The organism is Lacrimispora sp., assembly GCF_031982545.1.
In the GTDB taxonomy this organism is placed as follows: domain Bacteria; phylum Bacillota; class Clostridia; order Lachnospirales; family Lachnospiraceae; genus Lacrimispora.
Window position 1 is genome coordinate 108,001 of record NZ_DALYXB010000003.1, and the last position, 57,671, is coordinate 165,671.

A 57,671-nucleotide genomic window follows, 5' to 3' on the forward strand; every position below is an offset into this window, starting at 1 on the left:
TGTTCTTTGGACATAAAGGGATACCCGCAAGGGTGTTTCTTAATATTTGTCCATGTTCTTTGGACATAAAGGGATACCCGCAAGGGTGTTTCTTAATATTTGTCCATGGTTTCTGGACATAAAGGGATACCCTTTAAGGTTTAATTTTGAACTGACTGGTATCAGACCAAATTGAATAGATTATACATTATACCGCGACATTTTTCAACTGTTTTTTTATAATTTATTTATCTACTTTTTATGCATTATTTTTCTTTTTTCAGATATTTTAATCGGGATAATTGTATATTTATGCAAGTATATTAATATTATACATTACTGTATACTTTGTGTCAACTTAGAACAAACTATTCATGAGGTGATAAATCATGATTGACAACAACGAACTTCCCATTGGATTTACCATGGAACTGGCACAGCATTCAGACATTATGGTACAGTTTGCCGGACTCTCCAAAGAGGATCAGAACCGCATCATCAATGGTGCAAGAGAAATTGATAGCCGCGATGAAATGAGAAGCTATGTAGAGTCCATGTTCCATGAACCCAAAACTTCATTCTTTTAAAAAAGCCCCCGCAAAAACTGATTTATTTAGTTTTATGCGGGGCTTTTGTAATCATTGCCCAGAGCAGCTAATATATTAATAATAATCATTCAATAAGGGGCTATTATGAATCCATATATGACCACTGCCCAGGAAACGGCTGCTGCCGGCTCTCTTCAGGTAGATGTGGTATCTTCCGAAAACAACCATCCGATCGGGGACGCAGAAGTTTCCATTTCCTACACGGGAGACCCCGGCAGCATTTTGGAAAAGGTTACTACTGACAGTTCCGGCCAGTCAGAAACCGTCAGTTTGTCAGCGCCGCCTGTCGACTTAAGTCTGTCTCCCGGGCTGGTACAGCCGTATTCGGAATATTCACTTTTTATTACTGCACAGGGTTATGAACCAGTGGCTATCTCCGGAACCCAGATCCTGGCAGATACGGATGCCATTCAGCCTGTCCGCATGACTCCTGTCCAAGACGAGACAACTCCCGATACGCCCATTACCATTCCGGATCATACTTTGTACGGTGACTATCCTCCAAAAATAGCTGAGGCTGAGGTAAAGCCTGTTGCAGAAACCGGCGAGATTGTATTGAGCCGGGTTGTTGTTCCTCAGACAATTATTGTACATGATGGTGTACCTACAGATCCCACGGCTACTAATTATTATGTTCCCTATAGCGATTATATTAAAAATGTAGCCTCCAGTGAAATTTACGCTACCTGGCCCAGAGAAGCAATTATCGCCAATGTTCTGGCAATTATGAGCTTTACGTTAAACCGGGTTTATACGGAATGGTACCGGAATCAGGGCTATGACTTCACCATCACGTCATCTACCGCTTTCGACCATAAATGGATACACGGCAGAAATATTTATGAAAGCATTTCCCAGGTTGTGGATGAAATCTTTAACAGCTACTTATCACGGCCCGGGATCAAACAGCCCATCTTAACCCAGTACTGCGATGGCCACCGGGTAACATGTCCTAACTGGATGTCCCAATGGGGAAGCTGCACCTTAGGGGAACAGGGCTATACTGCCATTGAAATTCTCCGCAATTATTACGGAAGCAACATGTACATCAATACTGCGGAACAGGTTTCCGGTGTCCCTTCCTCCTTCCCCGGATATAATTTATCCATAGGTGCCTCTGGAGACAAAGTACGCCAGGTCCAGGAACAGCTTGATACCATTGCCGGGGTTTATACCAAAATTCCCAGAATCACAGCAGACGGGGTATTTGGAGAAAACACGGCGGAGGCAGTCCGTCAGTTCCAGTCCATATTTAAACTTCCTGTGACGGGAGTCATTGATTTTGCAACCTGGTATAAGATCTCCCAGATCTATGTGGGTATTACAAGAATTGCCGAGTATTCTTAAACTCGATTAAAGAGGGATATCCCGTCAGATTTTTATCCGACGAAATATCCCTTTTTTTATTCCTGAAGAATTTATCCCTCTCCTCCCAGCAGATCTGCGATCACATATCCCAAAAGTGCCAGTGCAATTCCTCCCAACACTTCATATATTGCCACGGTTTTCCACGGCACATCCCAAAGAATCACAAAAGGGGAAGAAATCACAAGACCAATAACCACCCGGTACATCTGATGCTCATAACGGGTCAGAAGCTGCTCCACAACTCTGGCAAACAGAAGAACCCCTGCCAGCATACCCAGAAAATATGGGAACAATACTGTGACGTTTTTCATAAGACCTTGAAAATCAAGAGCACAGGCTGCCCGGATGCAGGCATTATTGGTCTGCAAAACAGGCTCATAAAAGCCCAGCATCATCATGATCATGGACCCGCTTACCCCTGGTACAATCATAGTGGCAGCTGCAAGAAGCCCCACCGCAAAAAGAGTAACTACCCAATATTTTCCCGATGATAAATATGCCGCACCGGAAGCCATGGCAAATCCTTCTCCGCTATGACCGGAAGCGATTACTGTTTCAGCCACATATGTAATGAGGATTACGATGCTGCATGTAATTCCGGCAGTTATAATTCCTTTCCATAAGTCGTTTTTTTCTCCAGAAAAAGCTTTGCGGCCAAGAGCCGGAAGACCGCCTCCGATTAATCCCAGAAACGATAGTTTCGTCTGGAGAGGATATGTATGAAACAGATATTCAAACACCAGTGACAAAAAAATGATGCCTGCAACTGCACCGATCCCATAAGGAAGAAGTATCCTTATGCTTTTTACCGGCTCTTTAAAAAGCCGGTTTACCGCATGGATGATCTTATCATAGACACCCATGGTAATGGCCAATACTCCTCCGCTGATGCCCGGCAGTATATTTGCCACACCAATTATTAAACCTTTTAAAAGCTCACTGATATACTTCAAGCAATTCCTCCTGCATTAATCCGTATATCAAATCCTATGCACTTTTACTGTTTCTAATACTTCTTTTACCTGATTCAGCTTATAATCTGCAAGACTCTGGTCAAAACCATATCTTGTATCCACGACTGCCGCAATTTTAAGCCCTGCCCGATGTGCTGCCGTTATTCCAATGGTGGAATCCTCTACTGCCAGACATTCCTCCGGCTTTAATTTCAGCTGCTCGGCTGTATATAAATAGATCTCCGGATCAGGTTTGCTCTTTTTAAACTGTTCTCCGCTGACCACTGCTTCAAAATAGTCCCGGATTCCATTTTCCTTAAGAACACGTTCCACCAGTTCTAAATGGGTGGAAGAGGCAAGAGCCAGACGAAAACCAGCTTCTTTCAGCTGTTTTAATGTATCCGTTACCTCCAGGCGGTAAATGCTTCGGTAATCTATTTCACTGTAGATATCTCTCTGCCGGAATTCTTTTCTTAACTCCTCCCAGGTCTGCCCATTGGAAACAACCCTCTCCACTACTTCCCAGCATTCCTGCTTTGTTGCCCCAACCATAGGATACAGATCCTCCAGTTTTACATCTGGATTTTTCTTTTTGGCAAATTCCAGCTGATATTCCAGATATACACCCTCGCTGTCGATAATAACGCCATCCATATCAAATATCACTGCCTTAATCATAATTCTCTCCTCTGTATTCATTCTGATTAAGACCATACGACAATAAAAGGGATCTTGTCAAGTCAAAGTCATAAGAGATGGCCGGAAGAGGCTCTTCTTTACTGCCCCTTCCGGCCTGTTTCACCGACTCAATACACAGCCGGGCGTTTCACCATAAATGTGTTATGCCCCAGCTGCCTGAGAGCCTGCTCCATTTTAACAGCATTGTCCATATTTCGGAATGCACCGACTCGAACCTTATATAATCCATCTTCATAAACTACGAAAGCCGGAAATCCCTGGGATTTCAGCATATTGACCTGGTCCTCGGCCAGTGAGCGCACCCGAAACGCCCCAGTCTGTATCTGGTAGTACTCAACCTGATTTTCTTCCTGCTGCTGAATGGTATTTAAAATACCAGTAGCAATTGCCTGGGCTATCTCATCAAAGTGATCATCAAAAAGATAATTATCCGCTTCATTATCTATAAACCCAACCTCTGTTAAGACAGATGGAATCTTTGTTCTTCTCAGCACTACAAGCCCCGGACGTTCCACAGTTCCTAAATTGGTGAAGCCCACTGTTGCAAGCGCTTCTCCAATATTCGTTCCAAGCATTCCCTCAATGCCTTTATTTTCAAAAACAACCGTTTCAACTCCGGATCCTGTTCCAGGAACCGGCATGGCATTCCGGTGAATGGAGACGAATATATCTGCTTCTGCATCATTGGCCATCATGGCTTTTTCCAGGGGTGTATTATAGGTATCGTCAGTTCTTGTATACCTGACATCAACTCCGCTGTCTGCCAGGATTTTCCCGACAGCTAACGCAAGTTTTAAGTTATCGTCTTTTTCCTGCCGCCCATTATAGACTGCACCCGGGTCCGCACCGCCGTGACCGGCATCTATTACCACGATCTTTCTCTCAGCCAAAAGAAAAACTCCTTTCACATAACTCTATTCTATAAAGTATGTAAAAGAAGTGTTCTCCGTACCATATTTCAGACTATGATTTATTCTTTTTCTCCTAATTCTGCCATAACATCCACGCCTCTTGGACCAACCGGTGTGGAAAAGACAATCTGAGTGCTGGTCTTTCCGTATTTCTGGAGCTGTCCGATGAAAATATCCAGCTCCATCGTGCTTTGAAATGCCACCTTAATCAGCATGGAATAATCTCCGGTCACGCAGTTGCATTCCAACACATTGGGTATGGAATCCATGTAGGAATAAAACTGGATTTTATCAAGCGGCGAAACATCCAGATTTACAAATGCAATAATATGGTATCCCAGCTTCATAGGGTCCACTGACGCATGATACCCGGTAATGATTTTTTCCCGCTCCAGCTTTTCAATTCTGGAGGAAACAGCAGGCGAGGACAAAAAGGTATTTTCTGCTATATTCTTTAAAGATGCCCGTGCGTTCTTCTGCAGTGTCTGCACTATTTTCTTATCAATATCGTCCATATCTTCCTCCTTGAATTAAAAAAAGCGCCAGTACCACTAAAGTACTGAACGCTTTTGTTCTAACAAATTAAGCTTAAACCTTATTAATCTTTTCTTATCAATATCATAACCAATTATCAAATACTTGTCAACGTTTATTTTATTAAGGATGGCATCTTTTTCATCCGTTCCATGGCTTCCACTGTATTTTCATAGGTTCCAAATGCTGTAAGACGGAAGTAACCCTCTCCGCTGGGACCGAATCCGCTTCCAGGCGTTCCCACTACACTGGCTTCCTCTAAAAGCCTGTCAAAGAAATCCCAGGAGGTCATTCCCTCCGGCACCCGCAGCCAGATATAAGGCGCATTCACACCTCCATATACTTCGCAGCCAGCCTCTTTTAAACCGTCATAGATCACCTTTGCATTTCTCATGTAATAGGCGACCTGTTCTTTCAGCTGAGCCTTACCTTCTTTGGAATAAACCGCTGTTCCAGCTTTCTGAATGATATAGGGCGCACCGTTAAACTTGGTTCCGTGGCGTCTTGCCCATAAAGAATGGAGCATGACTCCGCCTCTTACCAGAGATTTGGGGATCACCGTAAAGCCAAGACGTACACCGGTAAAACCGGCATTCTTGGAAAAGGAACGAAATTCAATGGCACAGGTATTGGCTCCTTCTATCTCATAAATGGAATGAGGCACATCATCCTGAGCGATGTAAGCTTCATAGGCGGCATCATAAAGAATGACTGCACCTGTCTCATTGGCATAATCCACCCATACCTTTAACTGGTCCCTGGTGAGAGTGGTTCCGGTAGGATTATTGGGAACACATAAGTAAATAAGATCTGGAGTTTCCTCTGGAAGTTCTGGAACAAAATGATTCTTTGCGGTACATGGCATGTAAATAACATTGCTCCATTTCCCTGTCTTTTCATCATATTCACCGGTTCTTCCGGCCATGACATTGGAATCTACATAAACAGGATAAACAGGATCACAGACAGCGATTTTACAGTTCTGATCGAAAATTTCCTGAATATTTCCGCAGTCACTCTTCGCTCCGTCGGATACAAAAATTTCATCTGCTGCGATCTGGCATCCTCTTGAAATGTAATCTTCACTGGCAATCAGTTCTCTTAAAAAACCATAACCAAGATCCGGTGCATATCCGTGAAAAGTTCCCGCTTTCCCCATCTCATCTACCGCTCCATGAAGCTCCTCGATAATCGCCGGAGCAATGGGCTGGGTTACGTCACCGATTCCAAGACGAATCACCTTTTTATCGGGATTTGCCTCTATATAAGCATTGACCTTTTTCGCGATGGTGGAAAACAGATAACTTCCAGGTAATTTTAAGTAGTTTTCATTGATCTTAACCATAGGTTCCTCCTGTTTTTAAAGATTATTTATGTCCAACTCTCCCGCAAACACCTCCACAGCAGGACCTGTCATAAATACATGACCGCTTCCCTCTCTGTCCCAGTGAATCGTTAAGTTGCCGCCTTTTAATGAAACCTTCACCGTATTGCCGGTTCGTCCGCAAAGCACCGAAGCAACTGCACTGGCTGTTGCACCAGTCCCGCATGCCCAGGTTTCTCCGCTTCCTCTCTCCCACACCCGCATGCGAATGTGCTCCGGACTTACCACCTGAATAAATTCAGAATTGGTACGCTCCGGAAAACGCTCATGATGTTCAAACCCAGGTCCAATTGTCTCTAAATCCAGGCTGTCAATGTCATCCATATAATAAACTGCATGGGGATTTCCCATGGAAATTCCAATAAACTCATAATCCGTACCATTAACAAAAATGGGCTCCGGTACCTGGCTTGTCACTTCCGGTATGCCCATATCAACAGTTAGAAGGACTGCTTTCCCATCTTCCTCAGTTACTTTTAAATGCTTGATTCCAGCTGCCGTTTCCACATCAAACTCCGTCTTATCCACCAGATGATGATCGAAAACATATTTACCCACACAACGGATCCCATTGCCGCACATGGGGCTCTCTGAACCGTCAGCGTTAAACATGCGCATACGGCAGTCTGCCACTTTGGACGGGCAGATTAGAATCAGACCGTCCGATCCGATTCCAAAATGCCGGTCACTGACTTTTTTTGAAAGCTCTGCAGGATCCTCAACGGATTCCTCAAAACAGTTAATATACACATAATCGTTTCCGATTCCCTGCATTTTTGTAAATTTCATCTTAGTCCCCCATTGTTAAATATTAATAAGGCTCATGATCATCTGTGCAGTCTCCACCATGTTGGTTCCGCTGTCCATACTGCACTTTTGAATGTAACGGTGTGCTTCCGTTTCTGTCATATGATTCCGTTCCATTAAAAGTTCCTTGGCCTGCTTAATCAGCTCCTGCTCTTGCCCGCTTCTTTCCTTCGGCTGACTCTTTAACTTCTTACGCCTTTTTGCCAGAGAATCCATCATCATCTCTAACGTACTTAAAAGATCCTGAACCTTTAAAGGAAGGCCAAGACAGACCACATCATCCGGTGCCTTGCCGCTCCACTGGCTGGGAGACGCTACCAGGAGCATGGGCATCCCTTTGGGGAGACATTCATAAAGCTCCTGATATACCATATCCGCAAACCTGCAGCCGCATACTACAATTCCGCTGCCCAGCTCATCTGCGCTGTTTACCGTCTGAGCGCCGGAGGTGCAGACTGCCGAGACCGTAAAGCCGTTTTTCATAAGAATATTCTTTATATTTTTCGCATCCTCTGCTTTTGAAAATGCCACAATCACATTGGTCAAACACTCTCACCTCCAGATAACAGTATCAGGGAACGGGATCTATCAATACTTGTATAAGTATTCTTCCACTTCCCAGTCCGTTACCTGCGCACGGAATATCCGCCATTCAGCTTCCTTTGCCTCCAGGTATTTGGTATAGATGTGTTCGCCTAACACTCCCTTCATAAACTCATCCTTACGGAATGCTTCAATGGCCTCGCCCAGCGTTTCAGGAAGCTGCTCGATTCCTTTTGAAGCCATCTCCTCTACTGACATGGAATAACCATTGCAGTCCACACTTTCCGGCGGAGTCATCTTCTTTTCGATTCCGTCAAGACCTGCCGCGAGACAGGCCGCAAGGGCCAGATAAGGGTTTACCGCAGAATCCGGGCTGCGCAGCTCGATGCGTGTACTTTCCCCTCTTGCGCAGGGTATCTTAATCAGAGAGCTTCGATTGGAACGGGCAGACCATGCCACATAAACCGGAGCATCATATCCGGGAACAAGACGTTTATAGGAATTGACAAGCGGATTGGTTAATATTGTCATTCCCTGCATGTGATGAAGAATGCCTGCCATAAACTGGTAAGCCGTCCGGCTTAATCCCAGCTTATCTTCCGGATCTTCAAACATATTCTTACCTGTTAAATCAGAGAGGGACATATTAATGTGCATACCGGAACCATTGACACCAGCCTTTGGCTTTGGCATAAAGGTGGCATGAAGACCATGGCGCTTTGCAATTGCCTTAACTGCCATCTTAAATGTCATGATATTATCAGCCGTCACCATTCCTTCTGCATACTGAAAATCAATCTCATGCTGACCCGGGGCAATCTCGTGGTGGGATGCTTCGATCATAAAGCCCATCTCTTCCAGAGTGAGGATCATGTCTCTGCGGACATTCTCCGCCTGGTCAATGGGGGCCACATCAAAATAGCCTGCCATTTCATGGGTATCTGTGGTGGGCTGACCTTCCTCATCCATGTGAAAAAGAAAAAATTCGCATTCCGGGCCTGCATGAAATACAAATCCCATATCACTTGCTTTTTTTAATACCTTTTTCATAACAAACCGGGGATCTCCTTCAAAAGGAGTCTGGTCAGGGCAGTGTACATCGCACATCAGCCTGGCAACTTTCCCCTGCTGGGGACGCCATGGGAATATCTCAAAGGTATCCAGATCCGGATAAAGATACATATCAGATTCTTCACTTCTTACAAACCCCTCTATGGAAGAACCATCAAACATACAGCGGTTATCCAGGGCTTTTCCCAGCATATTCTTTGTGATTGCAACGTTTTTTAACATGCCGAATATATCGGTAAACTGAAGACGGATAAATTCCACATCTTCTTCTTCCACAATGCGGAAAATATCTTCTTTGCTGTACTTGCTCATATAACACTCTCCTTTTCTCATGATTGAATAAAGAGTCCCGCCTTATGGGACTCTTTGCCACTTATGCGATCCTTGCAAAGCGTCTTAGCTCTATGGGGAACAAGGTTCCTGAAGAAAATAATACCTAGAAAAAGGGTGGGCAAACACAGCCTCACTTCATGGACCATCTTCGCACCACCCCGTCATATGTGTAAAATATAACAGCTGGAAAAAAATTTGTCAATGTGTTTTTTCTTTCCTGTTTTGATACCGGAGCGCCCGGACTGCATTTAAGATGGCAATCACAGAAACACCTACATCACCGAAAACAGCTGCCCACATGGTAGCAATTCCTGCTGCTGAAAGGATCAGAATCAGCACCTTCACGCCTATGGCAAAAATAATATTCTGCTTCACAATTCCCACCGTTTTTCTGGCAATCAGGATTGTATCAACCAATTTCGTAAGCTCATCGGTCATGATTACCACGTCTGCCGCTTCGACGGCCGCATCAGAGCCAATCTGACCCATGGCAATTCCTACATCGGCACGGGCAAGAACTGGTGCATCGTTGATTCCGTCTCCAACAAAGGCAATCGCTGCATCCTTATGTTTCTTTGCCAGCAGCTCTTCCACCTTGCCTACTTTATCGCCAGGAAGAAGACCTCCATGAACCTCATCAAGTCCAAGCTTTTCTCCCACCAGTTTTCCTACCTCAGGTTTGTCGCCGGTAAGCATCACTAACTTTTTCACACCAGCTGCCCTTAAGCCCTTTATAGCTTGTGGTACATCTTCCCTGATGGTATCTGAAATCGTCACACTGCCCAGATAAGTGTTGTTATCTGCTATATAAAGCGTTGTTCCTGCCACGGAATCTGCTGCATTTACAGCAATTCCCTGTCTTTCCATAAGTCTGGCATTCCCAATAAAAAGTTCTCTTTCCTTATTCTGTGTATAAACTCTTGTTTTTACTCCAAATCCTGCAATTTCTTCCGCAGCGTCTACCATTGACGGATCAAGCGCTTTCCCGTAAGCTTCTTTTACCGAATGGGCAATTGGGTGATTGGAATGAAATTCACCATAGGCAGCAAGTTCCAAGAGCTCTTCTTTTGTTCCTTCAAGCGGATCCACACTGGTAACCTGGAATTTCCCGGTTGTTAACGTTCCTGTTTTATCAAAAACTACCGTATCCAGATTTGCCATGGCTTCCAGATAATTGCTTCCCTTTAACAGAATTCCCTGACCAGAGGCCGCTCCAAGTCCTCCAAAAAAGCTTAATGGAACGGATATTACCAGTGCACAGGGACAGGAAACAACTAAAAAGCTGCAGGCACGGTAAATCCACGTTCCCCAGTCACCGGTGAATAAGGGCGGAATTACCCCAAGCATTAAGGCAAGCACTACGACTACAGGCGTATAGACTCTTGCAAATCTGGTGATAAAGTTTTCTGCTCTGGCCTTTCTCGAACTGGCATTCTCCACCAGTTCCAGAATCTTGGCAACTGTAGAATCATCAAAAAGTCTGGTTACCTGAACCTCTAAAACACCGCTTAAGTTGATGGAACCGCTTATAACCGGATCATTCTCTTTGATCTCCACAGGCATGGATTCCCCGGTTAGTGCTTTGGTATCAAGACTGCTGCTGCCTTTCACCACAACTCCGTCAAGAGGCACTTTTTCTCCAGGCTTTACTACGATGATATCGTCAACGTCCACTTCATAGGGATCTACCTTCTCCTCCGCTCCATCACGAAGCAGATTGGCATATTCCGGATTAATGTCCATAAGATCTGTTATGGATTTTCTTGACCTGTTTACTGCATAATCGTTAAACAGCTCACCGATCTGATAAAACAACATAACGCCCACCGCTTCTTCCAGAGCTCCGATCCCGATTGCTCCAAAGGTTGCCACTGACATTAAAAAGTTTTCATCAAAGAACTGACCATTTTTTATATTTCTGACTGCTCGTAAGGGGATATCATAACCTGCAGCCAGGTAAGAGATAATAAATAAGATCCAGTACCAGAAAACTTTTCCCTCGGCCGCCATGGCAAGAGCAAAGAATACGGCACTTATGACCAGTCTGATTCCCATAATTTTCTGTTTCTTTGTCATAACTGCTCCTTTTGCTTACCGAAGGACTTTAAATTCTGCTTCCGGTTCAATCTTATAGGCCGTTTTTCTGGCTGCTTCCATAATCTCATCCACTTTTTCTTCTAAAACTTCCATGGTTAATCTCTGGGTCATGAAACTTAAGGATGCGCTTTCCACACCATTTAATTTTTTAACCTCTTCTTCAATTTTAGCTGCACAGTTTGCACAGCAAAGGCCCTCTAATTTCACTATTTTTTTCATCTTTTCTCTTCTCCTTTTCTCTCTATCTGATGGGAAACCTTATTCGCTGATATGCTCCATTCCCTGAGCCAGAATGGTTTGTATATGACCATCTGCCAGAGAATAAAAAACGGTCTTTCCTTCTCTTTTAAACTTTACCAGGCGCATCTGCTTTAACACACGAAGCTGATGGGAAATAGCCGACTGCCCCATCTGAAGCAGATTGGCGATGTCACAAACACACATCTGGGACTGGCTGAGAACATAGAGAATTCTGATTCTCGTCGGGTCGCCAAAAATTTTAAAAAAATCCGCAAGATCCATGAGCTGCTGTTCCTTTGGCATCACTTTTAATACCTGATTTACAACATTCTCATGGACACAGATAAAATCACATTGATCAATCTCACCATCACGAACGATTTTCTCTTCTTCTGCCATCTGATACCTCCTTACATATTAATATGTGAATAGCTGTTCATATGTTAATATTAATCATTGTTTCATAATTTGTCAAGTGACTTTTGCCAGGGTATTGACACTTTTTTCCTGTGATGATAGACTATAAGTCCTTTTCCATATCTAAACTCACATCTAAATTCAGGAAAAGAGAATATTGATACCACGGTAGAGTCCCCGGATCGAATTCCGGAGAGCTGTGCTGGCTGTATTGCCTGCACTGACCGCTTGGAAAGATATTAGAACGTTCTGACCAGTTATGACAGACCTCCTCCCCTTTAACGGCAGGAGCTGCCCGCTGCAGGAATGAACCGTTCACAAATATTACTACCAGGAGGAATTTTTATGATTCAAGTGGAACACATGAACAAGACGTTCAAAGTCACAAGAAGAAGTGCCGGATTTTCCAATGCGGTAAAGGCGCTTATTCACAGGGAGACCGACACGGTCCATGCTCTGTCCGATATTTCCTTTTCCATCGGAGACGGAGAGATGGTAGGCTATATTGGCCCCAACGGTGCCGGAAAAAGCTCCACTATTAAAATTTTAAGCGGCATTTTAACCCCCGATCATGGGACCTGCCTGATTAACGGCCGGATTCCATGGAAGGACAGAAGGGAACATGTAAAGGACATCGGCGTTGTTTTCGGTCAGCGCACCCAGCTATGGTGGGATGTTCCTGTTATTGATTCCTTTGAACTGCTCCGCGACATCTACGAGATCCCCAGACACCAGTACTTAACTACATTAGAAGAACTCACTGATCTTCTTGCACTGGAAGAGATTATTAAAACTCCGGCAAGACAGCTTTCTCTGGGTCAGCGCATGCGCTGTGAAATCGCAGCCTCTCTTCTCCATACCCCAAAGATCCTTTTTCTTGATGAACCCACCATTGGACTGGATGCCGTATCAAAGCTGGCTGTCCGGGATTTTATCAGAAAGTTGAACAGGATCCACAAAACCACAGTTCTTCTTACCACTCATGACATGCAGGACATTGATGCACTTGCAGACAGGGTTTTGCTGATCGGGAAAGGCCGGCTTTTATTGGACGGAACTCTTTCCGATTTGAAATCCCGCTGTGAGCCCCCATGCGCCACCTTAGATGAGATTGTCGCCTCCCTTTACCGGGAATTTCAGATTTAGGAGGGGACAAGATGAAAAAATACTGGTCTTTTTTCCGCATCCGTTTTATCAGAGGATTGCAATACCGTACTGCCGCCCTTTCCGGAATGGTGACACAATTTGTATGGGGATCCATGGAGATCCTTTTATTCCGGGCGTTCTACCAGGCTTCCCCCGAAAGCTTCCCCATGACCTTTGAAGCACTGTCCACTTATGTGTGGCTCCAGCAGGCATTTCTGGCTCTTTACATGGTCTGGTTCTGGGAATCAGAGCTTTTCAATTCCATTGCAACCGGAGATGTGGCCTATGAATTATGCAGGCCGGTCCGCCTTTACGATATGTGGTTTGTCAGAGGTCTGGCAGTCCGGCTTTCCAAAGCAGTGCTGCGCTGCATGCCCATCCTGATATTCTCCTGGTTTCTTCCTGCTCCCTACGGACTTACATTGCCGGGAGATGTGAAAACCTGGGCAATTACAATTTTGTCCATGACACTGGGACTGCTTCTCATTGTGGCTTTTAACATGATTATTTATATGTCCGTGTTTTACACCGTTTCTCCACAGGGAATTAAACTGTTTGTTACCTCTTTAGCGGAATTTTTAAGCGGTTCCGTTATACCGATTCCTTTTCTTCCCGATCATGTACGAACAATTGTGGAATTTCTTCCCTTTGCCTCCGCACAGAATGTTCCGTTCCGGATCTTTGCCGGAGATATAACAGGACCCGATCTTACGATCAGCATCTTAAAACAGACATTCTGGCTGTTTGCATTTGTATTAATCGGGCGGTATTTAGAAAAGCGGGCATTAAAACGGGTTGTCATACAGGGGGGTTGAAAGGAGGATACCATGAATTCAGTCAGGCTTTACGTTAGTTTCTTTTTCATGCATTTAAAAAGCATGATGCAGCACAAAGTTTCATTTTTTATGACATTAATCGGACAGTTTTTAATCTCCTTTAATGTCTTTTTAGGAGTCTATTTTATGATGACCCGTTTCCACCAGGTGAAAGGATTTTCTTACAGCGAAGTGCTTTTGTGTTTTTCCATTACTCTTATGGCTTTTACACTGGCAGAAACCGTTTTCCGAAGTCTGGATACTTTTGAAACCATAATTGGAAACGGAGAATTTGACCGTATTTTACTCCGTCCGAAAAACAGCCTGTTTCTGGTTCTTTGCAGCAAGGTCGACTTAACCAGATTCGGACGGCTTATTCAGGCTGTAGTTATGCTGGTTTATGGAATTTGCTACAGTTCCATAAACTGGACACCCCTTCGGTGCATACTCGTAGTCCTGATGATTTTAGGCGGTGTCTGTGTTTTTGGAGCCATTTACCTGATTTTTGCATGCTTATGCTTTTTTACTCTGGAGGGACTGGAATTTATGAATGTATTTACAGACGGAGCCAGGGAATATGGAAAGTATCCCATCGGAATTTATGGGAAAACCGTTCTTTTAATTTGTACTTACCTGGTTCCCTTTGCTCTGTTCCAGTATTATCCTTTTTTATATCTGACGGGGAAATCAGACAACCCCTGGTACAGCCTGCTGCCTCTTTTTAGTGCTCTTTTTCTCATTCCTGCATTTCTTTTATGGAAATTCGGGTTAAGGCACTATCAGTCCACCGGCTCCTGATTCAATAAAAATGCATCCCCACGGCTTTTACAGTCCGTGGGGATGCATTTATTATCCCATATGTTTTGCTGCATTAATGACCGCAGCTCTCTCCGTGATGGTGATGGCCACAATCGTGATCTTCGCTTCCCTCATGATGATGGCTGCAAAGAGTATCCGGATCAAACTGGAGGCTTCCTGACAGCAGGGAATTTACCGCCTCATCAGCATTTCCTTCCACTCCCGGATATAGCTTGATTCCGGCTTCTGACAGTGCATTTCTCGCCCCTGCTCCAATCCCCCCGCAAATAAGAGTTTTTACACCCAGTCTGGTCAGAAAACCTGCCAGGGCACCGTGACCGTCTCCATTGGTATCCACAATATCCTGTGATATTACATGTTTGTCTTCCACCTCATAGAGTTTAAACTGTGTGGTTTGTCCAAAATGCTGAAATACATTTCCTCTGTCGTAAGTAACCGCAATTTTCATAGCAAGACCTCCTGTTATTTAGTCAATAACTCACTATAAATATCATAGAATTATTTTCGTCATATGTCAATAACTTTTGTCCCTTTCTGTATCATTCGACCAAACAAAGTTATAAAAACGAATATGGAAACCATTACGCTTATGAAATCTGAGATTGGTTCTGTGTAAAAAATATAATTAACTCCCAGCCACACAGGCAGTAGCACCGCTCCAAGAAGGAAAATTGTCTTTCGGAACATGGAAAGTGAAATTGCTGCTTTTGCCGCCCCCAGACCGGTGAATCCGTCTACGATTACGTACTGTAGTGCCAAAGGGATTATCCCCATGGTATAGATCTTTATCCCGCTGACAGTCAGATCGACATAAGACTGGTCCCGTGTGAAAATATGTACAAAAACCTGGGGAACCGTGTGGGCAATCAGGAACATCACTGTGGTAAAACCAACTGCCAGAAGGGCAATATAGCGCTCTGCCTGTCTGATCCGCTCCGGTCTTCCTGCCCCTAAATTATAACCCAGAATGGTCTGGGTCCCTGTTGTAATACCTCCAAGAGGCATGGTTACCATTAACATAAAGCTTTGTACAATGGTCATACAGGTAAGAAGCTTTTCTGCGCTGCCCTCACTCCCATAGTGCATGATTACTGTATTTAACGAAATGATAAGCACGTTATCAAATGCAATAATGAGGAAGGGGGAAAGCCCCAGTGTAAGAATTCTCTTTATCACTTCAAAGTCATAACCCTGAAAGGTTATGCGAATGGGAGGGATTTTACCAAAAAGAAATCTAAGAACATAGATACAGGATATCACCTGGGACAGAACGGTTGCGATAGCAGCGCCTTTTACCCCCATTCCAAAAACAAAAATAAAAATGGGGTCCAGGATTATATTGCTCACTGCTCCGCAGACAACGGATTTCATAGCTGTCCTGGCATATCCCTGACTTACAATGAAAGGATTTAATCCTGCGGAAAGCAATGCAAACACGGTTCCGGTAAGATATACGGTAAGATATTCATCTGCATAGGGAAATACCGTCTTACCCGCGCCGAACCACATGAGAAGGCGGTCTTTCAACAGAAAAGAGACCGCTGTGATAAGAACGGAAAAAATCAATAAGAGTAAAAAGCAGTTGGCCAGAATCTGGCTGGCAGCTCTCTGGTTTTTCTCTCCCAGACGAATGCTCATAAGGGGAGATCCTCCTGCTCCCACTAAAAAAGCAAAAGAAGAAATCAGGGTCACAATGGGACCGCAGATTCCAACTCCTGCCAGGGCGACTTCCCCGATCGCCGGGATATTTCCAATATACATACGGTCTACGATACTATATAAAACACTGACAAACTGAGCCAGCATGGAGGGGATTGCAAGCCTCCATACCAGCCCTTTTATATGATCTGAATTTAAATCGTTTTCTTTTTTCACTTGTAACTCCATTATTTGGTCTGATTTGTTATCTCTCCCTGAGAACCGAAGGTGTAAGATACATTGTCTATTACCATGGTCTTATCATGAACCACCATTCCATTGGAATCCAGATAATACCACGTTCCATCCGGTTGAATCCAGCCGGTCTGTCTTTCATAGTTTTTCATGTAATACCGTTCCCCGTCAATGGTTTTAAAGCCATCTGCCGGAATCATGGAACCGTAATCTGCAAAGGATAATTCGATCGTTACATCCCCATCGATTCCTGCCACTCTTCCTTTATCCGTACACTGCCAGATGGTTCTGTTTTGATAATCATTGACCGTTCCGTATCTGGCATACCATACATCATAGGGAACCTGGCTCATATCGATATGAAGAGACAGCCATTTATTATTTGCATAGACTATCGGGCGATAACCCGCATCTGCAATGGTTTTACAAAATGCGTTGATATTATCCGTAATCTGCTGTTTGGAAAGCTTATTATCAAGAATATACTGGGATTCCACGTCATAAGCAATTGGATAAGAGACTTTGTAGTCCTTTACCTGACGCAGCACATACTTTGCCTCATCTACTGCAGTTTGTGTATCAAGAGCCTGGGTATAAAAAAATACGCCGGTTTTAAGCCCATTTTCCGAAGCATGCTTCATATTCTCTGAAAAATAGGGATCCATATCATTGAGATAACCGATCCGCACCATAGCAAAAGAAACTCCGTCCTCTGCCACCTTCTTCCAGTCAATCCCTCCATTTACCTCATTCTGCCTGTTCTGGTATTTGGTCACTGTAATTCCCTTTGCTAAAACTCCTGTTATGGGATTACCGGATGCATCAATGTATTGTCCGTTCTCCAGTTTCCAGGCTTCTGCTGAATAACCGTTTAAAGGGGTAGCAAATGCCTCAGAAGCCATAAGACATGCAATCAGATAAACGGCGATCTTCAATCTTATGTTTTTTTTCATTGTATCCTCCAATTACTGCTTTTAATCGATATCATCTTTCTCTTTTCGGAATCCATTGATGTCGTGAACTAAGGTCTTTACGCTGTAAAGGAACCGGTCAAAGGCACCGAATTTATAAATGCTGATCACCAGCATTCCAATGGGAACAGCCAGGATCATTCCGGCAATCCCGCTTATTTTAAATCCCAAATATAAAAACAATAATGTCATTAACGGGTCAAGCCCCATGGTATCTCCTACGATCTTCGGCTGAATGATCTGTCTCAATACCAGTGTCAGTACGTAAATCACAATCAGACCTACGCCAAAGGCATATTCTCCTGAAACAATCTTAAGAATCGCCCAGGGAATCAGGATGGTACCAGTCCCAAGGATAGGAAGGAAATCAAGAATCGCAATAATGACAGCAAGCAAAAGTGCATACTTAACTCCCAGAACCAGGAATCCTGCTGCCAGAACACCTGCAATAATGAACATGATCTTAAACTGAGCAAGAAAATAGCCTCCTACCAGATGCTTTACGTCCTTTTTTAAATAATCATAATATTCGGAAAATCCATCAGGAGTATACCGGTCTAAAAAAACAAGAATTTTATCCCGGTCCACAATAAAAATATAGGAAGAAAATATGGTTACAACCGTGTAAACCAATGCTGCAGGAATACTCTTTACCACATTGCCCGCAGCCATAAAGGTGGGCGATGCGATTTTCTGCACCATAACATTTAAATATTCTCCAATATGTGTTACAAATACATTCACCGAGTCCTGAATTCCCTTGGGAAGAAAACGCATCAGATCTTCTGCCGTCAGAAGCATCTTTTGAACTTCCACCCAGGCCGAATCATAGTAAAGGGGAATATCCTTCACAAATCCTGCTGCTTCTGAAATCAGTTTTGATATGATTAAATAAAAAGCACCAATAATAAGAGCCAGTACTGCCACCACAATCAGCACAGAACTATGCTTCCTCACCAGCTTCAGGCGTTTCTCCAATAAACGCACCAAAGGATTGGCAATGACGGAAATCACCCAGCCAATCACGAAAGGAAGAAAGAAATTCAGTATTCTTGGTCCCCAGATGCAGATTAAATAAGTAAACACAATAGGGATCATAATATTTAATAAGATTCTGCTATATTTTTTTACAAATTCCATGCTTATCTCCTGCCTTTATCATACCCCAAAAAGTCCAAGTGATAAATAGTCTGATCAAAGAAATTTCTCCAGGAAATCATAAAGCTTTTCCATCTCCTCATCCGTACCAATGGTGATCCTTAAATAATTATCAAGCCTTGGCTGTTTAAAGTAACGAACGAAAATCTGTTTTTCTCTCAACGCCAGGTAAATATCTTCCGCTTTTTTCTCCTTATGGCTGGCAAAAATAAAATTAGCCATGGAATCAGGAAATACAAACCCAAGTTCACTGAGACGTTTTTTCGCTTTCTCTCTTGTGGTTATAATTCTTTCAACCGTCTTTCTGAAATAACAGTCATCCTTTACCGCTTCCGCGCCCAGAATCTGGGCTGGCATATTCATAGTATAGGAATTATAAGAATATTTCACATCGTTTAAAGCCCGTATCAGTTCTTTGTTACCCATAGCAAAACCAATCCGCATTCCCGCCATAGACCGGGATTTGCTAAACGTCTGCACAACCAGCAGATTATCGTACTTTTTAATCAGCCCGGCTGCACTTTCACCGCCGAAATCAATGTAAGCTTCATCCACGATCACAACCGACTCCTGATTGTGGGCAATGATGTCTTCCACTTCACTTAATGGCATAAAAACGCCAGTGGGCGCGTTGGGGTTCGGGAATATGATTCCCCCATTCTCTTTATAATAATCTTCCTTACAAATCAGAAAATGCTCATCAAGAACAGGTGTCTCAAAAGGAATATGAAACAGCTCCGCCCATACCTGATAGAAGGAATACGACACATCGGGAAATAAGACTGGCTTTTCAGAATTAAAAAATGTGAGAAATGACATGGCAATCACATCATCAGACCCGACCCCCACAAAAATCTCATCTTCCTCCATCTGATAGTATTCACACAGTGCCTTTGTCAGAACGGTGGAAGACGGATCCGGATATTTGCGGAACGTATCGTAATCCATCTCACCCATGGCTTTTTTTACCAGAGGTGATGGAGGATAAGGATTTTCATTGGTATTCAGTTTAATTAAGTTCCCGCCCTTTGGCTGTTCGCCTGGAACATATGGGGTTACTGTTCGGATATTCGCCTGCCATGCTTTCATCTTATGCCCTCCCGGTCTGCTGTAAGTCCATATTCCTGTGCAATCCCGTGGAATGCAGGAAGGGAACGTTCAATCTGTTCATAAGAGACACAATAAGCAATCCGCGCATAGCCAGGACATGCAAAAGCACTTCCCTGCACCAGAAGAACCCGGTGCTTTTTACAGAACTCACAAAACAGTTTGTCATCTTCCGGAGTTTTTATAAACAGATAAAATGCACCTTCCGGCTTGATACATTCAAATCCGTATTCTGTTAAACGGTTGTAAAGAAGCTCCCTGTTTTTATTATAAGCAGACAAATTCACTTTTTCATCCACGCAGCGAAGAATCACTCTCTGCATCAGAGACGGAGCATTGACGCATCCCAGAACGCGGTTTGAAATGCTGGCAGCCGCAATCACAGCCTTTGAATCCTCCACCTCATCGGGAATGACCAGATATCCGATTCTTTCCCCTGGCAGAGATAAGGATTTGCTGTAGGAATAGCAGACCACTGTATTTCTGTAAAACAGCGTCACATAAGGAACCTCAACATCGTCATAAGCAAGTTCTCTGTAAGGCTCATCTGAAATCAGGAGTATGGAAGATCCAAACTCTTTTTCTTTCCTCTCCAGAATGGTGCCAATCTCCCGAAGGGTTTCAGAAGAATAAACCACGCCGGTTGGGTTATTGGGAGTATTGATAATGACTGCCTTAGTCCTGTTTGTTATTCTGCTTTCAAATTCCAGGAGATTTGGCTGAAAGGTTTCTGTATTCGGCGGAATAACAGAAAGCACACCGTCATAATTGCGTACGTAAGACCCGTATTCCATAAAATAGGGTGCGAATACAATTACCTCATCACCAGGATCTAATATGGTCTTTAAAATCACGTTCAGACCACTGGCGGCTCCTACCGTCATAAGGAGATTGCCTCCATGAAAATGAGTCCCGAACCTTCGGTTGATGGACTGTGCTATGCCTTCTCTTACGTCATCAAAACCTGCATTGCTCATATATCCATGAACCATGGTTGATTCTTCCTCGTTCATAATATCAAGGATGGCCTGCTTTACTGCTTCCGGTGCGGGCACATTGGGATTACCGAGGCTGAAATCATAGACATTTTCTGCACCATATTCGGCAGCCATCTTCTTTCCCTCTTCGAACATGGCGCGGATGGCGGAATTGTTTTCTACAAGGGGTCTCATCTTGTCTGCTATCATATCATTATTCCTTCCTTTATCCTGAAATGGTTTACGTGGATTATAACACATATGAAAAAAGAGGTCTATTCTTTCTTTACAATTCCTGATCTGTACTAAGGGCATTTTTTAACAGAGAATCCTTTACCCTGCCATAGCATTCCTCAAAGTCGTCATCCTGAACCCGGATTACAGTTAAACCTGCACGGACAGGAAGCAGTGCTTTGGATACCTGGCTCATCATCTGATATCTTAATTCCTTTAAAATACGCCTGCATTTTACCTTAATATCTTCTTCTTTAATATTCCGGCACAGAATCAGGATTTCATAATCCCCATCCAGGCACATGATATCGTCTTCTCTGAAAAACCGCTTCATGAACAATGCCTGTTCCAGAAATGCCTGTCTGGCCGAATGTCCTGCCGGGCCAGTGTTTCCACCATGAAAGGAAAACAGCAAAAGACCTGAAGTTAAAAATCTGTGGAGTGATAAATAATTCTGCATCCTCCCCACTGCCGCATCACGATTCTGGAAGAACCGAACTCCCTCTGGCAGTAACGGAGTTCTGCATTCTTCCACCTGACTATATAACTCGCCAAGTTCTTCAATATCCAGCATCACTCCATAAAGGAAACTGTCCCCTGATTTCACAGACAATCTGGAATGGCAAAGAATCCATTTGTACCCGTTACGGGTCAGGATACGGTACTCTACGCCCTTTAAGCTCTCATCAGGACTTAAGGTCTCTGTCATGAGCCTGATTTTTTCCCTATCACCCGGGTGTATCATATTTAAAAGCCGATTTTGGAAGAGCTCATTCAACTCATCATTGCTATAACCAAGTATCTCAAGGAATCGGGGGCTTGTATATAAAAACTCCATATCTTCAGATTTTCTGCAACGGTAATATCCGCCCAGCATACCGGAGCTTAAAAATTCCAGTTCGTCATTTTTAAAACGCAGGGTCCTGTTGGCTTCCTGAAGGCGCTTCTGCGCCAGTACCGTATCGGTAATATCCATGCAGGCGCTTACAATTGCAAATCTTCCGTCTTCCGCCTGTACCACCCGGCCCTTGGCCACCATCCACAGCCAGGTTCCATCTTTTTTTCTCATCCTGTGACGGAACGTGTATTCCATTCCTGGAGCCATAAAGCGCAGCGTATTCCCCTGTATCATGTTTAAATCTTCCGGGTGCAGAAGGTTTCTTCCTAACCCATCGGTCTCCCTGGCAAATTCCTCATAAGAATCGTAATTTAAAATACGAAGCATCTCATTATTGGCAAAATACAACGGCAGCCCCTTATCACAGTAAACTCCAATTAAACCGCCTGGTGCCATCTGGGCAAAAACCGCGCTTGCTGCCCATTGATTCTCTTCTGCAATATTGTTAAAGGAGATATTCTTACCGGCAATCTTCAACACATCTCTTAACATATTCTGGGAGTCTTTCAGCTTCTGCCTCTGCTCCATCTGCTCTGTCGCATCTCTTACCGCCCCATAGTAAAGACGGTGATCATCCTGCTCCCGTAAAAAGAAGACGCGCAGATGCACCCACATTAATTCTCCGCTGGTGCGGTAACGGCGAAACGTTCCTTCTGCCCCCTGCAGCGGATTGTTATACGCCTCCTCAAAAATATTCAGAACCCAGTCCATATCGTCTCTGTATACTTTGTTTAACACATACCGTTTCCGTTCTTCCATATCAATTGGATTATCTCCGGTAACACGGTAATATTCCTCATTCACACGGAGAATCTCACAGCGGTCCTCGTAGATCTCATACAATGCAATGGCGCCAAGCATGTTATTAAGCATGGCTTCACTGATGATATTCTCATTAAACAGATCTTCCAGCTTCAGCTGCTTTAGCTGCCGTGCCTGAATTCCTCTGTAATCTAAATTGTTGTCTTCATCCAGAAGTTTTTCTACTACGTGTACCGGGAGAGGCTCATGGTAATAAAAGCCCTGTCCGTAAATACAGCCGATATTGATCAGGAAATCAACCTGTTCCTTTTCTTCCACACCCTCTGCTATGACCTTCAGCTGCATCACTCTGGCCATCCGGACAATGGTTTCTAAGATTCCCATACCTCTTCCCTTACTGCTCTCGTTCATATCAAGGAATTTGGTATCAATCTTGATTACATCCACATTCACATCCTTTAACATATTTAAGGATGAATACCCGCTTCCAAAATCGTCCATAAATACAGGGAAACCGGCTCTGCGCAGATCTTCCACAACTTTTCGGATCAGATCGTAATCTTCCGCATAGGCACTTTCCGTAATCTCAATCTCCAGATATTTGGGATCGATCTCGTAGCGGCTTACCAGCTGCTTAAACTTCTCTACCACATCAATGGCATAAATATCCATGCGGGACATATTAACCGAAATCGGGATGGGGCGCCTTCCCTCTTTAATCCAGGTGCTTAACTGTCTGCACACCATCTCCCAGACATACACGTCAAGATATGTAATAAAACCGTTCTGCTCCAGCAGCGGAATGAATTCTCCCGGAGAAATCACCCCCCTTTGCGGATGCTGCCATCTGACCAGAGATTCCAGACCGATAATCCTGCCTGTCAGCATATTGCACTGGGGCTGGGCATAGAATATAAATTCCTTCTTCTCAAGTGCCCTCTGAATCTCAGAAAGCAGAACCTGGTCACTTTCCATCTTCCGCTTCATTCCCGGATCATACCAGCCCACACGTTTCGTATAATTGCCCTTTACAGAATTTAGCGCTATGGCAGCCCTGTCGTACATCATGCTTACCGGGAGACTTAAATCCTCAACCCGGTACACGCCAAATGCAGGCATAAATCCCGCGTTGCCCCCATACTGCTTGGCATAGATGTTAATCACATCCTCCAGTTCTTCCAGCACAGACAAATCTTCGGGAATGAGGATAACAAAATCATCTCCGCCCATATAACCGGCGACAGAAGAGTAAAACTTCTCGATCTCTTTTAAATAATCGCCAATTCTTATTAAGAAACGGTCCCCTTCCTCTTCTCCATACCATTCATTAAACAGCTTAAAATGTTCAATATCGATTGCCACCATAAAGAATCCGGCGGAATCTGTATTTTTTAAAAGATAATCCGCTTTCTCAAAGAATGGTCCATAACGGTAAAGGCCAGTCATGGAATCCGTCTCTTCCCTTATCTCCCTGAGCCGTCTTTCCTCTTCTTCGTCCTTCTTCTTTCGCTCATCGATATCCTGGATATAACACATAATGATGGCATCTTTATCCGGTTCTTCCCCGCTGCGGAATAAAACCAGAATCAGATTCATCCAGCAGTATCCGTCACCTGGCATCTTTCTGCGAAACTCTCCCCTTAATACCCGGTCGCTGTCCCTTAATCGGGAGGCCATGGAAGATAAATCCCAAAATTCTTCAAAGCTCTGCTTTTCATCGGGATGCACCATGAAATTCAGTGTTTCCGTGAGAATCTGATCCAACCGGCCTTCCTCGGGAGACAATTCCAATTTTTCGCTATCATGAAATAAAACTTTATAAGTATTCGCCAAAAAATTAAGTTCCAGCAATCCGTCATATACCGTTGACTCAGTCAGATAATAGAACAGATTTTTATTTTTTTCATCTACCGGCCGTGACATAATAAGCCTGCAGTTTTCACTGCCCGGCCAGTCAATCTGCCCGGAAGAAATTGCCATCCAGGCCTGAGAGGCAGTATTATAAGAAATCACCGGACCGCTGTTCTCACCTGTCCATGGACAGTCCGTACAGGGAGCTGATTTTACTCCTATCCCTTGATAGCAGTGCATTCCTACCTGTAAATTCGGATAATATAATTTTGCCATATCATTCAGATATACAATCTTGTAATCCTGGTCAATTATGTAAATACCAGCTTCTCCGTTTTCACACGACATACGCTTCATAAGCTCCCGCCTCTCCTGCAATACATCTTCTTTGCAGTAACTAAATTAAGGTATATTATAGTATGAAAATGTAGTTTTCGTCAACACGTTAGCAATATACAGTAGCAGAATTTTTATTCATAACAAATCATAATTATTCACACATTATCAAATACCTGCCCAAATGTTTTTCTATAATCATAATTACTTTAGGTATATTTTTCCTGTTTCCATGATAAACAGGGAATTTCACGTTCCTGTAAATTAAGCCTGTCTATTGATTATTAGACGAAATAATTTTAATTCCAGGGTTTAATATACAAGAAATTTTTCTTATTTTATTAATAAATATTTTTATGGAATAACAAAAAGCATGACAGCCACGAAAGCTGTCAGTTTTTCTCAGACGGCTTCCCGGGACGGCTGTCATGCCTAAATGTTTCTTTTTACTGAAGTGCCTTCACTTGTTCTGCAAATTCATGAGACAGGGTAAATCTGCCTACATAACCCACTTCTCCTGTCATCAGAACACTATAATCTTCCTTGATTTCCACTTCCAGAACCCCGCCTGGCATATGCACATACATCTTTGGATCTGTCAGTCCCATACGGTATGCGGCTCCCGCTGCTGCGCAGCCACTGGTTCCGGAGGCAAGGGTATAACCAGCTCCTCTTTCATAGATCTCAATCTCAATATTGGTGCGGTCCAGTACCTTTAAAAGCTGGGTATTGATCCGTTCCGGAAAATACTCGGCATTTTCAGAATGTTTCCCGATCCGGCATACCAGATCCTTTGATATATCATTTAACCAGATTACACAGTGGGGATTTCCGATGCTTACACAGGTAACGCGGTAAGGGATGCTGCCAAACAGCATGGTTTCATTTAAAACCTCTCTTCTTGGGCCTGTAACAGGTATTTCATCACTGTAAAAGCTAAGTTTGCCCATGGAAACTTTAATCTTGGTTCCCTCTTCATTTAGATACTGTATGGTCTGCTCACCGCTTAAGGTGTTGATTACAAACTTATTTTTCTGGACATAACCGGCATCCTTTAAATATTTTCCGAATATCCGTACACCGTTTCCGCTTAACTCCGCTTCACTTCCATCGGGATTTAATATTTTTACTTCCAGCTTATCCTGCCCCATGATGGGTCCAACTAACAGCCCGTCTGAGCCCACACCGAAGTTCCGGTCACAGATCAGCCGGATATTCTCCTTTGTCAGTTTGCATTCATTTTTATTGGGATCAAAAATAAGATAATCATTTCCAAGACCATGATATTTTTCCAAAGTTATATTCATTCTAATGCCCCTTTCCCATGTCTGACAATTAAGTCACACAGTTCCTGATAAGAGATTCCTGCAGCGTTTGCTTCCTGGGGAAGTAAGCTGTAAGGTGTCATTCCCGGTAATGTATTTGCTTCCAGACAGTAAATACTGCCATCCTGTTCCATCATAAAATCCACTCTGGAGTAATAACCAAGTGAAAGTGCCTTATGTACTTTTACAGCCAGATCAGCCAGTTGATCCGCTTCTTCTTTTGAAAGGCTGGCAGGACAGATCTCCTCTGTCTTACCCGGCTGGTATTTGTTCTCATAATCATAAAAACCGCTTATGGGCTTAATCTCAATAGCCGGAAGTGCTGTTCCTCCAAGTATGCCGACTGAAAATTCCCTGCCGGTAACTTTCGCCTCGGCAAGCACCGTGTTTTCACAGGAAAATGCAGTCTCAAGTGCCTTCTTCCACTGCCCTTCCTCTTCCACCATGGTTACTCCCACGCTGGATCCGCATCCGCATGGTTTTACAACACAGGGAAATGTAAAAGGCTCTGTATCGGCTCCTTTTTCATAAAGTCTCCATTCAGGAGTAGGAATATTCTCCTCCCGCATGAAAAGCTTAGCCAGATGCTTATCCATGGCTTTAAAGCAGCCCTCGAATCCGGTTCCCGTATAAGGAATCCCAAATCCGTCAAGAATTGCCTGAATCTGGCCGTTCTCTCCTGCTCCTCCATGAAGTGCCAGAAAAACCATCTCCGACTCCATACATGCTTCCATCACCCGGTTTCCCATAATTCCATGTAGGCTGCCCCTCCGTTTCACATGTTCTAAATCGGGAGCGCTTTCGCCAATGTGACTGGAAAATTCCATGCCATCTTTTAAACGGGTAAACCGGATTTCTTCTCCGTCCGGAATTCCCAGATAAGAATCTATCAAACATACTTCATGCCCCTGCTCCATCAGCGCATTTGTAATCATGGCTCCTGAGGATAAGGACACTTCCCGTTCCGGGCTGTATCCGCCCGCCAAAACTGCTATTTTCATCATTCATTCCTTTTCATTCCAGTATTTGATTGATACTATCTATTATAAACAGCACTTTCCAGCATTTCTATTAATATAATGCTTTATATATTGCAAATAGTGTTGTATTATAAAACGGAAGGGAGGTGTCACCTGCCAAAATGAATAACTATGAAAAACGGGGATATCTAAACAGCAATTTTAAGCTGTTCCACCTTATGGACGAAGGTAAGCAGAACTATGATTACCATTATCATGATTTTGATAAAATTATTATTTTTATCCAGGGTTCTGTAACCTACCGGATTGAGGGCTGCGCCTATTCTCTGGAACCATATGACATCATTCTGGTAAGTCATAATGACATACACCGGCCGGATATAGCAGCACACATTCCTTACGAACGAATCATTGTCTATCTTTCACCCGGATTTTTAGACGCATACCAGTCAGATGACTATGATTTAAGCGCCTGTTTTCAGAAATCCAGAGAGCTCCATTCTCATGTACTGAGAATCCACTCCATGGAAAAGAGCAGTCTGTACCGGACATTAACCAATTTAGAATATGCCTGCACCCATGACGGCTATGCGAAAGATTTATACTGCCAGGTCGTCTTTCTTGAATTTATGATTCAGTTAAACCGTGCCTCTCTGACAAACAGAGTCCAGTATCTGCCACCGTCTACCGGAGATGCCAGGATCTTAAGTATCATGGATCACATTAACAGCCACCTGACAGAAGACATGACTGTGGATTTAATCGCAGAATCATTTTTTATCAGCCGCTATCATCTGATGCATCTTTTTAAAGAAGAGACAGGCTATACCCTCTTTGATTATATTACGGAAAAGCGCCTTCTGCTGGCAAGAGAACGCTTAAGAACCGGCAGCTCTGTTACCGATGTATGTTTTTCCTGTGGATTTAAAAATTACTCTACATTCTCCAGAGCTTACAAGAATAAGTTTCACATCTCACCATCAGAGACCATAAAAGAGGATACCATTTTATTATAATATAACTGCCAGACATAAAACATGCGCATGAATCCGGTCATTTGCCAGATCCATGCGCATTTTCATGTGAGTATTCTTTTTATTCATGCCTTCCGTTATTCTTCCAGGAACAAAACACATACAGTGCACCAGTCAGTGCGAGATAAAACCAGGTTGCAGGGTTACTGTACCAGGTTGTAAAAAATGACAGAATTAAATACATGGCGAACTGGGCATAAAACAGATAGCCAATCGGATTTCTTACCCGCTTTACAATCCGCATCAGGAAAAATGCCACGGCTCCCAGGATACAGCTGAACAAGATGACTCCCACGATGCCAAAATCATAAAAGGAATCGTAAAAAAGAGTCACTGTAGTCAGTTCTTCTTTGGTCACATAAATAGGAAAATCCACCAAAGCAGGTACCAGGAATTTTAATCCGGAAAGCGCCCATAGGGGAAACAGCATTCTAAGTCCAAAGGTATGGGAAGGAAGCCATTCCACCAGGCAGTTAAAATTCTCATAGTTATTGGCAATATACATATACGGCTGTGTGATGAAAATAGGCATCTGACTGAATTTCATCTGAAAAATACCGTTTAAGTAGGTAACATCATGACCTCTTGCTATGGTAAGAATCACATAAATAGGAATCATTCCAAGCAAAAGCCCCACTCCGTATATAATCTTCAGCCTGTGCTCCATGGCAATATAGGTAAGAATCGCCAGACCTACAGCCAGGATCAGCTGAAAACGGGAAACACATAAAACCGGAATCGCACAGGCAATTAAATCCATCAGCACTGTAAGAACCAGCCTGAATCCGTTTCGTCCCTGCTCAATACTGAAATACAGCACAGAAAGAGCCGGTACCAGAACGCAGGACACAGTAAAATAATGAATTCCCGTAATATGAAATGTGGAATAGGCATGAGGCATTCCCTTAATGAAAAATGGGATAAATCCCAGTACAGCCGCCTCTATTAAAAACGCACCAAGGGACAGTACCGTGGTCAGCAGCATAGCCAGAAACAGAGGTTTTTCGTATCCTTTAAAACTAAACCAGCTGGAACGCTGTCCTCCTGCAGAGCCCTGTGTTCTGACCATGAATTCGAAGGTTATATAAAAACCTAAGTATGCCATCAGAAAACAAAGCCATGTAATGATACTCCAATCAGAAGAAAGCTCAGAAAACTTTAAGCAGGCAACGCCCTCTCCGCCAACCCAGAACAAGGAAAACAATCCCCGTAAATGAATGATATTCTCCGTTCTCCTGTAATCGTACCAGTAGAGAAAGAGTGCCGCAAGCATGAGGATTAAACCGGAAAGCCAATAATAACCGGCTCTTGCAAATAGATAAGATGCTGCATAACTGATCAGATAAACGCTCATCGTAACATATCCCCTTTAGTAAATAATCGCCTTTTCACCTTTTTTCGGAAAAAATGCAGCCGCCTTAACGGCAACAGCTGCATTCTTTCCCATTCATTCCATTAGGAACGGCTAATAAAATCTTTCATATAATCTTCTACTTCTTTTACAGTAACAAAAGTCATGGCCTGTTCAGCAACTTCCTTAAGCTCCTGTGTGCTGTATCCGGTAATCAGCTTTCTTGCATTTAAAATAGCAGAAGCACTCATACTGAACTCATTTAAGCCAAATGCCAGAAGAAGGGGGATCAGCATGGGATCGCTTGCAGCTTCCCCACACATTCCTACCATAATTCCTTCTTTTCTTCCGCACTCAATTACATGGCGAATGCTTCTTAAAACTGCCGGATTAAGTGGTGAGTAAAGGTAGGATACCTTGTCATTACCACGGTCTACAGACATGGTGTACTGTGTCAGATCGTTGGTTCCGATACTGAAGAAATCAACTTCTTTAGCAAATAAATCTGCCATCAGCGAAGCTGCCGCTGTTTCCACCATGATTCCAACCTGAATATCTTTTTTATATGAAATGGATGCCTCATCCAGTTCTTTCTTAATCTCTTCGATCAAAGCCTTTGCTTCCCGATATTCCTCAAGACAGGTTACCATAGGCACCATGATGCGGATATTACCAAATGCGCTGGCTCTTAAAAGTGCCCGAAGCTGTGGACGGTAAACATCATCCTTGCGGTCCAGACAGAAACGAATCGCACGATATCCAAGAAATGGATTCTCATCCTTTTCCAGCCCCATATACGGGATCTCTTTGTCTCCGCCGATATCCAGAGTACGGATGATAACCGGCTTGCCGTTCATGGCTGACGCTACCTTGCGGTATGCTTCAAACTGTTCCTCTTCGGTAGGCATGCTGGTCCGGTCCATAAAAAGGAACTCTGTCCGGAACAGGCCAACGCCTTCTCCGTCATACTGAAGAACCTTATCCACATCTTCCGGTTTTCCAATGTTGGCAACCAGTTCAATGGTCACTCCATCTTTTGTCACAGTTGGTTTTCCAATGTACTGTTCCAGTTCTTTCTTTTCCTTTAAGAATACATCTCTTTTTGCGGTGTACTCTTCTCTTACTGACTGATCCGGGTCTGCAAATACCACTCCCTCTGATCCATCTAATATTAGTTCTGTACCGTCTTTAATCTGGCTCATGATGCCATCTATTGCAACAACGGCCGGAATCTCCAGGGCTCTTGCAAGAATCGCACTGTGTGATGTCTTTCCACCCAGTTCTGTCACAATTCCAGTTACATTGGAAGGATTAATTCCAGCTGTCATGGAGGGTGTTAAATCTCTGGCCACAATCACACTTCCTGCCGGAAGAGCTCCGATATCCACGGAACTGACTCCCAGTAATATCTTTTGCATACGGGTCTTGATATCCCTCATATCGGTAGCACGCTGCTGCATCAGTTCGTCTCCCATGGAGGCAAACATATCCGCATACGTATTGCATACAGTCTCAATTGCAAATTCGCTGTTAACCATCTCCCCGGAAATGGAAGTTTCAATTTCACCTACCAGCATGGGATCTGAAAGCAGCAGAAGATGTCCGTTAAGAATCTCCGCCTCCTTTTCTCCCACTCTTGTGGCAAGATCCTTTGCCAGAGCGTCTGTATCCTCCATCGCCTGGTTTACAGCCCTCTGAAAGCGGGCTTTTTCCGCATCCACATCTGTAATTGTGTCTTTTTTAATCTTCAGTTCTGTCTCTTCTACGATAACGGCTTTCCCAATTCCGATTCCCGCAGATGCGCTTGTTCCTTTAAACATAAAATCCTCCTTATTAATTAAAAAATGATATAATCTATTCGCCAAGGCCCCCCTCAACAGCCTTGATCATGGTAGCCAGAGCTTCCTCTTCATCTGCTCCCTCACAGACAAAGGTAATCTCATCGCCGCTTTTTACGCAGGCTCCCAACACGCTGAGTACACTCTTTGCATTGGCAGTGGTGTTCTTAAAACGAAAACTTACCACTGAATTAAAGTTCATGGCTTCCCTACAAAGAATCCCTGCCGGTCTTAAGTGCAGACCGGTAGGATTCTTTATAACAACTTTAGCACTGACCATACTGAATTCCTCCAACTTTTCTTCATAATGCCTCGAAAGGCCCTTTTTACTGCGACGCACTTTCTGATGTGCTTGACACAGTGGTTTCCTGCGTCTGTGCAGGTCCCGTGTGCTCCATGGCTACCGTTACATTAAAAGGCGTGTAAACGGTAATCTCAAACCCCTCCGCAATTTCAAAATGAAGCTGTCCGGGATATGTGCCTGGATTTAAATCGGAGACTTCAAGCACTGCATTTAAATTTTCTTCTTTCAATGCATCCAAGTCTTCTTTGAGCCCCTTTACAGTAACATCACAGGTCTGTTTATCAAAACTATAGCTGTAATCCGCAGACATGCCCTTTTTATCAAGTTCATTCAGCTGAAGGGTAAATACTCGGGTGGTCAGCGGCTCCACCTTCAGCTTAACGGATACATCTTTATATTTATCACCTGCAAGGGTGGTATTCGGCGGCAGATACTGACTTAAATCCAGCTGTACCACTTTATCCTTTGTGGCACCGTCAATATTAAGTTTATCAGAAGATACTGCAATGGACGTAAGTGAGGCAAGCACCGATTTGGTTCCTACCACTGAAACAGACTTTACCTCTGTCTCAAGTCCTGTATAACGGTATCCTTTGGCAACCTGACCCGTAACCTCATAATTAAGAGGGAGTTCCTTTGCCTTTAACATCTGGACATAATAATCAATCTCCGGTTTATTAACAGTCACTTTATTTGCCAGATCCAGCTTATTGCCATTTGCATCATAAAAAAGAGGCGTCCCTGAGGAGCTGAAATCCGAACTCACATTATTGTTAATCTTGATCTCCACTCCCATGTGATTAATCAGTCCAATTACCGATTCTGGTCCTTCCACCGTCACATTATCCGGTACCAGATTAATGGTTCCAGGTCTGTAACCCTCTTTCCCTGTTCCAATGGTATCCACCTGCAAATCAAACTTTTTGGTCTGCAGCTGTTCCGCTTTAATCCGGATCACCATGGGTTTTGCCGTAATGGTATCACTTTTTACCAGACTTTCTTTATCTTTATTGATCTCAACTGTAATAGGAATTGCACCAGTTACATTATAATCCTTTAAATCAACGTATGCATGAAAGTCTGATGCTTTTACCAGGGAACGGTCTCTGGTTCTCACCTGATAGCTGACTGCCACAACATCCTTGCCATCAATTTCATAGGTTAAGTTCGCCGCCTTTAAAGCTTCCTCATTACGGACTTCCACCGGAACAAGCTGGGAGTCGTTAATGACCGGGTTTGATATATTCACCACTGCCATCCACACTCCAAGTGCAAGAACCAGCGACGCAACTTTCAGTCCAAGGTTATTTAACAGCTTTTCCTTCATTCTTACGCCTTCCCTTCAATATCCTGAACCTGCTTCCTTCCTCTCCTGCCTGCTTGACTCCTGCCAGAATGGTTCTCAGCATATCTGCATCTGCTATCCGCTTTAATCCTCCCTCTAACGCAACCGTTACCCGTCCGGTTTCCTCAGAAACCACGATGGTCAGGCTGTCACTGACTTCACTGACTCCAACCGCTGCCCTGTGTCTGGTTCCCAGATCCTTACTGATGGTCATGTTATCAGACAGGGGAAGATAACAGGTCGCTGCTGCTACCCGGTTCCCCCGGACAACTACAGCACCGTCATGAAGAGGGGTATTATGTTCGAAGATGTTAATAAGAAGCTGGCTGCTGACAACTCCGCCCACTTCGATTCCAGTCCGTTCAATCTCTTTTAAGGAATCGCCGCGTTCGATTACAATCAGGGCTCCTGTCTTAACTTTCGCCATCTCAAAGGTGGCTTTCACCAGTTCATTAATGGTCTTATCAGTAAATCCGGAATTGTCTCTTCCATCGTCAAATGTAAGAATTCCGGTAAATGGATTCTTGCTTCCCAGCTGTTCAAGCGCCTTGCGAAGTTCCGGCTGGAAGATCACAATTACCATGGTTACTGCCGGAGCAGCAATCTTATTAAGTATCCAGAAAATATTATCCAAACGGAAAACGTATGCAAAGACATAGAAAACAAAGATTACTATGATCCCTTTTAACAGGGTCCAGGCTCTTGTATTCATAATCCAGGTCAGAAGCTCATACAGCAAAACAGCTATGATAATAATCTCAACCAGATTCGTCTTTGAAATTCTGGGAAGGAATGATACCCAGGAATACATCTTATCTAAAAAATTTGCCATGTGATCCACCTCCCTTTTTGTTCTTCTTACCTTTGCGGTCTCTGGAGCTTTCTGGCATTTATTTTTTGAACTTTTACATCAGGGGTGCTGACTGTCAGCTTCGGAACCGCCTTGACATAATAATAATAGTCATCATCTTCAAACTGTACGTACTCCGTACGGGTATAATCCACTGTAAAAATGAAAAATGTATAAATCCCAGCCAATATAAGGGAAACAAACACTCCTCCAAAGAGCCCAAGTACCGATACCGACACATCCGCAGTGATATCCCCGATGAAAATAACACTAAGCTGTGCAATTGTACCGGCAATGATCGCCACTACCCAGGAATAATCCATAGACAGCCCTTTGATTATCACCACAATTAACAGTGCCAAAACAAAAGCAAGCACCATAATTAACATCAGTTTATTGGCCAGCAGGCTTTTCATCAGCTGCATGAACTTCTGCATCTCATCCGTGGATAAATCATTGGTTAAAACTCCTGCATTCTGTTTTACATACAGAAGAGTAAAATAGATAAAAACACCGCACCCCACCGGAATTACGGAAACAATCCCTCCGGATAGCCCTACAATCAGGGGAATTGCATAGGGTATCTTTAACAAGAAAAATACGGGTGTCAATACCAGAAGATAACTGTCTCCCGGCTGGAAGCCATAATACAAAAGACCAACCACCAGTATAAACACAGCCATAACCAGAGTAACCTCCAGTGAAATACCTGATAAATGGGCGAGCATAAAGCTGGCTGCCACAAAAGAAATGGCTCCATAAGGCAGAAATGAGCAGACTAAAGCCAGAACCAGTGGTATCAACGGTTCTGTCAGCTTCGTCATAAATCCAATATTCTTGTTCATCAAAGAAAATGCCAGGAAACTGAATATAAACTTGATAACAGGAGTGATATAGATTCCATACCTTGCATAAAACTCTTTCAGTCGTTCTCTTAACACAAGAAGGCCCATCATGATGTACGCCCTCCTTTTATTCTTTTTATTGATCTGGTGTTTCCATCATAGCGCTTGTCCAGTCTCTTTAATTTTGCCAGATAAACCTTCATTCCCCGGCTTGCATATTCGTAACGCTTCATATATATATAGATGCTGATCCCAAGATATACCGCAAGACCGGCAGCATAAATGATACCAATTCTGATTCCCGTTCCTGTCAGGCTCTTTAAATCCATGGTATTCAGCCACCGCTCCATGTAATAAAGTCCCCATAAAAGAAGGCAGGATAAAAAACTAAAGGTGTAGCTGAAAAAGGAGCGGAACAGCTTGCTGCTGACATAGTCACTTTTGAAGTACCGGTTAATCGGAAATATTCTCTTACCTTCCTGTTTCTCAAACATCGCGAGATTAGTCATGATTTTAATTTTTTCTTCACTCAGCATATAGTCTCCTCACTATACCATAAGATATCACCCTATTATAGCATAGAACCTTTTACTTTGCGAGCCTTTAAGGAATTTTTTATTTTTCAGAAAAAAAACGCAGCATGCCTGCTGCGCTTTTTACTCATATCGTAAGGCCTCTATGGGATCTTTCCCCGCCGCTTTGGATGCCGGGTAAATTCCAAAAAACACACCCACCAGCGCAGAAAATCCAACCGCAATAATAATTACCATTGGTTTGATGACTACTGTCATTCCAAGAAGCGTACCTCCAAGAAAAACAAGTCCTGCTCCCGTTATAACTCCGATGATTCCCCCCATTGCAGAAAGTATGGCCGATTCAGTGAGAAACTGAACCATAACATCCCAGGTTTTTGCTCCAAGAGCCTTTCTGATTCCGATTTCCCGGGTTCGCTCTGTAACAGAAACCAGCATAATATTCATGATTCCGATTCCACCTACCAGAAGGGAAATTGCTGCAATCCCTCCTACGGCTGCAGACAGACCACCCATAATCTGGTCCGCGCTTCCCATTTCGCTGGACACGGAGTAAAAGGTAACATCCTCTCTCTTTCTGTTTTTGCTCTTGGCTATATACTGAGAGAAACGGTCAGAAAAAGCTTTCATATCAGTCCCTTCTTTTGCATAAAGCCTGATATTGTAAATCGTATCATTGGGCCATACCAGTATAGACTCAGGCAGATAACCTTCTTTATTCTCACTCGAACCGTTAACCATAGCAAGAAATGGATTTTCTTCCTTGCGGTAAACTCCTACCACATCATAATCATCCGTATCTCCATAAATGGTCGTCCGAAAAGATTTTCCTACGGCATTCTCTGTACCAAACAGCTCTTTCGCCCCTTTTGCTTCCAGAACAACGTGATTTTTTCTGCCTTTTATATCTCCCTCATTTAAATTCCTGCCGTATATGATGTTAATCTTATGAACATCGGGATAATTGGAGTCTATCCCCTCCAACGCGAATTTTACCTTGTTTCTGCCAAAAACAGCTTCCACATTTTGCTGCGAACTACTGTCTATATAAGTGATCTCATCTTTGTAAACTTCCCTGATGCGGTCAATATCATCCACACTGAAATAATCGCTTTCTCTCATATCACTGCCGTCAGAGGGCCAGATGTAAACATAAGCCAGGGTTGTTCCCACATCTTTATAGATATCAGAAATCATAAACCGCATGGTATCACCAATGGATACAATGGCAATTACCGATCCGATTCCAATGATAATCCCAAGCATGGTAAGAAGAGATCTCATTTTGTTCGCTTTTATGGCATGAACCGCCATCATCATATTTTCAAACAGCATGCTTCCCTCCTATTCATACCTCAATGCCTCGATTGGATCTGCCTTCGCAGCCTTGGAAGCCGGGTAAATTCCGAAAAATATACCCACCAGCCCGGAAAATCCCACTGCCATAACAACCACGGATGGTCTTACAATTACGGTTGTTTTTAAAACCGCTCCTCCAATCATCACAATCGCCACACCAAGAATGATACCAATCACACCACCACATGCCGACATCAGTGCCGATTCCGTCAAAAACTGAATCATGATATCCCTGGTTCTGGCACCAAGTGCTTTCCGGATTCCAATTTCTCTGGTTCGCTCAGTTACCGACACCATCATGATGTTCATGATCCCGATTCCCCCTACTAAAAGAGAGATGGCTGCAATTCCTCCTACCGCTGCAGACATGGCTGAAAGCTTGGAATCCACGCTTCCCATCTGATCTACAACAGACATCACACGGATATCTGAATCTTTACGGCCTTTTGTCTTTGCAATATATCTGACAATCTCAGGCTGAAATTCTTTCATGTTCACTCCGTCACGAACATAAAAATTCAGCACCTGAAACCTGTCACCTTTTGGGCTTACCACAGTGTCGGGGATAAATCCGGCCTGCTTCTGCCCATTATTAAGCAGCATGGCAGCCATAGGCGATAAGTCTTTGTGATACACTCCCACCACGGTAAATTCCTGGGTGTTCTTATTAACAGTCATGCGGAACGTACGTCCTACGCAGTCAGCCGTTCCAAAGAGCTCCACTGCCCCCTTATCTTCCAGGACCACATGATTTGCCGCTTTTTTTACATCTGCTTCATTGATAAACCTGCCATATATAATATTCTGGGGCTGAACGTCCGTATAATTATAATCCACTCCCTGAAATTCGTATTTCACCTTTTTTAAGCCGTTTATCGCTTCTGAATCTGCGCTGGAGTTGGTGTCAATATACGAAATCTTATCATGAAAGACCTCTTTCACCCGTTCCAACTCATCCCGGTCAAAATAATCGGAATAACGGAAATCGGTCACTTCCCATGATACCAGAATCATGGCCCGGTTAAGCCCTACATCTTTATACGCATCCGTAAAAACATTTCTCATGCTGTCTCCAACAGACACAATGGCAATCACTGCGCCGATACCGATAATGATGCCCAGCATAGTGAGAAATGAACGCATCTTATTGGATTTAATGGCGTGTAACGCCATACTCATATTTTCTCTCAGCATAATGCATCCCCACTCTGATACTCTGGCTCTTCCGGCTCTTCCGGCTCTTCTTTCTCCCGCTTTGATACCGGAATATTGGTTGTATCACTGACCAGGCTTCCATCCCGGAAACGGATGATCCGATTGGTAAACGCGGCAATATCTTCTTCGTGAGTAACCAATACTACCGTTGCTCCCTCGTTATGCAGCTTGGAAAACAATTCCATGATTTCCACTGATGAAGCCGAGTCTAAATTACCGGTGGGTTCATCTGCAAGTATCAGAGGCGGCTCGTTAGCCAGCGCTCTGGCGATTGCAACCCTCTGTCTCTGACCTCCGGACAATTCATTGGGCATATGTTCGTATCTGGTTCCCAGACCTACCCGTTCCAAAAGTTCAAGCGCTCTTTTTTCTCTCGCTTTTTTAGAAATGTGGGCATAGGTCATGGGAAGCTCCACATTCTTTAACGCCGATGTTCTGGATATTAAGTTAAAGGACTGAAAGACAAATCCGATTTTACGATTTCTGATAGCAGATAAATCATCAGACGGCAGATCCGCTGTATCTATGCCATCCAGAAAATAATGTCCCATGGTCGGACGGTCCAGACAGCCAAGTATATTCATCAGTGTTGATTTTCCTGAACCTGACTGCCCCATGATGGCGACAAACTCGCCCCGCTTTATTGTTAAGTTTACCCGCTTTAATCCCAGAACCTTAATGGAACCGGTATCATAGATCTTTACCATATCAACCAGTTTAATCAGGTCTTCGCTGACATTCTGGGTGATATAGTCAGGTATCACTTCTTTCTTTTTCCACATATAACATCCTCCCTATTGCTGAGACGGAAGCACGTGTACCGTCATTCCATCTGTAATCATGGGGGATGGAGCTTCAATCAGCTGCAGACCTTCTGTTAAGGCACCCTCTTCGTCCGGAATAATCTCCGCTTCAATATCGCTTTCTACACCGGTCTTTACTGGTATGTATTTTACTGTGTTATTAACAACGGAGGCTACTGCCATAGTTCCATCGGGATTCTGAATAAGCGCCGAAATAGGAACTACCCATGCTTCTTCTGCTTTTTGCAGTTCTATTTTGGCCTTTGCCGTAATTCCCGCAATCAGCTTCGTATTCTGATCAATGATACGAATCGTAGTTGGGATGACACGTTCTGTGGAACCGCCTCCCTTTTCTTCTCCAGTCGGGGAAATATCAGTTACCTCTCCATTTACTGTATCACCATTTAAGATGTCTGCGTTAATCGCTACCGGCTGCCCTACTTTCACCTTGCCGATGGAATATTCACTTACGTTAATTTTCATCTCAAGGACATCCAGGTTATTAATGATAAACATGGGCTTATCATCATCGGTTTTATCCGCAAAACGGCCCACCTTGCAATTTACCCTTACTACAGTTCCTGCAATAGGACTGGTTACTTTTGTATTCTCCAGTGCTTCTTTTTTCTGTTCCAGCTCAAATGCTTCTTTTTCAATCTGCAGAGAATAGGATTCATTGGCCACCGGTTTCCCATCCTTAATCGTATAGGTGGTAAGCTCCCTGGCCGCATCATTCATGGTATTGGTAGCAGTCTCCAACTCAACTCCTGTAGCACTTCCACCCTGATAAAGAAGGAGAGTTCTGTTGTAATTTGCTTTTGCAGTCTCAAACTCCTGCTTTGCCTTGGCATAGCCGTTTTCTGCTTCCAGCTGTTTATCTTTATATGTACTGACAGCAAGATCATAAGCATTCTGGGCTATATCCACTCCTTTTTTCGCGTCCTTATCATCAAGAGTGGCCAACAGCTGCCCCTTCTCTACCTTGTCACCCTCTTTTACCTTTAGTTCCAGGATCTCAGCATGTAAATTGGAAACCACCTCCACACTGTCCGTACCCTGTACCGGACCACTGACGGAAAGAACTTCCGTAACTTCACCTTTTTTTAATGGTGTTGCTGTAACTGGCATAACCGCACTTTTTCCGCCCGCCACACTTCTAAAGGCAATAAAAAGGAACACTACAGTAACTGCAGAGCCCACAATAATTTTCTTTTTTCTGCTCCATTTTTTCTTAAAAAGCTTTTTCTTCTTTTTACCCCCATGCTCCTCAGTCATCAGATGCTCCAATTCTTTTTCAAAGTCATCATCGGCCATAGGACCGGCTTGCGCCGCTTGCATCTCTTCTTCTATTTTCTTCCTGAAAAATTTCACGCTCGTTCCCTCCATATCGCTTTCTGTCTCTATCCTATTATAGCGAGGTGTTATAATTAATTAAATATAAAAATTCTTATAAATTTCTAAATTTTTCCAAATAAATCGTAAAAACTGCTGTAAGAACGTATTTTCCTTACAGCAGTCTCCTGATAACCATTATAATTTTAAAATTTTTATCATCTTTTTAAGAAAAAGAACTGTAACAATCAGAAAAAGCATTCCAACTCCCTGATAAAGATAAGGGATTGAAAAAAAGCTTAATGTCCATAAAAGAAAAAGAAGAAATGCATCTGTCCTTAAATACGTTCCAAACGCATCACTGATCCATACTTCCTTTTGTGTCAGTTCCTTCTCTCCGGCAATCAGCCGGCATATACCGGGGCTGCAAAAACACTGGGAAAGAATAAAGAACAACACATAAGAAAAAATCATGATACCAGCCCGTTTTCTCTTAAGAAATCTCCCGCCACCTTTTCCGGGGTCTGCTGCAGTTCATCCACTTTGTAGTTCAGTTCCACCATGACTTCGTCAGTGAGTAACTCCCCCAGTTCTTCTAACAATCCCGGTAATTCCGGACACTCGTTCAGCGCTTCTTCCCTTACTACTGGCATGGCAAAGTAAGGAGGGAAAAAGTGTTTGTCATCAGTCAGTGTCTTTAACTGAAATTTCTTTAAGAGTCCGTCCGTGGCAAATGCATCCACCACATCCACCTCTCCACCAGCCAGTGCCGTATAACGGGGTGAACCGTCAATGGTAAGTTTATTACCCATTTTAAATCCATAAGCATTTTCTATTCCAGTCAGTCCGTCTTCTCTGTTGGAAAACTCAAACGTAGTGCCAGAAGTCATATTACCTGCTATCCTGGATAAATCACTGACTGTCCCGATTCCATATTTATTAGCAGTTTCCTGGCTGACTGCAAGTACATAAGTATTGTTAAACTGCATCTGTTTTAAAACAGCCAGATCAAAACGCTCTCCATATTCCTTTTTTACGGTTTCATAAACCTTCTCCATATCACTGATTGGCGGATATTTTAACATATCTGTATATGCGGTTCCGCTATATTCAATATAAAGATCAATATCTCCGCTCTTTAGCGCACCTGCACAAACCTGAGTACCACCCAGGCTCAGCCTGCGGTTTACTTTTATATCAGTTCTTGCCTCTACTAAATCCGCCACCAGATTTCCCAATATTTCCTGTTCCGTAAAATCCTTAGAGCCAATGGAAATGGTCCTGCCCTCCTGATTGCCCGTACCGATTGAAGTAAATAAAAATACGGCTGCAAGCAGAACTGCCGCTGCACCAAGGCCGGCTTTCTGAACGGTTCTTTTCTTTATTTTCTCTGCTCTGTCTCCCTTTTGCAGACTGATGGGGGTAACCAGTTTTTCAACCAGTCCGATGATAAAGTCAACCGTTAAAGCAAGCATACAAGCCGGAATGGCACCTGCTAAAATCTGGTTGTTATTCACTGTCCTGATTCCGGAAAATACCAGATAACCCAGTCCGCCCGCTCCGATAAATGCAGCCATGGTCATAAGTCCTACTGCCGTGACAGATGCAATTCTGACTCCTGCCATAATTACCGGAAGTGCAAGAGGGATCTGAACCTTTGTCAGAACCTGTAAGGGCGTTAAGCCAATTCCTCTGGCTGCTTCAATTGTCTGTGGATTTAAATTTTCGATACCTGTATAGGTGTTTTTTATGATGGGAAGCAGAGAATAAAGAACAACCGCAACAATTGCGGGAACGGTACCAATACCAAGCAGCGGAATCATAAATCCCAGCAATGCCATACTTGGAATGGCCTGAATAATATTAGCTGCTGTCAGCACTGGTTTATTGGCTTTTGATGCATAGGAGATTAATATTCCAAGAGGCACACCAATTAATATTGCAAGTCCTACAGAAATTGCTGTCAGCTTCACATGTTCAATGAGCAAGGTTATGATCTGCGGGTAACTGTCTCCAATATAAGTCCAAAAATTCATTTACGCATCTCCTCCTTCATACTCAAAATATTGCTGACTTAAAGTGGTCACCAGACTGCTTTTTGTAATCAGACCTTTTAAACGCCTGCTTTCATCCACAACCGGGACGGCAGATACTTTATAATCGGTAACAATCTTCAAGGCATCCAGTATATTCTCATCTGGCTGCAGTACTTTAAAATCCTGGGTCATATATTCTTTTGCCTGTTTTGACTTATCTTCCACACTTCTTAACACCCTGGCTTTTACAATACCTTCCAGGCACCGGCTTTCCCTGTCAATAATCAACAGTGTGTCTACTTTATTCTGACGCATCTTATCAATACATTTTAATATAGAAAGATCTTTTCCTGCTGTAACCGGCTGTTCAATCATAATATCGGATACCCTGATAAATTCCGGAGATGACCAGATTCTGTTTTTACCCACAAAGTTTGATACAAATTCATCCGATGGATTATTTAAAATATTCTCTGGTGTATCATATTGTAAAATGTCTCCGTCCTTCATAATACAGATCATGTCGGCAATTTTAATGGCCTCATCCATATCATGTGTAACAAAAATGATTGTTTTTTTCAGCTTGCTCTGAAGCAGCACCAGTTCATCCTGTAAATCGGAACGGGTCATGGGATCCAATGCGGAAAACGGTTCATCCATGAGAATAATATCCGGGTCTGTAGCGAAGGCTCTGGCTACCCCCACACGCTGCTGCTGTCCTCCACTGAGCTCCGTAGGATACCGGTCTAAAAACTCACTGCAATCCAGCCCGACCATCTGCATCAATCTTTTTGTATTCTCTTCCCTGTCCTTTAACGGCATCTTTTCAAGCCTGGGGATCAGCTCTATGTTCTCTCTTATGGTCATATGGGGAAAAAGTCCTGTCTGCTGTATGACATAGCCGATTCTTCTTCTCAAGGTAACTTCATCTATGGCAGCAGTGTCTTTGCCGTCAATACAAATCGTTCCGGAGGTAGGTTTTATCAGGCGGTTTATCATTTTTAAAAGCGTTGTCTTTCCACAGCCGCTCTCTCCAATAATTGCCACCAGGCTTCCTTTTTGTACAGTAAAGGTAATATCATCGAGAACCTTTTTTGCTTTATACTGTTTTGAAATATTCTCAAACTTTATCATCAATTACTCTCCTTTCTTGTTTAGTGACAACTTATATTATATGTTAAAGTTGTTACTTTGTCAAATCGCAAAATAAAGCCGCAGGATTTGATACGCTTCCTGCGGCCTTATTTTCATATGGTTTTATTTATTTTCTTACACCCTTTTCATCCACTTCATAGTCATCTACTTTCGTACTTCTGGCCAGGGAACCGTCGGCATTAAAGTAGTACCATTTTCCCTGGATTTCAATCCAGCGGCCGGATACCAGGATGCTATTGCCGTCGAAGAAATACGTTACATCATTAATGGTCTGCCAGTCGGTGACGGCTTTTCCTTCTCTGTAGAACAGGTACTGACCACTGTCATTTTTCGCCCATTTTTCGGCAGTGGATGGATCAATGGTCAGTTTGATGTAGCGGTGAAGCATAGCGGAAATCTCAGCGCGGCTTGCATTGGCTTTTGGATTGAAGCTGTTTCCTTCTTTTGACAGGATAACACCTGCCTTCTGCATGGCTGCCACTGCTTCCTGATATCCACCCTGAATCTTTGCTGCATCAGTAAAGACTACGGTATTGCGGACCTGGGGAAGCTTATATTCTGTTGCTTTCGCATAATTTGCCAGGATGTCAGCTGCCTCTTCACGGGATAATGTCTGATCTGACGCAACCTGGCTGTTTTCCCAGTTTACTAAAACCCCTTTTTCTTTCGCCCACTGAATATATGGGCTGTATTCGCTGTCTGCCATTCCATCTTTTGAATAAGCATTTGGATCAATGTCCGCCAGTTTTCCAAGAGCTTTTGCCAGTACTTTCAGAGTAATGGCATTTTCCGGAGAAAATTCGGTTTGGGATATACCGTTGATCAGGCCTCTGCCGACTACATAATCAATGGAATCCTTGGCCCAATGGCTGCTGGTATCTCCTAATTTTGCTGCCGGGGTTTCATAACCCAATCCATATACAGAAAAATGGTTTGTGGTAAAAATTACGCTTCTGCTGTTTCTGTCATAAGCAGAACCTTTCACACGGGCTGGATTTCCCTGCTCATCCACATAAACTGCATACAGTCCTCCAATTGCTTCCTCCGATGATGGAGTATAGGGAATACTTACGAAAACAGAACCAGTACCAAAGTTAGAAACATGTTTTGTTCCGCTTTCATAGCTTGCCTTTAAATCATAGACAGGACGTGTGCCAATCTGGCTTCTTGCCGCTCCGCTAAGTGTGGAGGGCTCCACCTTTTTTGCCGTAAGCTGTACATCTGCATTGGCCTGGCGATTGATTTCCGTGACTGCCGCCAGATTAATTCCGATTGTGATATCCGGCCGGTCAATCATCATTTCTACGCTGGAAATCTTATTACTTATTACCTGCTGCTGTATGTTCTTCGGTAAGTTTACTGTCACAGCAGAGGCGTCCATACCGCCTGTAGATACCTGGAGGGCTACTTTAATGTCTCCTGCATTCACACCTTTTTTAGCTGCGTTTGCCCTGGCGTTAGCGATTGCATCCGTAATATTTTTGTCAGTAACGCTTACGGCTGCATTTCCATTGTTGTCAACTGTTGCCGTACTCTGGGCCGCTCCTGTAACTGCCTGAGTAGGGATAGAGGAAGAACCGCCTGTGGATGAATCACCGGACCCGCTGCCGGAATTCCCCCCTGTGTTTCCACCTGTATTTCCGCCTGTGTTTCCGCCGTTACTCGTGCCTGGCTGTCCGATTGTTACAGTCAGAGAATCAGCACTGGCGAGAAACAGTTCAGTTTCTGCAAAACGTACCACATAGGAACCAGCGGACAGACCGGAGATTTCTCCGCTTTCATTGGAGGTTACCTCTTTGTATGATCCGTTGTCTTTCTTATACTCATATCTGGTATTGGGGATCAGTCCTGTGATCTTACCGTCATTTCCGCCATTTTCGGTGGTATTTGTCACATCAGGCTTTGCTGGAGCGTTTGCCTTCGTGCCTTTGTTAACCGTAAGGACACCAAATACTTTCTGACCAGCTGCATGAGTCTGTGTTTTTTCTGTTGTAAGACTGATGCGAATGGTTCCTGCTTTGCTAACCGTAAGTATATTTCCTGAAATGGTACCAGCTCCAGTACTTTCTTCCTCAATGGCATAAATCCGGTTTCCTGCATTCTTATCTACGGTAAATAATGAGGCAATTTGTGAGAGATCTATGGTTGTTCCGCTGAAAGAAACAGATGCTTTTCCCCCCACATTTTTAATCGCTGTTTTTCTGCTGATTTTAAGATCTGTTGCAATGATATCATCTGCAAAAACATAATTAACACTTGTATTGCCGTTATTTCTTACAATTGCCGGTTCCGTGAATTCTCCTTCCACCTTCTGAAGAATATTCATTCCATCGTCCGTAATTCCATATCTTGCATAAATTGCAGTGGCAATTCCATCAAGACCGCTGACGGAACTGCTTTTGGCGCAGATAGTTCCGTCTGTAATTTCAATACCACTTTCTGATGCAATACCAACGCTTATCATATAAGCATCTCCCGCAATGGAAGTGATTTCACCACCGCTGAAATAAAGAATACCAAGTGCATAGATACCTGCACTATACGTTCCGATGGTATCTCCTGCTGTAATCTGAAGTCTTCCTGTACTTCCAGCCATTTCCATATCTCCGCTGCCATAGATACCTGTGAAGTTAGAATCACTATTTTTATCTGAAACACTTATATAATTGTCGCTGCCATCAGCCAGTAAAACTCTTGTCCCCGCAGGAAGTTTAATCCCGATCTCATCGGAACTGATTAAATTAATACCATCTAATAAAAGTCCACCTTGGGAACGAAACCATTTCCAGCCTTCTGAAGTATCATCGATGTCGCTTTCTCTGGGATTCTTACTTACCAGTTCTCCATTTAAGTTGCGGTACCAGACGAGGTCTGCTGTTAAGTCCAGCATGTTACTTCGAAGCCCTGCCTGTTCAATTTTGAACCTGGCGTCGTCATTCCTTGCAACAGTTAATGCCTGTGCACTTGCCAGCTTATTGGCCGGAATAATAATACTCATGGTTTCATATGATTTCCGGGTTGGATTACCGGAAAAAGCGATGCTTACTTGTCCGTCGGAATAAATATTTTCTATCTTTGCAATAATTCCTTCTGGAAGATTCTGGAACCAGCCAGATACATTCTCATCCTCATGTAAATTGGGAAATACTTCATTTTCCAGAGTGATGGTGATGGAATTATTTCCTGAGAGTGCAGTTCCAGTCATACCAGAGACGATCTGACTGCTCACCGAAGCGGATTTAACCGGCGGAGATACGGTAAATCTCAGATCGTTTGCTGTGCCTTTTTCATACACATATTGACGACCATTAATATGTTTACTCACTGCTTCTGTATATTCATCGCCTTTTTTTTGTAATATGGTGAGCTCCTCATCGGGACATTTTGTGTTAAAATATGCAGCTGAACTGCCGCCGGCAGAACCTGACTTCGCGTAAAGTGTTCCCCCTGTCATATTCAAAGTATTAACTCTGATACCGTAACTTGCGTCATTTGACAGAGCCGAAGCCGTTATTGTTCCATCTTCAATTGTCAGAGCTGTACAATATAAGCCAACACCTCTCGAGGTCGGGGGGACAATCGCAGAAAGTTCACCAGATCCTTTTACAGTTAATTTTCCTTTTCCATATACAGTAATCCCGGAAGACGATATGAGATTGTCGCTTCCATCTGCCAGTACTATGGTTGTATCATCTGGTATTATAAGGCCGCTTCCCGACATATCAACTGTCTCAATTGTAACATCATCTAATACAAGTGTGTTTTTTGGATAACCTGCCGCGGTATTTTCTTTCAGATACCAGGTCCACCCCTCTCCCGTATGAATGATATCATTGTCGAGTGGAGATGCACTGGCTTCTTCTCCCAGTTCATTTATATAGTATACTACATCTTTAGTCAAATCCAACACACCGAAACGAGCGTGTAAACCAGTAATGCTAAACTTTGCGTTACTATTGGTTTTTACGGATAATGCCTCTCCAAGAGTCAGATAATCAGCAGGGATTACAATAGCCATTGCTTCATTTGACAGCACAATGGGAGTACCGGAAAATGTAACGGTAACACTATTGTCAGATGCGCTCTCCACTTTTGCGTTAAGTCCAATTGGCAGATCACTGAACCAGTCAGATACATCCTTGCCCTCTTCTAAGTGAGTAAAGGATTCGTTTAAAACTGAGATAGTGACCGTTTGATTTCCCGAAAGCGGCTTTCCCCCTCTGCCAGATACTATCTTATCAGAAATGGTAGCTGCTGCTTTTGGCTGTGAAGGCGTACCTTGCACAATTAGAACCTCGGTAATTGCAGTGTCGCCATTATAGATAAACGTATTCCATCTCTCATCCCATGTGGCTTCTATGGTGTATTCACCCATTGTATCCCTCTGGTAAACAATAATTCCCGAATTTCCACTCTCTGTTAACAGAGGGAAATTAACGTTCATTTTACTGTTGTTAAACCTGATTAATACTTTTGCATCTTCCAGAGTAAAATCTGAGGATGCATTGATTCCCACGCTTCCATTACTGTCCTCAGTACCGGCAGTAACATATAAATCGCCCTTTCCGCCGATTTTGAGAGAAGGCGCATAGATACAAGTGTTTGTTTCTTCAGGAGCAGTATAGGTATTATTTATAAAACTGCTGCTGTTATCGGAAAGCATAATGGTGGAGCCTTCCGGCAGATTGATACTCACAGGATCCTCATTTACATCAAAGCTTACATTGTCCAGTAAAAGTGTCTTTTCCGGATAACCCTTATCCGGATCCCCGTTCAAGTACCAATCCCAGCCCTCTCCCGTACCAATAATATCTGAACTGGTGGGGTCGGCAATAAGTGAATCTTCCTTAGTAATTTGGTATGAAACCAAATCCACAGTAAGATCCAGTTTTTGGGTACGCTTAAGAGGATTGGTTCTTGCTCCGCGAAGCATCATGCCCACATCACCGACAGTTACAGTTATGACCGGCAATTCCACACCGTATGCCAGCGTATACTCTTTTGAAAGCGTTGGTTCAAAGACGTATTCTCCTGCCTCTTCTCCGTCATACTCCGGATCAGAACTCCATGTTACCGGAATGGATATTATACTTTCTTCCACCTGGCTTTCCCGGAAGTCTGTTGTATTCATATTACTGACATTGAATAAACCGACACTGGCAACCCGAAATGTATTGTTGCTGGTTTCTTCCAGATCTTCCGGCTCCTGCTGGGTCTCCGTCTCCTGAGATGTCTCCAGTTCCTGCTGGGTTTCCAGTTCCTGCTGGGTTTCCGGCTCCTGCTGGGTCTCCGGCTCCTGCTGCGTCTCCGGTTCCTGCTGCGTCTCAGTCTCCTGCTGGGTCTCTGGCTCCTGCTGGGTCTCTGGCTCCTGCTGCGTCTCTGGCTCCTGCTGCGTCTCTGGCTCCTGCTGCGTCTCTGGCTCCTGCTGGGTCTCTGGCTCCTGCTGGGTCTCTGGCTCTATGGTATTACCATCCTCTGGCATTCCATTGGTTGGATCTACAGCCGGACTGTCAACAATTGTCTCCGTTGCAATGACTGCTGACAATCGGTTTGGCAGATTCAGCTCGCTAAGCGTTGTACCAATCGGTACTGACTGAGATTGTTTCTCGTCTTCCAGCGGTTCAAATGCGGTTATTTCCATTCCGAGATCCGACGGCAGAATATTCGCTGATGCTGGAAACGGCATTGCCCCCAACGCCACAACCATTGACAATACCATAGCCAAAGAGCGTTTTAAAGGTTCGTGTTTTTTCATAAGCTTTCCTCCTAATGTATTGATGTTGTATTTCCTGCCCGAGCCTTTCAACAGTTTTCCCCCTGTTGTATTACTTGCGATATTATACAACATTTCAATAAACGGAGAATAAACGAAAATATCCGGATTCTGCATGGGAATGCAGAAAGCCGGATGTATAATAGTGTATTTATTTAAAAATGCTTTTTCAGAAATAATAGCGGGTGGGGCACATCATCGGAGAGCAGCAGTCCTATCTCTTTGCGCAGCTGTTTTTCTTTCTTCTTCCTCCCGGTCCTGTTATAAAAATTCAAAAGTCTGTCAGAAGCACCTTCGTGATATGGATCCAGTTCCAGTGCATGCAGATACAGCCGTTCTGCTTCTTCTGTCCGCTTCTGATCTTCTCTCAGCTCTCCCGCTTTTAAAAGATTGGATATCATGTTTTTTTCCAGAGTATGGGCTTTTGGGAAGGACCATTCATAGGTCTTTCCCTGAAACAGTTCTCCACGGTAAAGCTCTTTCAGCCGTTCCATTTCCTTCTCCGTCTTCCAAGCGAGGTTCTGCATCTGCTGGAATTCATATAAATCACAGTAAATCCGCCTGGTATCCAGAGAAATCTGTTTTCTGGTAGTGATCAGGCATTCTTCCATGCCAAACTGCTGCAATGCCTTTCGTACATAATAAACGGTGGAGTTTAAGTTTTTCATTGCCTTATCTAAAGGGAAGACATCCCACAATGTGTCCGCGATTTCATCACGGCTGACGCTGACCTTACAGACCAAATAAGCAAACAGCTCCTCAACCTTTGGAGAACGCCAGCTGATCGCCTGTCCGCCCTCTTCCTGAACCAATACGCAAAAACCCCCGAAGCATTTAATATATAGCTGCTGTACTTCCCTGTAATTCTTTCTGGCAAGCCGGTCTATTGTCTTGATCAGACGATCCCTTTTGATTGGTTTCAGAAGATAATCTACTGCTTCCAGCTCAAAAGCTTCCACTGCATATTCCCCGTATCCGGTAACAAACACCACACTTGCGCTGCTTTTTTTTTCCATCAGAATATTAGCAAACTCCATGCCATCCATTTCAGGCATGGTGATATCAAGAAATATCACATCCACCGGATTTTCTTCTATGTATTTTAGCGCATCCAATGCTGTAGCAAAGGAACCGCACAGTGTGATCTCCCCGATCTCCTCCAATAAGATGGTAAGCCGGCTGCGGGCCAGCTCCTCGTCGTCCACAATAATTGCTCTCATACTGGTCTGTCTCCTTTCTTACAGTTCCATCTTCCTGCCTGTTTTATATCTGTGAAAGGCAGACCAAATATCACCCTTGTTCCTTTTCCAACTTCACTTTCTATGGTTAATCCCTTTTTATAGAGCATCATAAGCCTCTGATTAATATTCCAGATTCCAATCCCGCCTGATTCTGGTTTTTCCTCCAGCAACCCGCTGATTCTCTCTTTTTCTATTCCAATTCCATTATCCTCAATTGTAAAAACAGCCTCCGTCCCCTGTCGTTTTACAGTTATGATAACTTTCCCCCCTATAATTGCTTTCATTAATCCATGGCGTACTGCATTTTCAACAAGTGGCTGCAAAATCAGATGGGGTATGGGAAGAATTATGGTTTCGTCTATATCATACTCTACCTGAAGGCGTTCTCCAAAGCGGGTCTTTTCGATGTAGAGATAGGCCTCCAGCAGCTCCATCTCCTTTGCAAGAGTCGTCATTGCGTCGATCCGTTTGAAATCAAAGCTGCGGCGCAGGTATTGTGACAGTTCGATCACTACTTCTTCCGCCTTTTGCGGTTTCGTTGCACACAGAGCCGCAATGGAATTAAGGGCATTATAGAGAAAATGGGGATTAATCTGAGCGCGTAAAAATGCAATTTCCGCTTCCTGTGTTCTCATAACTGAGGTCTGAAGCTGACGGATCGCATTTAAGTAATGTAAAGATAGCAGAAAAATCATTACGATTGCAAAGATCAACATAAACACCTGGGAAAATCCAGAGTCAGTTTTAAATCCCAGAGAAAACAAAATACAGTCGAAAGAATAAAAATTAACTGCCAATACAGAAACAAATAAAAGCAGCCCTTCCGCCTTCTCTACAAATAAAAGAATGGCCCTGATCAGCAGCACCAGAAGAATGATGGTGTTGCTGACCATCACCAGCTGATGAATTTTATAATATTCATAGATGGGAAATGTCAGTATCACCAATAAGTAGCCTCCGTACACACAGGAAATGATCTTTGTGGGACGAAGGGGAATCAAACCATTCTTGAATTCATGAAAAACCCAGAGTAGAGTAATAAAATTTACTGACAGGAACAAATCTTTCATTTTAAAAGCCATGGTGAAAGAAATTTCAGGTAAAATAAGAAGCAGAGGACGCTGGTCTGACAACCCGTTTCCGATTGCAAAAAGTGAGCAAAACAGAGAAAACAGGGGAAGTATGTACTCCTTAATTCCTTTCATCCTTGCAACAATAAAAAAAATCAGATATAAAAAGGCGATTGTCAGCAAAACTGCAAAAATGGCCAATGCCAGCATCAGATCCCTTTGATGCTGATGAAGCATCACATCTTCACTGCCAAGTTCTATGGAAACAGGAATACCGGAATTCATATACTCATAATTGGCAACCTGGATTAAAATTTCTATTTTGTCACTGTCACTTTCAAAAAAGCCTAACTTCGGTGAATTACCCGAACGATAGTCCTTTGAAGTCTGGGCCGGTAAACCGTCGGAAATTAATTCCTCCCCATTTACATATACTTTACTGGAAAATCGGGCATTTCCTTTTTTCAGAGCCATCACTTTTCTGGCCGATACGTGATCTAATACCAGGCGGTAGGTAGCACAACCGAATGCCGGAAGTTTTTCTCCCTTTATGAACTTCCCATTCCACAGACCTGGAACCTGCATATAGACTTTGTCAACTGATGGGACCTGTGACTGAAAATCCTGAGGGATAAGCAGCTGATTCCAATAAAATTCCCATTCTCCATCCAGCCGGAGAATTTTTGTCTCATTCATATCCCAGCCTGATAAGTCAATCTGCCCTTTCACTGCATGAAATTCATTTGGCGACTTCACTTTCTTTTCAGGCATTGATAGAAAAAGCAGTAAAAGAAATGCAAACAGGATAAAAAATACTGTAATTGATCGTTTAACCAAGCAGTCACCTCCGTCATTGGTATCTTATAAAACCTTAAAAAGCCCAAAGAATATTCCTTCAGGCTTCTGGTATAAAATCTATTGATTGGGATACAAAAATCCCTTTACACGATCCGCAGTATCATCCTGCGCTATAAAATATATGGTATCGCCTTCCGTCAGCGCCACGTAGGGTCCCGGGGACTTCATCACCAGATCCTTTCTGCTGACTGCAATCACAGTCGCACCGGTATGCTGCCAGAATTGTATTTCGGTAACTGTCTTATTCAAATAAGTGCAGTCCTTTGTGATCCGAATCTCAAAAGGCATAAACGGATTCATAGACCGGAAATGAACCGAAGCTTCTATGAGGTCATTCATACACTCATTTAAATAGTCCATCTCTTTCTTCTGACGTGATACACTCTTTAATAAATTCTCTTTAATGGTGTCAATGGTCTCCAGTTTGCTGTTCTGCTGAATATAATCCGCTGCCTTTTTCTGGGATCGGATTATAATACCGCTGCCCTTTTCCGATGATACAATTCCCAGATCACTGAGTATGCAAATAGACCTGCGGGCAGTTTCCGGCGAAACGCCATACTGGCTTGCAAGGGAAGAACGGGCATATATCTTCTCACCTTCTGCGTACTCCCCATTGGCAATGCGGGCTGCCACCTCAATTGCAATCTGCTGGTAACGGGGAATAACGGTTCTGGTCTTTGGCTCTATGTCCATGTGATTATCATTTCCTTTTCTGAATTATAATATAAAACAGATTAAGTATAGCCTAAAACCAGACGAAAAACAAGCCATGTTAATTCTCTGTCTCACCATCTGCATCCATGAGAATTTCCAGAATTTTAACAGCCTTCTGATAACTGATATCTTCTACCTGATGGAGCCGGTTCACTACCTGCCGTGTAATCAGTCCTCTCTCTCCCTCATCCGCAGAAACAATATCTTTTTCCTTGTAATAGTAAGTAATGCCATTCGTCAGTTTCACATAATCTTCTGCAATTTCTTCCACACTGTAATTGTTTTCATGATCTCCCTCACAGACCGTAATCTTGTCACCGACACAAAGATTCATACCAAAACCTCCCATAGAATAATTAGAATAAAGATAACTATTACTATTATAGCATAATTATATAGAAAAAAACAGCTTTTTATTTTCGCCCCTTAATTGCACATTCCGCATTGTATACACGGTTCCCCATCCATGCACACAGCTTCACTGGCGGCTGTATATTCCGTAATCCGATTCTCCAGAAATGACCTTGCAGACTCTATATCAGCCTCATCGGGATGCTTACGTGATTCCTCATGACGCCTGATCCCCTTTTCATCTAAAAAATGAGGGTGTTCCGGAGACAGCTTCTTTCGATATTCCGTCCGCTGTATGTCAATTTTTCCCTGAGACATAAATACTCCCATACAGATGTTGTTCTCTGAGATTGTTTGAAAAACGGCTTTTTTCACCTTATTACCGTACTCACTGTGGGGATAACCACCCATGGTTCCCACAGCAATAATCTTTTTATTTTTACAGTGTTCTAAAAACATCTGGCTGTTATAATCTAAATTACCGCGCCGACACCAGAAAAACAGAATAACCAGTTCTCCAATGCCATCAGAAGAGGTCAGAAACTCATTATCATGCAATGAAAATGAACCATTTTTTCTGCTCAATTTCTCTAATACGCCCTTTGCAAGCTTCTCCGTATTTCCAGTCAGCGATGATAAATAGACGTATATGTTGTCGTTCATCTTATTCACCTGTTATTTTTATACTTTTATTACTTTATCATATATTTAAAAATGGTATGTTGCACACGCAACATACCAAAGATAAAATGGTTAAAATAATTATAATCTTAATTTCTATATTTGTAAATTATCTAATACTTTTTTATCTGATTTAATGCATGGTTTAAATCTTCCATTTTGAAATCAGGGTTACGGTCTTTATCACGGCCAAGAATACTAAGCAGAGAGAGTCCTAAGGGAATTCCTTCCTCCTTTTCTACTGTTTCGGCAGTTGCAGGGGCGAATTTGTAAAATACCTTCATGGCCTCCTGATTTTGTGTAATATCATAAGCACTGTCCTTCAATGAAAAATAGCCCTCTCTGATGAGATCATCTTCCTTTAAGAACCAGTTTCTTACTGCTTTACCAGCACCGGAATCAGGCAATTGATAGGAGGATTCTTTTTCATCTGCTTTTACAAAAGTCACCTCATCCGCTGTACAATCATCTCCCAAACTCCGGACCACAAAAGAATTTTCTCCCGGTAATAACTGGATGTCTTTGAAAATCACTGTACCATTTCCATTGTTATGGGCAGAGCAGATTAATTCATTTCCCTGATTTTCATACAATGTAGCTTCTTTCTGGTTTGTATATACTTTTATATCAACAGCATTTTCTGTCCTTTTAACAAAGCGTTTGGAGCAGATATGGATAAACGGTTCTTTTGACCACATTGCTTTATAATAATAGAAAGCATCTTTTCTTACTTTACGGTCATATGTTACAAGACCTTTCTGATTAATGTACTTCTTCCCCCCCTCATTCCTTCTGGAGCTGGAAAAGTCAAACATATTCCATACAAAACTTCCCCACAGATAATCCTTACTGTCAAAAATCCGATACACAGTTTCACTGTATAAAGCCTGATATTCCTCGGAGTAATCCCTCACTGCCGGCTGACTGGAATGAAGTGTTGTGTTTGTATCAACTCCATACTCGCTGACACCAATTGGAATATCAGGGCAGGCAGCATGAAACTGATCCAGAAACTGATCGTAATCATTCATCTCTCCATAATACCAGCCAAAATAAATATTATATCCAATCATATCCGTAATTTTGTTTAATTCACTTTCAAATTTTACGGTATAGAGATTTGCTCCCGTTATCAGTCTTGTATCATCTAATTCACGGGCATAGGAATATAATTCACGGCACATTTCATGCATGTAAGGCGCATCCTTAAACATGGCTATTTCATTTTGTATTCCCCAGAAACAGATGGATGGATGGTGAATATTCTGTAGAATCAATTCAGTCAGCTGGTACTTTGCGTTTTCAAACAGTTCTCTGTCCTCAGTCAATTTAAGCATGGGAATCTCTGCCCATACAATATATCCTTCCTCATCGCAGCGATCATAATGATACTGTGGATGCTGATAATGGGAAAGTCGAAGGGCATTTGCTCCGATTTCCTGAATTAACTTAAAATTAATATCCTGATGCTCTTTCTTAACAGCTGAAAATACTCCTGCAAAATCCTGATGCATGGATACACCACGGATTTTTTCTTTACGGCCATTTAAATAAAAACCAGTCTCAGCATCCATTTTTATGCTGCGAAAGCCAATTTTTTCACAAACCTCATCTACCTCTTTCCCATTTACAAGTAAAGTTGCGCGCAGCACATAGCGTCTGCCCTCTCCTTTTCCATTCCATAGGTAAGGATCCGGGATCTGAATTCTGACTGTTTCATTAGCCAGTTCCGTAACCTGGGTTGCTACATTACCATCATCATTTATAACCTGATAATGAATCATTGCTCCATCTGGTGCAATTACGTGAGATTCAATCTCCAGCAATCCAGTTGCACCATCCAGACTGGAACTGGCGATGATTCCATTGGTTCCATAATAAAGATAGTCAAAATGCTCTTTTTCCGTTATCAGTAAGTTCACATTGCGATAAAGGCCCCCAAAAATGGTGAAGTCACCAAAAATAGGCGATATTGTCTGGTTTTCAGCATTACTCACATATACTTCTAAACGCAGTTCCTTTTCCATTAAAAACGTTGCAGGTAACTCAACCCGGAAACAGGAATATGCTCCCCGGTGTTCCCCAATCTGTATTCCGTTCACAAAGACTTTGCAATGCTGATCAGCACCTTCAAATTCCAGAAACACGTTCTGCCATTCTTCCGAGACCAGAAGCATTTTCCGGTAAACAGCCAGACCCCTGAACTGATCTTGGTCCGTATACCATGTATGAGGGAGTGTGACCTTGCAATAATCATTCTCACTCAGTGTCTCCGGTGTAATGGGATTCAATATATCACCATCTGGTAATTTTAAGAATTCCCATCTCTCATTAAATGATAATTTATTCATTTGTTTCCCTCATCTTATAAATAATTTCTTCAATATTTTTCATTTTTTCCGGTGTCAGGTCGTAAAACTTCATGGCTCCGATGTTAAATAACGCTCCGATTAATTCAAGACCATAGTAGAATACAATTGCAATCATTAACAGGGAGGTGCTGTAAGGTGTATTAAGATCAGGAAATTTATCCGCAAATCCAATGGCAGCAAAACCAACACCTACTAAAAGGGGGCCAAAGGAAGAAATCATCTTATCCATAAAACTAAATAAGGTTCCTACCATTCCAGGAATGTACTTTCCACTTCTGCTTGCCTCATAATCGGTAACGTCCGCAATCATAGGAGGAATAATAGAACTTGTAATCATCTGGAATCCTCCGCCTACAACGGAAACTAAGAACAGCATAATTGTAAAGAAGGATAATCCGGTAAATGCCTGTCCATAGCCATTGGTATAACCTGGAAGATTTAAAGTTTTAGGATCACAGAGCAGCCATAAACCGATTGCCAGTGCATCCATAATAACGACTCCCCAGCTGCCAAGCTGCATGGCTTTTTTCAGACCAAGTTTTCTACCTATGGTTCCAATTCCTAAAGTCATCATTACCAGTCCGATTACTGTGGTATACATGGTCCAGCCGCCGGAAAGCTTATAATTACCTGCAGCAATTCCGTAAAGAACGAGTACAATCGCACTTGTTTTACAGGTATTGGCAAGCATATCGGTAGCTCTTGTTATAATCATCATCTGAAGGGGACGGTTCTTTAAAAGTACCTGAATATAATCCGACATCTTAACCTGAGGTGCTTTTTTTGTGCTTGTGTCACTGAAAAAACGAATGTCCTTTGGTGCGATTGATATATAAGCAATTACAATGCCAAGTGTGGCAAGAAGTGCAACAATCAGCCAGTACTCATGGAATAAGTCCGCACTTTTAAGAGATCCATATTTTACAGCCAGTGATGCGACAACAACTGTCATCACGGCACGCATAACACGCACAATCACAGTTCCCACAATGCTGAGTATTGGTCTCTGAGACGGGTCGTTTGTCAGACACACATTTCCAACATGATTACTGATATTTAAAAATGTATAACCAATGTAATACAAAAGAGTAAATACAACAAAAAATATTGTTCTGATGCCAGTTTCCGGTAAACGGTCCGTCACATTGAACATAAGGAAACTGTTGACGAACAACATTGTTCCACCGATTACAAGACATAGTCTGGTTTTTCCAAACCGTCCGCCGAACTTGTCAATTAAGAAACCTACGATGGGATCTGTAACCCCGTCCCACAAACGCATAATTGTTGAAAAGCTGGATGCCAGTACAACTGCCATCCCCACATATCCATTAAGATAATATGACATAATCATAGTGATACCCATATAAAGGTTAACTGCCATATTCGCTC

General features: G+C 43.1%; 49 protein-coding genes (1 of these 49 running past the window's edge). 6 read left to right on the forward strand and 43 right to left on the reverse strand.

What is annotated here, in order from left to right; genetic code table 11:
* The first annotated feature begins 368 nt into the window (after positions 1-368).
* Together ABS301_RS06455 and ABS301_RS06460 are read left to right on the forward strand one after the other, a co-directional pair.
* Positions 369-566, forward strand: coding sequence for a hypothetical protein (locus ABS301_RS06455; RefSeq protein ID WP_349671435.1), 198 nt, complete (start codon positions 369-371; stop codon positions 564-566).
* 105 nt (positions 567-671) lie between these two features.
* Positions 672-1,934, forward strand: a complete 1,263-nt coding sequence (locus tag ABS301_RS06460) for a peptidoglycan-binding protein (RefSeq protein ID WP_349671436.1) — start codon at positions 672-674, stop codon at positions 1,932-1,934.
* A gap of 71 nt (positions 1,935-2,005) precedes the next feature.
* Here the strand turns inward: ABS301_RS06460 and ABS301_RS06465 are convergent, their stop codons facing one another.
* The 12 genes from ABS301_RS06465 to ABS301_RS06520 form a co-directional block, all read right to left on the reverse strand.
* Positions 2,006-2,908, reverse strand: a complete 903-nt coding sequence (locus ABS301_RS06465; RefSeq protein ID WP_349671437.1) for a DUF368 domain-containing protein — start codon at positions 2,906-2,908, stop codon at positions 2,006-2,008.
* A gap of 27 nt (positions 2,909-2,935) precedes the next feature.
* Positions 2,936-3,586 (reverse strand): HAD family hydrolase, encoded by a 651-nt coding sequence (locus ABS301_RS06470; RefSeq protein WP_349671438.1) that lies wholly within the window; start codon positions 3,584-3,586, stop codon positions 2,936-2,938.
* Between the two features lie 128 nt (positions 3,587-3,714).
* Positions 3,715-4,497 (reverse strand): N-acetylmuramoyl-L-alanine amidase, encoded by a 783-nt coding sequence (locus tag ABS301_RS06475; protein WP_349671439.1) that lies wholly within the window; start codon positions 4,495-4,497, stop codon positions 3,715-3,717.
* A gap of 80 nt (positions 4,498-4,577) precedes the next feature.
* Positions 4,578-5,033, reverse strand: coding sequence for an Lrp/AsnC family transcriptional regulator (locus ABS301_RS06480; RefSeq protein WP_349671440.1), 456 nt, complete (start codon positions 5,031-5,033; stop codon positions 4,578-4,580).
* Positions 5,034-5,167: 134 nt separating this feature from the next.
* Positions 5,168-6,397, reverse strand: a complete 1,230-nt coding sequence (locus ABS301_RS06485; protein WP_349671441.1) for an LL-diaminopimelate aminotransferase — start codon at positions 6,395-6,397, stop codon at positions 5,168-5,170.
* 15 nt (positions 6,398-6,412) lie between these two features.
* Positions 6,413-7,225, reverse strand: a complete 813-nt coding sequence (dapF, locus tag ABS301_RS06490) for a diaminopimelate epimerase (RefSeq protein WP_349671442.1) — start codon at positions 7,223-7,225, stop codon at positions 6,413-6,415.
* 15 nt (positions 7,226-7,240) lie between these two features.
* A complete protein-coding gene (locus ABS301_RS06495) occupies positions 7,241-7,789 on the reverse strand; it encodes an ANTAR domain-containing response regulator (RefSeq protein WP_349671443.1) in 549 nt (182 codons plus the stop codon).
* A 42-nt stretch (positions 7,790-7,831) separates the two neighbouring features.
* A complete protein-coding gene (gene glnA, locus ABS301_RS06500) occupies positions 7,832-9,169 on the reverse strand; it encodes a type I glutamate--ammonia ligase (protein ID WP_349671444.1) in 1,338 nt (445 codons plus the stop codon).
* A gap of 219 nt (positions 9,170-9,388) precedes the next feature.
* Complete coding sequence (locus tag ABS301_RS06505; protein WP_349671445.1) at positions 9,389-11,266, reverse strand: heavy metal translocating P-type ATPase; 1,878 nt, start codon at positions 11,264-11,266, stop codon at positions 9,389-9,391.
* A gap of 15 nt (positions 11,267-11,281) precedes the next feature.
* Positions 11,282-11,506 (reverse strand): cation transporter, encoded by a 225-nt coding sequence (locus tag ABS301_RS06510; protein ID WP_104436918.1) that lies wholly within the window; start codon positions 11,504-11,506, stop codon positions 11,282-11,284.
* A 39-nt stretch (positions 11,507-11,545) separates the two neighbouring features.
* A complete protein-coding gene (locus ABS301_RS06515) occupies positions 11,546-11,926 on the reverse strand; it encodes an ArsR/SmtB family transcription factor (RefSeq protein ID WP_349671446.1) in 381 nt (126 codons plus the stop codon).
* Between the two features lie 121 nt (positions 11,927-12,047).
* The gene (locus ABS301_RS06520) at positions 12,048-12,263 is read right to left on the reverse strand and encodes a hypothetical protein (protein WP_349671447.1); all 216 of its coding nucleotides are present in this window, start codon (positions 12,261-12,263) and stop codon (positions 12,048-12,050) included.
* A 26-nt stretch (positions 12,264-12,289) separates the two neighbouring features.
* Between ABS301_RS06520 and ABS301_RS06525 the strand changes: the two genes are divergently transcribed.
* From ABS301_RS06525 to ABS301_RS06535, 3 genes are read left to right on the forward strand one after another with little or no spacing between them, the layout of a single operon-like run.
* Positions 12,290-13,090 (forward strand): ABC transporter ATP-binding protein, encoded by an 801-nt coding sequence (locus ABS301_RS06525; protein ID WP_349671448.1) that lies wholly within the window; start codon positions 12,290-12,292, stop codon positions 13,088-13,090.
* Between the two features lie 11 nt (positions 13,091-13,101).
* Positions 13,102-13,905, forward strand: a complete 804-nt coding sequence (locus ABS301_RS06530) for an ABC transporter permease (RefSeq protein ID WP_349671449.1) — start codon at positions 13,102-13,104, stop codon at positions 13,903-13,905.
* 12 nt (positions 13,906-13,917) lie between these two features.
* A complete protein-coding gene (locus ABS301_RS06535; RefSeq protein WP_349671450.1) occupies positions 13,918-14,703 on the forward strand; it encodes an ABC transporter permease in 786 nt (261 codons plus the stop codon).
* Positions 14,704-14,776: 73 nt separating this feature from the next.
* Here the strand turns inward: ABS301_RS06535 and ABS301_RS06540 are convergent, their stop codons facing one another.
* The 9 genes from ABS301_RS06540 to ABS301_RS06580 all read right to left on the reverse strand — a co-directional run bounded on the left by ABS301_RS06540 (position 14,777) and on the right by ABS301_RS06580 (position 27,240).
* The gene (locus tag ABS301_RS06540) at positions 14,777-15,172 is read right to left on the reverse strand and encodes a NifB/NifX family molybdenum-iron cluster-binding protein (RefSeq protein ID WP_349671451.1); all 396 of its coding nucleotides are present in this window, start codon (positions 15,170-15,172) and stop codon (positions 14,777-14,779) included.
* A 59-nt stretch (positions 15,173-15,231) separates the two neighbouring features.
* Entirely contained in the window at positions 15,232-16,599 is a 1,368-nt protein-coding gene (locus ABS301_RS06545) for an MATE family efflux transporter (RefSeq protein ID WP_349671452.1), read from the reverse strand.
* An 11-nt stretch (positions 16,600-16,610) separates the two neighbouring features.
* Positions 16,611-17,570 (reverse strand): glycoside hydrolase family 25 protein, encoded by a 960-nt coding sequence (locus ABS301_RS06550; protein WP_349671453.1) that lies wholly within the window; start codon positions 17,568-17,570, stop codon positions 16,611-16,613.
* Between the two features lie 21 nt (positions 17,571-17,591).
* The gene (gene ytvI, locus ABS301_RS06555; protein WP_349671454.1) at positions 17,592-18,728 is read right to left on the reverse strand and encodes a sporulation integral membrane protein YtvI; all 1,137 of its coding nucleotides are present in this window, start codon (positions 18,726-18,728) and stop codon (positions 17,592-17,594) included.
* Positions 18,729-18,782: 54 nt separating this feature from the next.
* A complete protein-coding gene (gene hisC / locus ABS301_RS06560) occupies positions 18,783-19,835 on the reverse strand; it encodes a histidinol-phosphate transaminase (protein WP_349671455.1) in 1,053 nt (350 codons plus the stop codon).
* Complete coding sequence (locus ABS301_RS06565; RefSeq protein WP_349671456.1) at positions 19,832-21,040, reverse strand: pyridoxal phosphate-dependent aminotransferase; 1,209 nt, start codon at positions 21,038-21,040, stop codon at positions 19,832-19,834. Before ABS301_RS06565 ends, hisC begins: the two co-directional genes overlap by 4 nt.
* A 76-nt stretch (positions 21,041-21,116) precedes the next feature.
* Positions 21,117-24,932 (reverse strand): EAL domain-containing protein, encoded by a 3,816-nt coding sequence (locus ABS301_RS06570; RefSeq protein ID WP_349671457.1) that lies wholly within the window; start codon positions 24,930-24,932, stop codon positions 21,117-21,119.
* A gap of 425 nt (positions 24,933-25,357) precedes the next feature.
* Positions 25,358-26,218: a diaminopimelate epimerase gene (gene dapF / locus ABS301_RS06575; RefSeq protein ID WP_349671458.1), complete on the reverse strand. Its 861-nt coding sequence runs from the start codon at positions 26,216-26,218 to the stop codon at positions 25,358-25,360.
* Positions 26,215-27,240 (reverse strand): D-alanine--D-alanine ligase family protein, encoded by a 1,026-nt coding sequence (locus tag ABS301_RS06580; protein ID WP_349671459.1) that lies wholly within the window; start codon positions 27,238-27,240, stop codon positions 26,215-26,217. The genes dapF (ABS301_RS06575) and ABS301_RS06580 overlap by 4 nt, the downstream gene beginning before the upstream one ends.
* A 137-nt stretch (positions 27,241-27,377) precedes the next feature.
* Between ABS301_RS06580 and ABS301_RS06585 the strand changes: the two genes are divergently transcribed.
* The gene (locus ABS301_RS06585; protein ID WP_349671460.1) at positions 27,378-28,232 is read left to right on the forward strand and encodes a helix-turn-helix transcriptional regulator; all 855 of its coding nucleotides are present in this window, start codon (positions 27,378-27,380) and stop codon (positions 28,230-28,232) included.
* Between the two features lie 79 nt (positions 28,233-28,311).
* Here ABS301_RS06585 and ABS301_RS06590 read toward each other — a convergent pair whose 3' ends face one another.
* From ABS301_RS06590 to ABS301_RS06695, 22 genes are all read right to left on the reverse strand, one after another.
* Positions 28,312-29,604 carry an O-antigen polymerase gene (locus ABS301_RS06590; protein ID WP_349671461.1) on the reverse strand — a complete coding sequence of 431 codons (1,293 nt, stop codon included), beginning with the start codon at positions 29,602-29,604 and terminating at the stop codon, positions 28,312-28,314.
* A gap of 101 nt (positions 29,605-29,705) precedes the next feature.
* Positions 29,706-31,421 carry a phosphoenolpyruvate--protein phosphotransferase gene (ptsP, locus tag ABS301_RS06595; RefSeq protein ID WP_349671462.1) on the reverse strand — a complete coding sequence of 572 codons (1,716 nt, stop codon included), beginning with the start codon at positions 31,419-31,421 and terminating at the stop codon, positions 29,706-29,708.
* Positions 31,422-31,455: 34 nt separating this feature from the next.
* Complete coding sequence (locus tag ABS301_RS06600; RefSeq protein ID WP_104436934.1) at positions 31,456-31,719, reverse strand: HPr family phosphocarrier protein; 264 nt, start codon at positions 31,717-31,719, stop codon at positions 31,456-31,458.
* A gap of 46 nt (positions 31,720-31,765) precedes the next feature.
* The gene (locus ABS301_RS06605) at positions 31,766-33,070 is read right to left on the reverse strand and encodes a CdaR family protein (RefSeq protein WP_349671463.1); all 1,305 of its coding nucleotides are present in this window, start codon (positions 33,068-33,070) and stop codon (positions 31,766-31,768) included.
* On the reverse strand, positions 33,048-33,920 hold the full coding sequence (gene cdaA / locus ABS301_RS06610; protein ID WP_104436936.1) for a diadenylate cyclase CdaA: 873 nt from the start codon (positions 33,918-33,920) through the stop codon (positions 33,048-33,050). Before cdaA ends, ABS301_RS06605 begins: the two co-directional genes overlap by 23 nt.
* Positions 33,921-33,946: 26 nt before the next feature.
* Positions 33,947-34,894 (reverse strand): ABC transporter permease, encoded by a 948-nt coding sequence (locus tag ABS301_RS06615; protein ID WP_349671464.1) that lies wholly within the window; start codon positions 34,892-34,894, stop codon positions 33,947-33,949.
* Positions 34,891-35,319 carry a hypothetical protein gene (locus tag ABS301_RS06620; RefSeq protein ID WP_349671465.1) on the reverse strand — a complete coding sequence of 143 codons (429 nt, stop codon included), beginning with the start codon at positions 35,317-35,319 and terminating at the stop codon, positions 34,891-34,893. The genes ABS301_RS06615 and ABS301_RS06620 overlap by 4 nt, the downstream gene beginning before the upstream one ends.
* A gap of 120 nt (positions 35,320-35,439) precedes the next feature.
* A complete protein-coding gene (locus tag ABS301_RS06625; RefSeq protein WP_349671466.1) occupies positions 35,440-36,651 on the reverse strand; it encodes an ABC transporter permease in 1,212 nt (403 codons plus the stop codon).
* A gap of 9 nt (positions 36,652-36,660) precedes the next feature.
* Positions 36,661-37,869, reverse strand: a complete 1,209-nt coding sequence (locus ABS301_RS06630; protein WP_349671467.1) for an ABC transporter permease — start codon at positions 37,867-37,869, stop codon at positions 36,661-36,663.
* On the reverse strand, positions 37,863-38,672 hold the full coding sequence (locus ABS301_RS06635; protein ID WP_349671468.1) for an ABC transporter ATP-binding protein: 810 nt from the start codon (positions 38,670-38,672) through the stop codon (positions 37,863-37,865). The genes ABS301_RS06630 and ABS301_RS06635 overlap by 7 nt, the downstream gene beginning before the upstream one ends.
* A gap of 12 nt (positions 38,673-38,684) precedes the next feature.
* Positions 38,685-40,031, reverse strand: coding sequence for an efflux RND transporter periplasmic adaptor subunit (locus tag ABS301_RS06640; RefSeq protein ID WP_502877954.1), 1,347 nt, complete (start codon positions 40,029-40,031; stop codon positions 38,685-38,687).
* Between the two features lie 192 nt (positions 40,032-40,223).
* Positions 40,224-40,499, reverse strand: a complete 276-nt coding sequence (locus tag ABS301_RS06645; protein WP_349671470.1) for a hypothetical protein — start codon at positions 40,497-40,499, stop codon at positions 40,224-40,226.
* Positions 40,496-42,061: an ABC transporter permease/substrate-binding protein gene (locus ABS301_RS06650; RefSeq protein WP_349671471.1), complete on the reverse strand. Its 1,566-nt coding sequence runs from the start codon at positions 42,059-42,061 to the stop codon at positions 40,496-40,498. Before ABS301_RS06650 ends, ABS301_RS06645 begins: the two co-directional genes overlap by 4 nt.
* A complete protein-coding gene (locus ABS301_RS06655) occupies positions 42,062-43,195 on the reverse strand; it encodes an ABC transporter ATP-binding protein (RefSeq protein WP_349671472.1) in 1,134 nt (377 codons plus the stop codon).
* A gap of 127 nt (positions 43,196-43,322) precedes the next feature.
* Positions 43,323-48,971 (reverse strand): S-layer homology domain-containing protein, encoded by a 5,649-nt coding sequence (locus tag ABS301_RS06660; protein WP_349671473.1) that lies wholly within the window; start codon positions 48,969-48,971, stop codon positions 43,323-43,325.
* Between the two features lie 173 nt (positions 48,972-49,144).
* Positions 49,145-50,209 (reverse strand): response regulator, encoded by a 1,065-nt coding sequence (locus tag ABS301_RS06665; RefSeq protein ID WP_349671474.1) that lies wholly within the window; start codon positions 50,207-50,209, stop codon positions 49,145-49,147.
* A complete protein-coding gene (locus tag ABS301_RS06670) occupies positions 50,206-52,137 on the reverse strand; it encodes a sensor histidine kinase (RefSeq protein WP_349671475.1) in 1,932 nt (643 codons plus the stop codon). The genes ABS301_RS06665 and ABS301_RS06670 overlap by 4 nt, the downstream gene beginning before the upstream one ends.
* A 78-nt stretch (positions 52,138-52,215) precedes the next feature.
* Positions 52,216-52,854, reverse strand: coding sequence for a GntR family transcriptional regulator (locus ABS301_RS06675; protein WP_349671476.1), 639 nt, complete (start codon positions 52,852-52,854; stop codon positions 52,216-52,218).
* A gap of 79 nt (positions 52,855-52,933) precedes the next feature.
* Positions 52,934-53,209, reverse strand: a complete 276-nt coding sequence (locus ABS301_RS06680; RefSeq protein WP_349671477.1) for a hypothetical protein — start codon at positions 53,207-53,209, stop codon at positions 52,934-52,936.
* Positions 53,210-53,301: 92 nt separating this feature from the next.
* A complete protein-coding gene (locus ABS301_RS06685; RefSeq protein WP_349671478.1) occupies positions 53,302-53,889 on the reverse strand; it encodes a flavodoxin family protein in 588 nt (195 codons plus the stop codon).
* A 131-nt stretch (positions 53,890-54,020) separates the two neighbouring features.
* Entirely contained in the window at positions 54,021-56,258 is a 2,238-nt protein-coding gene (locus ABS301_RS06690; RefSeq protein ID WP_349671479.1) for a glycoside hydrolase family 2 protein, read from the reverse strand.
* A protein-coding gene (locus ABS301_RS06695; RefSeq protein WP_349671480.1) for an MFS transporter crosses the window boundary here: on the reverse strand, positions 56,251-57,671 show its 3' portion. The gene runs 91 nt beyond the window's last position; only the last 1,421 of its 1,512 coding nucleotides appear in the window; its start codon lies beyond the right edge, outside the window — the gene reads right to left on this strand; it ends in the stop codon at positions 56,251-56,253. Before ABS301_RS06695 ends, ABS301_RS06690 begins: the two co-directional genes overlap by 8 nt.

What these genes read in the sequence shown, in the direction of transcription:
- ABS301_RS06620 (WP_349671465.1), bottom strand. Translation starts at nt 35,319, where the DNA reads ATGCTGAGTGAAGAAAAAATTAAAATCATGACTAATCTCGCGATGTTT.
- ABS301_RS06525 (WP_349671448.1), top strand. Translation starts at nt 12,290, where the DNA reads ATGATTCAAGTGGAACACATGAACAAGACGTTCAAAGTCACAAGAAGA.
- ABS301_RS06650 (WP_349671471.1), bottom strand. Translation starts at nt 42,061, where the DNA reads ATGAATTTTTGGACTTATATTGGAGACAGTTACCCGCAGATCATAACC.
- ABS301_RS06510 (WP_104436918.1), bottom strand. Translation starts at nt 11,506, where the DNA reads ATGAAAAAAATAGTGAAATTAGAGGGCCTTTGCTGTGCAAACTGTGCA.
- ABS301_RS06685 (WP_349671478.1), bottom strand. Translation starts at nt 53,889, where the DNA reads ATGAACGACAACATATACGTCTATTTATCATCGCTGACTGGAAATACG.
- ABS301_RS06635 (WP_349671468.1), bottom strand. Translation starts at nt 38,672, where the DNA reads ATGTGGAAAAAGAAAGAAGTGATACCTGACTATATCACCCAGAATGTC.
- cdaA (WP_104436936.1), bottom strand. Translation starts at nt 33,920, where the DNA reads ATGGCAAATTTTTTAGATAAGATGTATTCCTGGGTATCATTCCTTCCC.
- ABS301_RS06570 (WP_349671457.1), bottom strand. Translation starts at nt 24,932, where the DNA reads ATGAAGCGTATGTCGTGTGAAAACGGAGAAGCTGGTATTTACATAATT.
- ABS301_RS06680 (WP_349671477.1), bottom strand. Translation starts at nt 53,209, where the DNA reads ATGAATCTTTGTGTCGGTGACAAGATTACGGTCTGTGAGGGAGATCAT.
- ABS301_RS06615 (WP_349671464.1), bottom strand. Translation starts at nt 34,894, where the DNA reads ATGATGGGCCTTCTTGTGTTAAGAGAACGACTGAAAGAGTTTTATGCA.
- ABS301_RS06505 (WP_349671445.1), bottom strand. Translation starts at nt 11,266, where the DNA reads ATGACAAAGAAACAGAAAATTATGGGAATCAGACTGGTCATAAGTGCC.
- ABS301_RS06590 (WP_349671461.1), bottom strand. Translation starts at nt 29,604, where the DNA reads ATGAGCGTTTATCTGATCAGTTATGCAGCATCTTATCTATTTGCAAGA.
- ABS301_RS06675 (WP_349671476.1), bottom strand. Translation starts at nt 52,854, where the DNA reads ATGGACATAGAGCCAAAGACCAGAACCGTTATTCCCCGTTACCAGCAG.
- ABS301_RS06600 (WP_104436934.1), bottom strand. Translation starts at nt 31,719, where the DNA reads ATGGTCAGTGCTAAAGTTGTTATAAAGAATCCTACCGGTCTGCACTTA.
- ABS301_RS06550 (WP_349671453.1), bottom strand. Translation starts at nt 17,570, where the DNA reads ATGAAAAAAAACATAAGATTGAAGATCGCCGTTTATCTGATTGCATGT.
- ABS301_RS06535 (WP_349671450.1), top strand. Translation starts at nt 13,918, where the DNA reads ATGAATTCAGTCAGGCTTTACGTTAGTTTCTTTTTCATGCATTTAAAA.
- ABS301_RS06485 (WP_349671441.1), bottom strand. Translation starts at nt 6,397, where the DNA reads ATGGTTAAGATCAATGAAAACTACTTAAAATTACCTGGAAGTTATCTG.
- ptsP (WP_349671462.1), bottom strand. Translation starts at nt 31,421, where the DNA reads ATGTTTAAAGGAACAAGCGCATCTGCGGGAATCGGAATTGGGAAAGCC.
- ABS301_RS06625 (WP_349671466.1), bottom strand. Translation starts at nt 36,651, where the DNA reads ATGCTGTTTGAAAATATGATGATGGCGGTTCATGCCATAAAAGCGAAC.
- ABS301_RS06660 (WP_349671473.1), bottom strand. Translation starts at nt 48,971, where the DNA reads ATGAAAAAACACGAACCTTTAAAACGCTCTTTGGCTATGGTATTGTCA.
- ABS301_RS06460 (WP_349671436.1), top strand. Translation starts at nt 672, where the DNA reads ATGAATCCATATATGACCACTGCCCAGGAAACGGCTGCTGCCGGCTCT.
- ABS301_RS06530 (WP_349671449.1), top strand. Translation starts at nt 13,102, where the DNA reads ATGAAAAAATACTGGTCTTTTTTCCGCATCCGTTTTATCAGAGGATTG.
- ABS301_RS06665 (WP_349671474.1), bottom strand. Translation starts at nt 50,209, where the DNA reads ATGAGAGCAATTATTGTGGACGACGAGGAGCTGGCCCGCAGCCGGCTT.
- ABS301_RS06690 (WP_349671479.1), bottom strand. Translation starts at nt 56,258, where the DNA reads ATGAATAAATTATCATTTAATGAGAGATGGGAATTCTTAAAATTACCA.
- ABS301_RS06655 (WP_349671472.1), bottom strand. Translation starts at nt 43,195, where the DNA reads ATGATAAAGTTTGAGAATATTTCAAAACAGTATAAAGCAAAAAAGGTT.
- ABS301_RS06480 (WP_349671440.1), bottom strand. Translation starts at nt 5,033, where the DNA reads ATGGACGATATTGATAAGAAAATAGTGCAGACACTGCAGAAGAACGCA.
- ABS301_RS06470 (WP_349671438.1), bottom strand. Translation starts at nt 3,586, where the DNA reads ATGATTAAGGCAGTGATATTTGATATGGATGGCGTTATTATCGACAGC.
- ABS301_RS06585 (WP_349671460.1), top strand. Translation starts at nt 27,378, where the DNA reads ATGAATAACTATGAAAAACGGGGATATCTAAACAGCAATTTTAAGCTG.
- ABS301_RS06630 (WP_349671467.1), bottom strand. Translation starts at nt 37,869, where the DNA reads ATGCTGAGAGAAAATATGAGTATGGCGTTACACGCCATTAAATCCAAT.
- dapF (WP_349671442.1), bottom strand. Translation starts at nt 7,225, where the DNA reads ATGAAATTTACAAAAATGCAGGGAATCGGAAACGATTATGTGTATATT.
- glnA (WP_349671444.1), bottom strand. Translation starts at nt 9,169, where the DNA reads ATGAGCAAGTACAGCAAAGAAGATATTTTCCGCATTGTGGAAGAAGAA.
- dapF (WP_349671458.1), bottom strand. Translation starts at nt 26,218, where the DNA reads ATGAATATAACTTTGGAAAAATATCATGGTCTTGGAAATGATTATCTT.
- ABS301_RS06565 (WP_349671456.1), bottom strand. Translation starts at nt 21,040, where the DNA reads ATGATAGCAGACAAGATGAGACCCCTTGTAGAAAACAATTCCGCCATC.
- ABS301_RS06515 (WP_349671446.1), bottom strand. Translation starts at nt 11,926, where the DNA reads ATGGCAGAAGAAGAGAAAATCGTTCGTGATGGTGAGATTGATCAATGT.
- ABS301_RS06605 (WP_349671463.1), bottom strand. Translation starts at nt 33,070, where the DNA reads ATGAAGGAAAAGCTGTTAAATAACCTTGGACTGAAAGTTGCGTCGCTG.
- ABS301_RS06645 (WP_349671470.1), bottom strand. Translation starts at nt 40,499, where the DNA reads ATGATTTTTTCTTATGTGTTGTTCTTTATTCTTTCCCAGTGTTTTTGC.
- ytvI (WP_349671454.1), bottom strand. Translation starts at nt 18,728, where the DNA reads ATGGAATTTGTAAAAAAATATAGCAGAATCTTATTAAATATTATGATC.
- ABS301_RS06640 (WP_502877954.1), bottom strand. Translation starts at nt 40,031, where the DNA reads ATGCAAGCGGCGCAAGCCGGTCCTATGGCCGATGATGACTTTGAAAAA.
- ABS301_RS06580 (WP_349671459.1), bottom strand. Translation starts at nt 27,240, where the DNA reads ATGATGAAAATAGCAGTTTTGGCGGGCGGATACAGCCCGGAACGGGAA.
- ABS301_RS06455 (WP_349671435.1), top strand. Translation starts at nt 369, where the DNA reads ATGATTGACAACAACGAACTTCCCATTGGATTTACCATGGAACTGGCA.
- ABS301_RS06540 (WP_349671451.1), bottom strand. Translation starts at nt 15,172, where the DNA reads ATGAAAATTGCGGTTACTTACGACAGAGGAAATGTATTTCAGCATTTT.
- hisC (WP_349671455.1), bottom strand. Translation starts at nt 19,835, where the DNA reads ATGAAAGCATGGCAGGCGAATATCCGAACAGTAACCCCATATGTTCCA.